This is a genomic window from uncultured Arthrobacter sp. (assembly GCF_964021775.1).
In the GTDB taxonomy this organism is placed as follows: Bacteria; Actinomycetota; Actinomycetes; order Actinomycetales; family Micrococcaceae; genus Arthrobacter.
In genome coordinates this window covers 56,593-102,490 of sequence record NZ_CAXHZI010000011.1, presented here as the reverse complement: position 1 = coordinate 102,490, position 45,898 = coordinate 56,593, and the positions used below count along the sequence as shown (strand labels likewise).

Annotated in this window: 46 protein-coding genes and 1 pseudogene; 37 read left to right on the top strand and 10 right to left on the bottom strand. The window is 68.7% G+C overall.

Annotated elements, in window-relative coordinates:
- Positions 1-155 precede the first annotated feature (155 nt).
- Positions 156-272, top strand: a pseudogene (locus ABIN76_RS11355) (SAM-dependent methyltransferase); the annotation flags it as partial.
- Positions 273-280: 8 nt separating this feature from the next.
- On the opposite strand, the gene ABIN76_RS11350 reads toward ABIN76_RS11355, so the two are convergent.
- Together ABIN76_RS11350 and ABIN76_RS11345 are read right to left on the bottom strand one after the other, a co-directional pair.
- The gene (locus ABIN76_RS11350) at positions 281-730 is read right to left on the bottom strand and encodes a hypothetical protein (protein ID WP_346959809.1); all 450 of its coding nucleotides are present in this window, start codon (positions 728-730) and stop codon (positions 281-283) included.
- Positions 731-794: 64 nt separating this feature from the next.
- Positions 795-1,220, bottom strand: coding sequence for a GNAT family N-acetyltransferase (locus ABIN76_RS11345; protein ID WP_346959808.1), 426 nt, complete (start codon positions 1,218-1,220; stop codon positions 795-797).
- 26 nt (positions 1,221-1,246) lie between these two features.
- On the opposite strand from ABIN76_RS11345, the gene ABIN76_RS11340 reads away from it, so the two are divergent.
- On the top strand, positions 1,247-1,816 hold the full coding sequence (locus ABIN76_RS11340) for an adenylate kinase (RefSeq protein ID WP_346959807.1): 570 nt from the start codon (positions 1,247-1,249) through the stop codon (positions 1,814-1,816).
- 153 nt (positions 1,817-1,969) lie between these two features.
- On the opposite strand, the gene ABIN76_RS11335 is transcribed toward ABIN76_RS11340, so the two are convergent.
- Positions 1,970-2,797 (bottom strand): DUF937 domain-containing protein, encoded by an 828-nt coding sequence (locus tag ABIN76_RS11335; RefSeq protein WP_346959806.1) that lies wholly within the window; start codon positions 2,795-2,797, stop codon positions 1,970-1,972.
- Between the two features lie 235 nt (positions 2,798-3,032).
- On the opposite strand from ABIN76_RS11335, the gene ABIN76_RS11330 reads away from it, so the two are divergent.
- From ABIN76_RS11330 to ABIN76_RS11305, 6 genes are all read left to right on the top strand, one after another.
- Positions 3,033-4,034, top strand: coding sequence for a bifunctional riboflavin kinase/FAD synthetase (locus ABIN76_RS11330; RefSeq protein WP_346959805.1), 1,002 nt, complete (start codon positions 3,033-3,035; stop codon positions 4,032-4,034).
- 29 nt (positions 4,035-4,063) lie between these two features.
- Complete coding sequence (kynA, locus tag ABIN76_RS11325; protein WP_346959804.1) at positions 4,064-4,918, top strand: tryptophan 2,3-dioxygenase; 855 nt, start codon at positions 4,064-4,066, stop codon at positions 4,916-4,918.
- Complete coding sequence (kynU, locus tag ABIN76_RS11320) at positions 4,915-6,168, top strand: kynureninase (protein ID WP_346959803.1); 1,254 nt, start codon at positions 4,915-4,917, stop codon at positions 6,166-6,168. Before kynA ends, kynU begins: the two co-directional genes overlap by 4 nt.
- Positions 6,169-6,373: 205 nt before the next feature.
- Positions 6,374-6,643 carry a 30S ribosomal protein S15 gene (gene rpsO, locus ABIN76_RS11315; RefSeq protein WP_138769772.1) on the top strand — a complete coding sequence of 90 codons (270 nt, stop codon included), beginning with the start codon at positions 6,374-6,376 and terminating at the stop codon, positions 6,641-6,643.
- A gap of 245 nt (positions 6,644-6,888) precedes the next feature.
- A complete protein-coding gene (locus ABIN76_RS11310) occupies positions 6,889-9,138 on the top strand; it encodes a polyribonucleotide nucleotidyltransferase (protein WP_346959819.1) in 2,250 nt (749 codons plus the stop codon).
- A gap of 122 nt (positions 9,139-9,260) precedes the next feature.
- Positions 9,261-10,604 (top strand): pitrilysin family protein, encoded by a 1,344-nt coding sequence (locus ABIN76_RS11305; RefSeq protein ID WP_346959802.1) that lies wholly within the window; start codon positions 9,261-9,263, stop codon positions 10,602-10,604.
- A 306-nt stretch (positions 10,605-10,910) separates the two neighbouring features.
- On the opposite strand, the gene ABIN76_RS11300 is transcribed toward ABIN76_RS11305, so the two are convergent.
- On the bottom strand, positions 10,911-11,396 hold the full coding sequence (locus ABIN76_RS11300) for a DUF1579 domain-containing protein (RefSeq protein ID WP_346959801.1): 486 nt from the start codon (positions 11,394-11,396) through the stop codon (positions 10,911-10,913).
- Positions 11,397-11,881: 485 nt separating this feature from the next.
- Here ABIN76_RS11300 and ABIN76_RS11295 point away from each other — a divergent pair, with 485 nt between their 5' ends.
- The 8 genes from ABIN76_RS11295 (at position 11,882) to ABIN76_RS11260 (ending at position 19,986) form a co-directional block, all read left to right on the top strand.
- Complete coding sequence (locus ABIN76_RS11295) at positions 11,882-13,084, top strand: substrate-binding domain-containing protein (RefSeq protein WP_346959800.1); 1,203 nt, start codon at positions 11,882-11,884, stop codon at positions 13,082-13,084.
- Between the two features lie 62 nt (positions 13,085-13,146).
- Positions 13,147-13,911, top strand: coding sequence for an ABC transporter ATP-binding protein (locus tag ABIN76_RS11290; protein WP_346959799.1), 765 nt, complete (start codon positions 13,147-13,149; stop codon positions 13,909-13,911).
- Positions 13,908-14,693, top strand: a complete 786-nt coding sequence (locus ABIN76_RS11285; protein WP_346959798.1) for an ABC transporter ATP-binding protein — start codon at positions 13,908-13,910, stop codon at positions 14,691-14,693. The genes ABIN76_RS11290 and ABIN76_RS11285 overlap by 4 nt, the downstream gene beginning before the upstream one ends.
- A complete protein-coding gene (locus ABIN76_RS11280; RefSeq protein WP_346959797.1) occupies positions 14,690-15,565 on the top strand; it encodes a branched-chain amino acid ABC transporter permease in 876 nt (291 codons plus the stop codon). The genes ABIN76_RS11285 and ABIN76_RS11280 overlap by 4 nt, the downstream gene beginning before the upstream one ends.
- Positions 15,562-16,806, top strand: a complete 1,245-nt coding sequence (locus tag ABIN76_RS11275) for a branched-chain amino acid ABC transporter permease (RefSeq protein ID WP_346959796.1) — start codon at positions 15,562-15,564, stop codon at positions 16,804-16,806. The genes ABIN76_RS11280 and ABIN76_RS11275 overlap by 4 nt, the downstream gene beginning before the upstream one ends.
- Positions 16,803-18,410, top strand: coding sequence for an AMP-binding protein (locus tag ABIN76_RS11270; protein WP_346959795.1), 1,608 nt, complete (start codon positions 16,803-16,805; stop codon positions 18,408-18,410). Before ABIN76_RS11275 ends, ABIN76_RS11270 begins: the two co-directional genes overlap by 4 nt.
- Entirely contained in the window at positions 18,407-19,084 is a 678-nt protein-coding gene (locus ABIN76_RS11265; protein ID WP_346959794.1) for a TetR/AcrR family transcriptional regulator, read from the top strand. Before ABIN76_RS11270 ends, ABIN76_RS11265 begins: the two co-directional genes overlap by 4 nt.
- Positions 19,081-19,986, top strand: a complete 906-nt coding sequence (locus ABIN76_RS11260; RefSeq protein ID WP_346959793.1) for an alpha/beta hydrolase — start codon at positions 19,081-19,083, stop codon at positions 19,984-19,986. The genes ABIN76_RS11265 and ABIN76_RS11260 overlap by 4 nt, the downstream gene beginning before the upstream one ends.
- 51 nt (positions 19,987-20,037) lie before the next feature.
- Here ABIN76_RS11260 and ABIN76_RS11255 read toward each other — a convergent pair whose 3' ends face one another.
- The gene (locus tag ABIN76_RS11255) at positions 20,038-20,319 is read right to left on the bottom strand and encodes a hypothetical protein (protein ID WP_346959818.1); all 282 of its coding nucleotides are present in this window, start codon (positions 20,317-20,319) and stop codon (positions 20,038-20,040) included.
- A 170-nt stretch (positions 20,320-20,489) separates the two neighbouring features.
- Here ABIN76_RS11255 and ABIN76_RS11250 point away from each other — a divergent pair, with 170 nt between their 5' ends.
- Positions 20,490-21,623, top strand: a complete 1,134-nt coding sequence (locus ABIN76_RS11250) for a LuxR family transcriptional regulator (protein WP_346959792.1) — start codon at positions 20,490-20,492, stop codon at positions 21,621-21,623.
- Between the two features lie 18 nt (positions 21,624-21,641).
- On the opposite strand, the gene ABIN76_RS11245 is transcribed toward ABIN76_RS11250, so the two are convergent.
- The gene (locus ABIN76_RS11245; protein ID WP_346959791.1) at positions 21,642-21,908 is read right to left on the bottom strand and encodes a MoaD/ThiS family protein; all 267 of its coding nucleotides are present in this window, start codon (positions 21,906-21,908) and stop codon (positions 21,642-21,644) included.
- Positions 21,909-21,915: 7 nt separating this feature from the next.
- Positions 21,916-23,052, bottom strand: coding sequence for a GTP 3',8-cyclase MoaA (gene moaA / locus ABIN76_RS11240; protein ID WP_346959790.1), 1,137 nt, complete (start codon positions 23,050-23,052; stop codon positions 21,916-21,918).
- Positions 23,053-23,201: 149 nt separating this feature from the next.
- Between moaA and ABIN76_RS11235 the strand changes: the two genes are divergently transcribed.
- The 7 genes from ABIN76_RS11235 to ABIN76_RS11205 all read left to right on the top strand — a co-directional run bounded on the left by ABIN76_RS11235 (position 23,202) and on the right by ABIN76_RS11205 (position 28,869).
- Complete coding sequence (locus tag ABIN76_RS11235) at positions 23,202-24,818, top strand: molybdopterin-dependent oxidoreductase (RefSeq protein WP_346959817.1); 1,617 nt, start codon at positions 23,202-23,204, stop codon at positions 24,816-24,818.
- A gap of 26 nt (positions 24,819-24,844) precedes the next feature.
- On the top strand, positions 24,845-26,062 hold the full coding sequence (gene glp, locus ABIN76_RS11230) for a gephyrin-like molybdotransferase Glp (protein ID WP_346959789.1): 1,218 nt from the start codon (positions 24,845-24,847) through the stop codon (positions 26,060-26,062).
- Entirely contained in the window at positions 26,050-26,565 is a 516-nt protein-coding gene (gene moaC / locus ABIN76_RS11225; protein ID WP_346959788.1) for a cyclic pyranopterin monophosphate synthase MoaC, read from the top strand. Before glp ends, moaC begins: the two co-directional genes overlap by 13 nt.
- Positions 26,562-27,074, top strand: a complete 513-nt coding sequence (locus ABIN76_RS11220) for a MogA/MoaB family molybdenum cofactor biosynthesis protein (RefSeq protein WP_346959787.1) — start codon at positions 26,562-26,564, stop codon at positions 27,072-27,074. Before moaC ends, ABIN76_RS11220 begins: the two co-directional genes overlap by 4 nt.
- Complete coding sequence (locus tag ABIN76_RS11215; RefSeq protein WP_346959786.1) at positions 27,064-27,540, top strand: molybdenum cofactor biosynthesis protein MoaE; 477 nt, start codon at positions 27,064-27,066, stop codon at positions 27,538-27,540. Before ABIN76_RS11220 ends, ABIN76_RS11215 begins: the two co-directional genes overlap by 11 nt.
- Before the next feature lie 88 nt (positions 27,541-27,628).
- Positions 27,629-28,387, top strand: coding sequence for a 4-hydroxy-tetrahydrodipicolinate reductase (gene dapB, locus ABIN76_RS11210; RefSeq protein WP_346959785.1), 759 nt, complete (start codon positions 27,629-27,631; stop codon positions 28,385-28,387).
- Positions 28,387-28,869, top strand: coding sequence for a hypothetical protein (locus ABIN76_RS11205; protein ID WP_346959784.1), 483 nt, complete (start codon positions 28,387-28,389; stop codon positions 28,867-28,869). Before dapB ends, ABIN76_RS11205 begins: the two co-directional genes overlap by 1 nt.
- A gap of 18 nt (positions 28,870-28,887) precedes the next feature.
- Here the strand turns inward: ABIN76_RS11205 and ABIN76_RS11200 are convergent, their stop codons facing one another.
- Positions 28,888-30,138, bottom strand: a complete 1,251-nt coding sequence (locus ABIN76_RS11200; protein WP_346959783.1) for a heparan-alpha-glucosaminide N-acetyltransferase domain-containing protein — start codon at positions 30,136-30,138, stop codon at positions 28,888-28,890.
- A gap of 120 nt (positions 30,139-30,258) precedes the next feature.
- Here ABIN76_RS11200 and ABIN76_RS11195 point away from each other — a divergent pair, with 120 nt between their 5' ends.
- The 7 genes from ABIN76_RS11195 to ABIN76_RS11165 all read left to right on the top strand — a co-directional run bounded on the left by ABIN76_RS11195 (position 30,259) and on the right by ABIN76_RS11165 (position 38,366).
- Complete coding sequence (locus ABIN76_RS11195; protein WP_346959782.1) at positions 30,259-30,672, top strand: hypothetical protein; 414 nt, start codon at positions 30,259-30,261, stop codon at positions 30,670-30,672.
- A 58-nt stretch (positions 30,673-30,730) separates the two neighbouring features.
- Positions 30,731-31,639, top strand: coding sequence for a 4-hydroxy-tetrahydrodipicolinate synthase (dapA, locus tag ABIN76_RS11190; protein WP_346959781.1), 909 nt, complete (start codon positions 30,731-30,733; stop codon positions 31,637-31,639).
- 59 nt (positions 31,640-31,698) lie between these two features.
- Complete coding sequence (locus ABIN76_RS11185; protein ID WP_175323229.1) at positions 31,699-33,387, top strand: ribonuclease J; 1,689 nt, start codon at positions 31,699-31,701, stop codon at positions 33,385-33,387.
- A 249-nt stretch (positions 33,388-33,636) separates the two neighbouring features.
- Positions 33,637-36,582, top strand: a complete 2,946-nt coding sequence (locus ABIN76_RS11180) for a DNA translocase FtsK (RefSeq protein WP_346959780.1) — start codon at positions 33,637-33,639, stop codon at positions 36,580-36,582.
- A gap of 27 nt (positions 36,583-36,609) precedes the next feature.
- The gene (pgsA, locus tag ABIN76_RS11175) at positions 36,610-37,248 is read left to right on the top strand and encodes a CDP-diacylglycerol--glycerol-3-phosphate 3-phosphatidyltransferase (protein ID WP_346959779.1); all 639 of its coding nucleotides are present in this window, start codon (positions 36,610-36,612) and stop codon (positions 37,246-37,248) included.
- The gene (locus ABIN76_RS11170) at positions 37,245-37,775 is read left to right on the top strand and encodes a CinA family protein (protein WP_346959778.1); all 531 of its coding nucleotides are present in this window, start codon (positions 37,245-37,247) and stop codon (positions 37,773-37,775) included. The genes pgsA and ABIN76_RS11170 overlap by 4 nt, the downstream gene beginning before the upstream one ends.
- 138 nt (positions 37,776-37,913) lie before the next feature.
- Positions 37,914-38,366: a helix-turn-helix domain-containing protein gene (locus ABIN76_RS11165; protein WP_138769747.1), complete on the top strand. Its 453-nt coding sequence runs from the start codon at positions 37,914-37,916 to the stop codon at positions 38,364-38,366.
- Between the two features lie 71 nt (positions 38,367-38,437).
- On the opposite strand, the gene ABIN76_RS11160 is transcribed toward ABIN76_RS11165, so the two are convergent.
- Positions 38,438-38,959 (bottom strand): MarR family transcriptional regulator, encoded by a 522-nt coding sequence (locus ABIN76_RS11160; protein ID WP_346959777.1) that lies wholly within the window; start codon positions 38,957-38,959, stop codon positions 38,438-38,440.
- A gap of 41 nt (positions 38,960-39,000) precedes the next feature.
- Here ABIN76_RS11160 and ABIN76_RS11155 point away from each other — a divergent pair, with 41 nt between their 5' ends.
- From ABIN76_RS11155 to dapF, 6 genes are all read left to right on the top strand, one after another.
- Positions 39,001-39,219 carry a DUF3046 domain-containing protein gene (locus tag ABIN76_RS11155; RefSeq protein WP_056740635.1) on the top strand — a complete coding sequence of 73 codons (219 nt, stop codon included), beginning with the start codon at positions 39,001-39,003 and terminating at the stop codon, positions 39,217-39,219.
- Between the two features lie 237 nt (positions 39,220-39,456).
- Positions 39,457-40,506 carry a recombinase RecA gene (gene recA, locus ABIN76_RS11150; protein ID WP_138769744.1) on the top strand — a complete coding sequence of 350 codons (1,050 nt, stop codon included), beginning with the start codon at positions 39,457-39,459 and terminating at the stop codon, positions 40,504-40,506.
- Positions 40,507-40,663: 157 nt separating this feature from the next.
- Positions 40,664-41,137, top strand: a complete 474-nt coding sequence (locus tag ABIN76_RS11145; protein ID WP_346959816.1) for a regulatory protein RecX — start codon at positions 40,664-40,666, stop codon at positions 41,135-41,137.
- 77 nt (positions 41,138-41,214) lie between these two features.
- Positions 41,215-42,750 (top strand): tRNA (N6-isopentenyl adenosine(37)-C2)-methylthiotransferase MiaB, encoded by a 1,536-nt coding sequence (miaB, locus tag ABIN76_RS11140; RefSeq protein ID WP_346959815.1) that lies wholly within the window; start codon positions 41,215-41,217, stop codon positions 42,748-42,750.
- Between the two features lie 105 nt (positions 42,751-42,855).
- Positions 42,856-43,734 (top strand): tRNA (adenosine(37)-N6)-dimethylallyltransferase MiaA, encoded by an 879-nt coding sequence (gene miaA, locus ABIN76_RS11135; RefSeq protein ID WP_346959814.1) that lies wholly within the window; start codon positions 42,856-42,858, stop codon positions 43,732-43,734.
- A gap of 118 nt (positions 43,735-43,852) precedes the next feature.
- A complete protein-coding gene (gene dapF, locus ABIN76_RS11130; protein ID WP_346959776.1) occupies positions 43,853-44,806 on the top strand; it encodes a diaminopimelate epimerase in 954 nt (317 codons plus the stop codon).
- On the opposite strand, the gene ABIN76_RS11125 is transcribed toward dapF, so the two are convergent.
- Complete coding sequence (locus ABIN76_RS11125; RefSeq protein WP_346959775.1) at positions 44,787-45,401, bottom strand: methyltransferase; 615 nt, start codon at positions 45,399-45,401, stop codon at positions 44,787-44,789. The two genes, dapF and ABIN76_RS11125, sit on opposite strands and share 20 nt — an antisense overlap.
- Positions 45,402-45,898 lie beyond the last annotated feature (497 nt).

Below are 45,898 nucleotides of genomic sequence, written 5' to 3'. Positions count from 1 at the left end.
ACCTCGACCCCCACCAAACACCCCGAAGAAACCACTACTTCAGATGCTGAACCACGCACCCTAACGACCGGAATCCGCACGGTCACGAGGGGGCGTCGTCCAGGAGCTCCGCGACCAGTCACGACCACGGCGCCGTCAGGATTGCTGGGTTCCATCTGATGGCGCGGCTGGCCGGACTTGAGCTGGAATCCAGGTGGTCGGACTGGGACGGCAGCGAATTCACCGGCGAATCGCGCAGCCACGTGTCGGTGTACCGGCTTACTGCACCCTGAAGCACCGATCACCCGGTCTTGAACGGAAGCGGTGTGCCCGCCGGGAACGGGACGGCGCCCTGCTCCGGGGTCATCGTGAACCACTGGCCGTTCTGTTCCGTCACGAAAAAAAGCAGCCTGTCCCCGGCGTCCAGGGGGTCGCCGTCGGGGTAAGTCTTTCCGCACGTAACGGGCATGGCCGCGATCCGGACGGTACCTTGGGCAACACTGCCCTTGAGCACCTTCTCTACTTCCACCACGTGGACGTTGGCCTGATAACCGTAGATTCGGACGTCGCCGTCCCGCTGCAGTGGCTTGCCGACCAGAACCGCGCCGGCGTGGTCGAAACGCTGCTGCATCGTCTCGAAGCGGACCCAGTCGACGCAGACGTCCGTGCGGGTGACCGGCACGAGCCAGCAACCGCAGAGCAGCACTCCCGAGAGGACGACGATGATCGCTGCCCCCGCCATTCTGCGCATGCTCAGACCATAACCGCCGTCGGGCAACAAGGTCTACGGGAAGCCGCCGCCGGGCCGGCGCACGTCAACGGAACAGCGCGAAAACCCGCAGGGGCCCGGAGCTGAAGTCCGCGCCCTCCGTGAAACCGAGGGCCTCGTAGAAGGCGCGCTGGCCCGGTTCGTCGTCGGTGAGCAGGACGGTCTGCCGGACGTGCCCGTAGCGGGCCTGCACGGCTGTCACCAGCTGCCGTCCCACCCCGTTTCCCTGGAACTCCGGAGCCACGAGGATGTCCTGCAGATAACAGATCGTCGCGTCGTCCGAGACGGCCCGGGCAAGGCCAACAAGTTCACCGCCGGCACCGCGTGCGGTGACCACGAACGACGAGTTATGGATGGCCCGCACCAGCAGTTCGGGGTCCCGGGTGTAGGCGGCCCACCCGACCGATTCGTATAGGGCCAGGACCTCGCTGTCGGACACCTCGGCATTGGCAGTGACAGGGATCTGGGGCATTGGACCAGTGTGGCATGCTGATGTTCGTGCATCCCCGAAACCCAATTGCCGCTCCGTCGCGGGTCCTCTTCTACGGTGTCACCGGAAGCGGCAAGTCCTCGGCGGCCCGCGCCTACGCGGACCGGGCCGGACTGCCCGAGTTCTCTGCCGACGACGACATCGGCTGGCTTCCGGGCTGGCGCCAGCCGGACACGGCCAAGCAGCGAGAGCTCGCAGCGCGCATCGCCGGCCAGGACCAGTGGGTCCTCGACAGTGCCTACGGAGTCTGGCGTGACCTGGTTGTCCCGCGCGCGGACCTGATCGTGGGCCTGGACTATCCGCGGTGGCTTTCACTGCTCCGGTTGGTCCGGCGCTCACTTCGCCGGATCATCGCGCGGGAAGAAGTCTGCAACGGAAACCGGGAAACTCTCGGCCGCCTCCTCGCGCCCGATTCAATCATCGGCTGGCACTTCCGCTCGTTCAGCCGCAAACGGCGGGTCATGCGGGAACTGGAGAGCTCCCCGGGCACCGCGGAGGTCATCATCTTCCAACACCCCCGCGAACTCGAGGCGTGGCTCCAGAGCCTCCCGGAAGGGGACCCGCAACCGGCCCGGTAGGGCCGCCGCGCACCTCCAGACGAGGCCGGCCCGCGTCAGCGGATTGGCGCACCCCGCCGGTCGACGGCGGACGGCCCGGCGTCGTCAAAGGCCCGACGCCGGGTCCGGCAAGGGCCCTGCCCGGTACGGGCCGCCCCCGCGGGTACGCGGACGCTATTTCTTCCCGAACAGTCCGCCCAGCAGGCCGCCGAGGCCGCCGTCGTTCTTCCGGGTGTCGCCCTGCGTGTCCTGCGGCGCGTCTTCCTGCTGTCCGGGGAGGTCGATGTCGATCAGCTCGCCCGGGCGGGGTTCGTTGCCGGACGGCTGGCCCTGCGGGACAGCCTGGGGCTGCAGTTCGGGCTCGGCGGCGTTGTTCGGGCCGCCGGCGTCGGGGGCTACTGCCTCATTGGCCGTGCGCTGCTGCCCGCCGCCCAGGATGCCGCCGAGGATGTCGCCCAGGCCGCCGCCGGCGCCGCCCGCACCGCCAAGAATTCCGCCCAGGATGCCGCCCAGGTCGATGCCCCCGGCACCGGCACCGGAGTCCTGGCCGCCGCCGGCGCCGCCCCCAAGGGCGCCGCCGCCCGCCTGGCCGCGTCCGCCCAGGACCTTGTTGGCGAGGTAGGACATAACGATCGGTGCGAGCAGGGGGAGGAGCTTGCGGACCAGGTCCCCGCCCACTCCGCCCAGCTGCGCGGTGCCCGCCAGCTGGTTCGCGACCTGGTCCTGCCGGCCGCCGAACACATGGTTCACGATCTTTTCGCCGTCGGCAGTATCTACCCGCGCGGCATCCACACCGCCGTCGACCAGCCCGTCGTGGTGCTGGCTCAGGGCGGATTCCAGCGAGGCCGCGCCCTCCGGAGCCTGTGCGTTGCTGTGCAGCCCGGCGAGGAGTGTGGGCACGGCGGCCTCCAGTGCTGTCTGGGCGGTCTGCCGGTCGGTCCCGAGCATGTCGGCGATCTGGTCTACCGGGATCTGCCCGAGGATGTCCTGAAGCTCAGTCATGGCGTTCTCCTTCAGCCGCGGGACGCGCCGCGTGCATTGATGGCGGCGGCGGCCGCTTGGCCGTCGCCGAACTGGTGCCCTTGCATCGTAGCCCGGGCCCGGGAGGGCGGAAAGGCGGCCGCCGACGCCGCGGGTGCCGTCCGGGAACCGGGGCGATTGCGGGTAATCTTAGAGAGTTCCGGAGCCGGCCCAACCCTCCGGAGAAGTTCATGGCAGGCAGCAAAAGGCGAGGTAGATGGTCCACATCTGGAACGATCCGTCCGAAGTCCCCGCGGACTTCGGCCCCTCCGTGGTGACGTTCGGCAACTTCGACGGCGTGCACCGCGGCCACCAGCAGGTGCTCTCGCAGCTCATCCGCACCGCCCGCCTGAACCACGCCCGCGCTGTCGCCATCACCTTTGACCCGCACCCGGCGCAGGTGCACCGCCCCGAATCCGCCCCCGAGCTCATCATGGGCTTGGAGGACAAGCTCGTTGCCCTCGGCGAGGTGGGCCTGGATGCCGTCCTGGTGATGAAGTATTCGCTGGAATTGGCCAGCCTCACGCCCGAGGAATTTGTTTCCTCCGTGCTCGTCGACGCGCTCAAGGCCAGCCATGTGGTCATCGGCCACGATGCCCGCTTCGGCCGCGGGAACTCCGGAGACCTGGACACCATGAAGGAGCTGGGGGAGAAGCTCGGCTTCGAGGTCCAGGTCATCAGCGAGTTTGGTTCCGAGGGCTATCCGGTGCACCGCAGCGATGACGCAGACGACGGCGGCGCCGGGGACCGGCGCTGCTCCTCGACCTGGGTTCGCGAAGCCCTGCGGGAGGGCGACGTCGCCACCGCCGCCGCCGTCCTGGGCCGGCCGCACCGGATGCGCGGAGAGGTGGTTCACGGGGCCGCCCGCGGCCGCGATCTCGGTTTCCCCACGGCCAATCTCTCCTCCGACGCCAGCGGCTACATTCCCGCGGACGGCATCTACGCCGGCTGGCTCGTAGACCAGGCCGGCACGCGCTGGCCGGCCGCCATCTCCGTCGGCTCCAACCCGACCTTCGACGGCGTCAGCCGGCAGGTCGAAGCGCACGTAATCGACCGCCCGGAGGAGGCGGTCGAAGACTTCGATCTGTACGGCCAGACAGTCGTGGTCGAATTCGTGGCCCGGTTGCGCGGTATGGTCGCGTACCGTGGCCCTGAAGCGCTGGTTGAGCAGATGCGACTGGACGTCGTCCAGGCGCATGACATCCTGTTCGCCGGTTAGCGCGCCCCGTTCGGCATGGAAGGCCAGTAGTGACGATTGAGAAGAACACGCGGGAGTTGGACAAGGATATTGTCCGCGACTTCAGCTCCCGGATGAGCTACGCCTCGTACCTGCAGTTGCCGACCCTGCTCAGCGCCCAGCAGCCGGTCAGCGAGCCGGAGCACCACGACGAGATGCTGTTCATCATCCAGCACCAGACCACGGAACTCTGGCTCAAGCTCGTGCTGCACGAACTCCGCAGCGCCGCGGCCTGGCTCCGTACCGACGACCTCGGATCCGCCCTTAAGGCCATCGCCCGGGTCAAGCACATCCAGAAGACCTTGACCGAGCAGTGGTCCGTACTGGCCACCCTGACGCCCACCGAGTACTCCCAGTTCCGCGGCTTCCTCGGCAACTCCTCAGGCTTCCAGTCCAGCCAATACCGCGCGGTGGAATTTCTGCTCGGCAACAAGAACCGCAAGATGCTCCCGGTGTTCGAGTCGGACCCCGAAGCCCACGGCATGCTGTTGGAACTGCTCGAATCCCCGAGCATCTACGACGACTTCCTCGCCTACCTCAAGCGCCAGGGTTTCGACGTGCCGGACTCGGTACTCAACCGGGATGTGAGCCGGGCCCACGAGTTCTGCCCGGAGCTGGTCCCGGTCTTCAAGCACATCTACGAAAACGCGGCCAGCAACTGGGGCGCCTACGAGGCCTGCGAGGAACTCGTGGACCTGGAGGATAACTTCCAGCTCTGGCGCTTCCGGCACCTGCGGACCGTGCAGCGCACCATCGGCATGAAGGCCGGCACCGGTGGCTCCAGCGGCGCCGCCTTCCTGCAAAAAGCGCTCGAACTGACCTTCTTCCCCGAACTGTTCGCCGTCCGCACGGAGATCGGGCAGTGAGCGTCGAACCGGCCGGCCAGGCCGCCGACGCCCTGTGGCAGCGGGCCCTCGACCTCGACGCCGCGGACCCCCTCGCCTCCTACCGCGGCCACTTCGTCGGCACCGACACGGACCTGTCCTACCTCGACGGCAATTCGCTGGGCCGGCCGCTGAAGCGCACCGTCACGGACATCAGCAGCTTCATCCAGGACAGCTGGGGCGGGCGCCTGATCCGCGGCTGGGACGAGGAATGGCTGGAACTCCCGCAGGCCATCGGGGAACAGTTGGGCCGCGCCGTGCTCGGCGCCGCCCCGGGCCAGACCATCATCGCGGACTCCACCACCGTGGTGCTCTACAAGTTGATCCGCGCCGCCCTGGCCGCCGTCACGGACCCGGAACGCACCGAGATCGTGCTGGATACCGACAACTTCCCGACCGACCGCTACCTCGTCGAGGGCATCGCCCGCGAAGAGGGCCTCACGCTGCGCTGGATCGAGGCCGACCCGGCCTCCGGCGTCACCGTGGAACAGGTGCGCGCCGCCACCGGCCCGGCCACCGCCGTCGTGGTCCTGAGCCAGATTGCCTACCGCTCCGGTTTCCTCGCGGACCTGCCCGCTATCACCGCCGCCGTGCACGACGCCGGCGCCCTGGTGGTGTGGGACCTGTGCCACTCTGCCGGTTCGGTGGAAATCGGCCTGGACGCTGCCGGCGTCGACTTCGCCGCCGGCTGCACCTACAAATACCTGAACGGGGGACCGGGCTCACCCGCGTTCGCCTACGTCAACACCCGGCACCTGCCCGGCCTGCAGCAGCCGATCTGGGGCTGGATGGGGCGCAAGGACGCCTTCGAAATGGGGCCAGGCTACGAGCCGGCGCCCGGCATCCGCGGGTTCCTCAGCGGCACCCCCGCCGTCTTCGGCATGCTCGCCATGCGCGGCACCCTGGACCTGCTGGAGGAAGTAGGGATGGCCGCCGTCCGGGAGAAGTCCCGCCTGCTGACCGCGTTCGCCGTCGAACTCCATGACGCCTGGCTGGAACCGGCCGGGGTGCTGCTGGCAACGCCGCGCGACCCGGAGCGGCGCGGCAGCCACATCACGGTGGACCACCCGGCGTTCCGCGAAATGACGGCGGCCCTGTGGGAGCAGGACGTGATCCCGGACTTCCGGGCGCCGCAGGGCATCCGGATCGGCCTGTCGCCGCTGAGCACCTCGTTCGCCGAGCTGCACCGGGGCGTCGCGGCGATCCGCGGGCTGCTGGCCGACGCCGGATAAGCGGGCGGCGCGCCAGCCACCGCTCCGGGCGGTTTAGACAACTTCGGCGGCGTGCCAGTAAACTAAACGTTGGATCCGGCTGCAGTCCGTGGCGGCTGGCTCTTGTTGTGTAGGAATCCCGTCCCGAGGGGATAAGGATTCCGGCGCGGCACCCCCGGCAGTGAATTACTGTTTCGGGCCTCACGGCACATCTCTAGGAGTTATCGTGGCACTTGAAGCCGCTGTAAAGCAGTCCATCATGAAGGATTTCGCAACGTCCGAGGGCGACACCGGTTCGCCGGAGGTCCAGGTTGCAGTCCTGACCCAGCGGATCAAGGATCTGACTGAGCACATGAAGGAACACAAGCACGATTACCACACCCAGCGCGGTCTGCTGGCCATGGTTGGTCGTCGCAAGCGTATGCTCACCTACCTCAAGAACACTGACATCAACCGCTACCGTGCGCTCATCGAGCGCCTCGGCCTGCGCCGCTAGTCAGCTCTAAGGGGCGGCCCCTTCCATCGGGAAGGGGCCGCCTTCTTCAAAAAAACTCAACAGGAGGATCAACCGCATCACGCATTCGCGGTCCTCGGTAGTGATCTCCGGGAACGGCCACAAGGAACTGTGGCTTTAGCCCGTGGATCTCGATCGATGACCGGGTGCAGTGCAGGCCAGTAGACAGATGCTGGACTGGGTTGATGCGGCTGGACTCCGTAAATCAAGAAACGGAGGTGACTCTCTTGGAGGGTCCCGAAATCCAGTTCTCAGAAGCCGTCATTGACAATGGCCGCTTCGGCAAGCGGGTTATCCGCTTTGAAACCGGCCGCCTTGCCAAGCAGGCAGCCGGCGCAGCCATGGTCTACATCGATGAAGAGACCGCGCTGCTGTCCGCAACCACCGCCGGCAAGCACCCGCGCGAAGGTTTTGATTTCTTCCCGCTGACCGTCGACGTCGAAGAGCGCATGTACGCCGCGGGCCGCATCCCGGGCTCATTCTTCCGCCGCGAAGGCCGCCCCTCGACGGAAGCCATCCTGGCCTGCCGCCTGATGGACCGCCCGCTGCGCCCCGCGTTCGTGAAGGGCCTCCGCAACGAGGTCCAGATCGTCGTCACCGTGCTGTCCATCAACCCGGACGAACTGTACGACGTCGTCGCGATCAACGCGTCCTCGATGTCCACCCAGCTCTCCGGCCTGCCCTTCTCCGGCCCGATCGGCGGCGTCCGCGTTGCCCTCGTCGCCGACGAGAACGGCTCGCAGTGGGTTGCATTCCCGAAGCACTCCCAGCTGGAGAACGCCGTCTTCAACATGGTTGTGGCCGGCCGTATCGCCGGTGACGACGTCGCCATCATGATGGTTGAAGCCGAAGCCACGGACAACTCCTGGAACCTGATCAAGGAACAGGGCGCCACCGCCCCGACCGAAGAGATCGTTTCCGAGGGGCTCGAGGCTGCCAAGCCGTTCATCAAGGCCCTTTGCGAAGCGCAGTCCGACCTGGCAGCCCGCGCCGCCAAGCCGACCGTCGAGTTCCCGGTCTTCCTGGATTACCAGGACGACGTCTACGCCGGTGTGGAGTCCGCTGCCGCCGAGAAGCTGGCCGCTGTCTTCCAGATCGCCGACAAGCAGGAGCGGGACACCGCCTCCGACGAGCTCAAGGACGAGGTCATCTCCTCCCTGGCCGGCCAGTTCGAAGGCCGCGAGAAGGAGCTGTCCGCAGCCTTCCGCTCCGTCACCAAGCAGGTCGTGCGCCAGCGCATCCTCAAGGACCAGATCCGCATCGACGGCCGTGGCCTGACGGACATCCGCCAGCTCACCGCCGAGGTTGAGGTTCTGCCCCGCGTCCACGGCTCGGCCATCTTCGAACGCGGCGAGACCCAGATCATGGGTGTCACCACGCTGAACATGCTCAAGATGGAACAGCAGATCGACTCGCTGTCTCCGGTGACGCGCAAGCGCTACATGCACAACTACAACTTCCCGCCGTACTCCACCGGCGAGACGGGCCGCGTCGGTTCCCCCAAGCGCCGCGAAATCGGCCACGGCGCCCTCGCAGAACGCGCCATCATGCCGGTGCTGCCGTCCCGCGAGGAATTCCCCTACGCCATCCGCCAGGTGTCTGAGGCACTCAGCTCCAACGGTTCGACGTCGATGGGTTCCGTCTGCGCCTCCACGCTGTCCCTGCTGAACGCAGGCGTGCCGCTGAAGGCCGCCGTCGCCGGTATCGCCATGGGCCTGGTCTCCGACCAGGTTGACGGCCAGACCCGCTACGCCGCGCTGACCGACATCCTCGGCGCCGAAGATGCCTTCGGCGACATGGACTTCAAGGTTGCCGGTACCTCCGAGTTCGTCACGGCCATCCAGCTGGACACGAAGCTCGACGGTATCCCGGCCTCGGTCCTGGCTGCCGCCCTGAAGCAGGCCCGCGAAGCCCGCCTGCACATCCTGGACGTGCTGAACTCCGCGATCGACACCCCGGACGAGCTCTCCGAGTTCGCGCCGCGCGTCATCGCGGTCAAGATCCCGGTAGACAAGATCGGCGAGGTCATCGGCCCGAAGGGCAAGATGATCAACCAGATCCAGGAAGACACCGGAGCCGACATCTCGATCGAGGACGACGGAACCGTCTACATCGGCGCCACGAACGGCCCGTCTGCCGACGCAGCACGGTCCGCGATCAACGCCATTGCCAACCCGCAGGTGCCGGAAATCGGCGAGCGCTACCTGGGCACGGTCGTCAAGACCACGACCTTCGGCGCCTTCGTTTCCCTGACCCCGGGCAAGGACGGTCTGCTGCACATCTCCGAGCTGCGCAAGATCGCCGGCGGCAAGCGCGTGGACAACGTCGAGGACGTCGTTGCCGTAGGCCAGAAGATCCAGGTGGAAATCACCAAGATCGACGACCGCGGCAAGCTCTCCCTCTCGCCCGTCGTGGCCGACGAGGAAGGGTCTGCGGACGCTGCCAACACTGAGGTCTCCGTGGAGTCCGCAGAGTAGTCTTTCCTGACTCGCGCAGCGGGGCCGGTGGATTCGTCCACCGGCCCCGCTGCCGTTAAAGGCAGGTAGGATTGCAGGCAGATTTGGCACGTTTCCCGTGACGGTTTTATTGAAAGGCCTTAATGACTGTCGTCCCCCTGCCGCTTGAGCAGAACCAGCACGCTGACACCCTCATCCACGGCGCCGACGGCGGCTCGCAGGTGCGGCGCTCGGTGCTGCCCGGCGGTGTCCGGGTGCTGACCGAGGCGATGCCGGGGCAGCGCTCCGCGACCATCGGCTTCTGGGTCGGCGTTGGCTCGCGTGACGAGGCCCCGGGGCAGCACGGCTCCACCCACTTCCTGGAGCACCTGCTGTTCAAGGGCACCAAGCGGCGCACCGCGCTGGAAATCGCGTCCGCCTTTGATGAGGTGGGCGGTGAGTCGAACGCCGCCACCGCCAAGGAGAGTACCTGCTACTTCGCCCGGGTGCTGGACACGGACCTGCCGATGGCGATCGACGTCATTGCGGACATGATCACCGGCGCCGTGCTGGACCCGCAGGAGATGGAGCAGGAGCGCGACGTCATCCTCGAGGAAATCGCCATGGACAGCGATGACCCCACCGATGTCGCCCACGAACACTTTGTTGCCGCCGTGCTGGGCACGCACCCGCTGGGCCGCCCGATCGGCGGCACGCCGGATGCCATCCGCGCCGTCGCCCGGGATTCGGTCTGGGACCATTACCGCCGCTACTACCGCCCGGACGAGCTCGTCATCACCGCCGCCGGGGGACTGGACCACGACGTCGTCTGCGAGCTTGTCGTGGGTGCCCTGCACTCCGCCGGCTGGGAGCTGGAGCACGACGCCGCCCCGGTGCAGCGCCGCTCCACCGAGCGGGCCGCCATCACTGGCACCGCCGGGCTGCACGTAGTCAAGCGTCCGGTGGAACAGGCCAACATCATCATGGGCTGCCCGTCCCTGGTGGCCACCGATGACCGCCGCTTCGTCATGAGTGTGCTGAACGCCGTCCTGGGCGGGGGCATGTCCTCCCGGCTGTTCCAGGAGGTCCGCGAGAAGCGCGGCCTGGTGTACTCGACCTACTCCTTCGCTTCCTCCTATGCCGATGCCGGCTACTTCGGCATGTACGCCGGCTGCACGCCGTCGAAGGTCCGGCAGGTCCTGGACCTCCTGGGCGCCGAACTGGACAAACTGGCCGAGGGCGGCATTTCCGAGGAGGAACTGCGCAAGGCCGTCGGCCAGCTCAGCGGCGGCATCGTCCTGGCGCTCGAGGACACCGGCTCGCGGATGTCCCGGCTGGGCCGCGCCGAGCTGGTGTCCGGCGAATACCAGGACATCGATGAGACGCTGCGGCAGATCAAAGCCGTCACCGCGGCCGAGGTCCAGGAGCTGGCGCGCGAACTTGCGGCCGCCCCGCGGACCGTCACCGTGGTAGGCCCGTTCGAGGAAACCGAGACGTTCGGCCTCTGATCCGGATCCTCCCTCAGATCCGGCGTGGAAACCGCCGACCCTCCCTCACATCCGGCGTGGAAACCGCCGACCCTCCCTCACATCCGGTGTGGAAACCGCCGGTCCTCCCTCAGATCCGGTGTGTAGACCGCCGACCCTCCTTCAGATCCGGTGTGTAGACCGCCGACCCTCCTTCAGATCCGGCGTGGAAACCGCCGGCCCTCCCTCAGATCTGGTGTGGAATCCGCCGGTCCTCCCTCAGATTCGGCGTGGAAACCGCCGACCCTCCCTCAGATCTGGTGTGTAAACCGCCGGTCCTCCCTCACATCAGGTGGGGACGGGCGCGGGCTCGGGGACACGGCGGCACACGGTGGTCATGAAAGGGCTGAACTCGCTCGCGCCCCCAAGCCGCAGCCCGGCGGCGTGGGTCAGTTGGCCGTCTTGAACCCGTAGGGTGTGCCGGGCGGTACCGCGGTCGCTGCGCCGTTCGATGGTCAGGGTGCCGTCGTGCCAGTTGGCCCGGGCGGGCGCCTCCGGGGGCAAGCCCATGCTGTTGACGTGGTACCAGAGAGTGTCGGGATGGTCCGGGTCCATGGTGAAGACGCCGACGCTCTCCGTCTTGGCACCGTCGGCGTCGGTGTGGCGGTAGCGCATGGTCACCGCCAAACCGGCTGCGGCGCGGGCGAAAGCGACCTCGGCCGCGGCGGAACGGGCCGGGCCCCACGCGGTGGCTTCCCATTGGGTGGTACCGCTCCATTGCCCCAGAAATGACTCAAGGGCCTCGTTTGCGCTGCCTGGCAGCGGTCGATCCATGCTTCCTCCGAGTGGGATTCCCTCCGTCTGGCCCCGCCACCATCATCACGCTGTGTCCCGCGGCTGTAAAGGATGGGTCCCGGGTGGATCTGAGGGAGGGTTGGATGTTTGCGCGCCGGTTCTGAGGGAGGGCTGGTTGGAGTCGCTCTGAATCTGAGGGAGGGTTGGATGTTTGCGCGCCGGTTCTGAGGGAGGGTTGGATGTTTGCGCGCCGGTTCTGAGGGAGGGTTGGATGTTTGCGCGCCGGTTCGGAGGGAGGGTTGGATGTTTGCGCGCCGCTTCGGAGGGAGGGTCGCAGACAAACGCAGCGCCGGAAAGTTGCCGTTTCGTTACCGTGCGGGCGCGGAATCCCGTTGACACCGTGTGAGCTGCACCATAGATTTGCCGTAATCTGAATCACCTTTCAGGTTCAGCTGCAATCCCTTGTCAGACCTCCTGCCGGATCTCCTGCCCGGATTCCGCGGATTCTCAACGAAAGGCATCCCGTGAAGGATACAAAGAAGTTCCTGATGGCCGCCGTGATGGCCACCGGGCTCGCCCTCAGCGCCTGCGCCCCCACCGCCGGGTCGGCCGCACCGGCGGGCTCCGGCGGTGCCGGCAAAGCCGCCGAGCCCGTCAACGTCGGCATCATCTATTCCAAGACCGGGCCCCTCGCGGCCTACGGCGCCACCTACTACGAGGGCCTCCAGGCCGGCATTGACTACGCCACCGGCGGCACCGGCGAAATCAACGGCGCCAAGATCAACCTGACCTACGCGGACGACGCCGGCGACCCGGACAAAGCCGTCACCGCCGCCAAGGACATGATCGGCAAGGGCTACAAGATTATTGGCGGCACGGCGTCGTCGGGTATCGCCGTGAAGCTTGCGGAGCAGGCGCAGCAGAACAAGGTGCTGTACATTTCCGGGGCAGCGGCCACCGACGCGATCCAGGGCGTTAACAAGTACACTTTCCGTTCCGGCCGGCAAAGCCTGCAGGACGTCGCCACCGCCGGCACCTTCATCGACACCAAGGGCAAGAAGGTCGTCGTCTTCGCACAGGACAACGCGTTCGGGCAAGGCAACGTCGCCGCCGTCAAGGCTGTCCTGGGAGCCAAGGGCGCCACCGTGGACTCCGTGCTGGTCCCGGAAAACCAGGAACTGACCCCGTTTGCGCGTCAGCTGCTCGACACCAAGCCGGATATGGTTTTCGTGGCCTGGGCCGGGGCAACCACGGGCAGCATGTGGCAGGCGCTCAGCCAGCAGGGAGTGTTTGACGCCGCCCCCGTCGTGACCGGGCTCGGTGACGCGTCCAGCTTCGGCGCCTACGGCCCGGCGAGCTCCAAGATGAGCTTCCTCAGCCACTACTTCCCGGGTGCCTCAGGCACCGAGGTGGAAAAGAAGATGATCTCCTCCGTCGAGAAGGCCGGCCACAAGGCCGATCTGTTCACCCCGGACGGCTTTGTCCTCGGCCAGCTGATCGCCCAGGCAATCAAGGAAGGCGGCGGGACGGACCCTGACGCGATGGTCAAGGCCCTTGAAGGCTTCAGCTTCGATGGCCCCAAGGGCAAGCAAACCGTCCGCGCTTCGGACCACGCCCTGATCCAGGACATGTACCAGGCCAAGCTGCTCCAGAAGGGTGATGCCTGGGCTCCCGAGCTCGTCAAGGTGATTCCCGGGGACACCGTCGCCCCGCCGGAAAAGAAGTAGCCGCCAGGCGCTTCGGCGCCCGGCACGCTACCCGGACCAGCGAGCTAGAACAAAGGAACCGTATGACAACCCCAGCTCTGCCCGCCCTCGCGGTGGATGGCCTTGGACTGCAGATTGGCGGTGCGCGCATCCTTCAGGATGTGAGCTTCGCCGTCGGCGCCGGCGAAATGATCGGCGTCATCGGCCCCAACGGGGCCGGCAAGACCACCTTGTTCAACCTGATCTCCGGCGTGATGCGGCCCACCGCGGGCAGCATCACCCTGAACGGCAGGGAGATCACGGCCGCGCCCATCCACCGGCGGGCGAAGGCAGGGCTGGGACGGACTTTCCAGACCTCCAACTTGTTTCCCCGGCTCAGCGTGCTGGAGAACGTCCGGCTCGCCGCCCAGGCGAAACTCGGAGGCAGCTTCAGCGTTCTGCGCTTTCCGTCTGCCTCGGACGAAGCCACCCAGACCGCACGGGGCACCATCGCGGAGGTCGGCCTCACCGGTAAACTCACGACGGCCGCGGGGGACCTCTCGCATGGCGAGAAGCGCAAGGTGGAGATCGCCGTGCTGCTGGCGACGGATCCCGCCGTCGTACTGCTCGACGAGCCGATGGCCGGGGTGGCGTCGGGGGACGTCCCGTCCCTCACTTCGATCATCCGCAGCATGCACCGGGACCGCGGCTGCACCGTCCTGATGGTGGAGCACCACATGGACGTCGTCCTGGGCTTGGTCGACCGGGTAGCCGTGATGCACCACGGCAGCCTGCTGGCCCTGGACAGCCCGGACGCCGTGATGGCCGATCCCACCGTGCAAAGCGCCTACCTCGGAGAACCTGTATGAGCACCGCAGCGGACAACCGCGCCACCGAAGCCCGTCCCATCCTGCGGGTCGAGGGCCTTAACGCCAGGATAGCCGGGCAGCAGGTGGTGGAGGATGTGTCCTTCACCGTCCCCGCAACCGGAATCACCGCACTGCTGGGCCGCAACGGCGTCGGGAAGACCAGCACCATCAAGGCCATCATCGGCCTGATCGACCGCGCGGGAATTGTCGAACTGGCCGGCGAACGGATCGAGAAGGAAGCCACCTTCAAGATCATCCAGCGCGGTGTTGGTTACGTCCCGGAGGACCGTGAGGTCTTTTCCGGGCTGACTGTCGCGGAGAACCTCAGGCTTGCCGAACGCGATGCCGCCCCGCGCAGGCAACTGGTGGACGAACTTTTCCCGGACCTGCTGGCGCGCTCGGGCCAGATGGCCGGAACGCTGTCCGGCGGCCAGCAGCAGATGGTCTCGCTGGCACGGGCCCTGTTGAACACCAACAAGATCCTCCTGGTCGACGAGCCGACCAAGGGCCTCGCGCCCAAGATCGTCGGTGAAGTGGCGGAAACCCTGGCCGAAGCGGCCAAGACTGTCCCCATTTTGCTGGTCGAGCAGAACCTGCACGTCGTCCGCCAGCTTGCAGAGGGCGCCGTCGTACTCTCCGGCGGGCGCGTGGTCCACACCGGCCGTGCCCTCGATTTCCTCGATGACGCCGGCCTGATCCAACGGCATCTGGGTGTCTCCAGCGACGCCGCTTCCCATGGAGAGCCCGCCGCGGAACCAGCCCAGAAAGGCGCTGCCCTGTGAGCACCCTCGTCCTGCTGCTGTTCACCGGCCTCGGCCTGGGCGCACTGTACTTCCTCGTGGCCGCCGGGCTATCCCTGATCTACGGGCTGATGGGGGTGCTGAACTTCGCGCACGGTGCCTTCCTGACCCTGGGTGCCTTCACCGGCTGGGAGATGGCCCGCCGCGCCGGCTCTGACAACTGGGGAGTCTTCCTGCTCTCACTCGTCATTGGGGCCGCTGCCGGCGCCGCCTTTGCCGCGTTCACCGAATTCGTCCTGATCCGCCGGCTCTACCAGCGCCACATCGAACAGGTGCTCGTCACGCTGGGCCTTTCCCTCGCCGCCGTCGCGCTGTTCGACGGGACGTGGGGAACCGACCCGGTGTACATCCAGGGCCCGGCGTGGTTCAAGGAGACTACCGACATCCTCGGTGCCCGGGTTCCGAACGACCGCTTCGTCTGCATCATCGCCGCCCTGTTGGTGCTGCTGGCGCTGGTGTTCTTCCTCAAGAAGACCCGCTACGGCATGATCATCCGCGCCGGCGTGGAAAACCGGTCCATGGTCACCGCCCTCGGCATCGACGTCCGCAAGGCCTTCACCCTCGTCTTCACCATCGGCGGGGCGGCGGCCGGCCTCGGCGGCGTTCTCGCCTCGCACTACTTCGGCTACGTCTCACCGATGCTCGGCGGCTCGCTGCTGATCTTCGCCTTCATCGTCACGGTAATCGGCGGGCTCGGCTCGCTGACCGGAGCGGCCATCGCCGCCGTCGCGGTCGCCGTCCTGCAGCAGTTCGCGAACTTCTACCTCGGCGGCACCGGCGATTTCGTCGTCGTGCTTGCACTGGCGCTCGTGCTGCTGTTTCGTCCCACCGGCCTGCTTGGGAGAACCGCATGAGCACCGAAACCGACACCTCCAACACCGACGGCACCAACGCCGACACCAACACAGCACAGCCGGCGGCCGACGGCGGCGCAGCCCGCCGGAGCAGGAAAGCTGGCGTCGGGGGAGGACCCGGCGCCGCTCCCGGCGGAGCGCGCCGCCGTCCGGCGCGCCGCACTCTCGCGGCGTGGGCCGCGGGCGCGGCAGGGGTCCTGCTCCTGGTCCTGCTTCCGCTGCTGAATATCTCGCTGCCGGGCGTGCTGCCTGGCCCCAGCTACACGCCCGGGTCCCTGCAGCTGCTGGCCATGTCTATGCTGATGGCGGCCGCGGCCCTGACCTACCACCTGCTCCTCGGTGTTGCCGGGCTGCTGTCCTTCGGGCATGCGCTCTACTTCGGTGCCGGCGTCTACGGGCTGGCGATCATTCTGCAGAACCTCGACATCCCGCTGCTGCCGGCGATGGGCCTGACCCTGCTGATCGTGATCGTGCTGGCCCACGTGGTGGGCAGCATCAGCCTGCGCGTCAGCGGCATCCCCTTCGCCATGGTCACGCTCGCGTTCGCCCAGGCCGGGTCCGTGATCGTGGGCCGTAACCCCGACGGCAGGACCGGCGGCGACGAGGGTATGACGCTGCGCACCGACAACCTGCCGGACTTCCTGGTCGGCGTGGTCAACACCCGCAACCTGTACTGGCTGGCACTGGCCGTGCTGGTAGCCGTATTCGTCATCGTCACCTGGGTGCAGTCCTCGCGGGCCGGGCACGCTGCGGCCGCCGTGCGCGAAAACGAACTGCGCGTCCGGGTCCTGGGCCTGCAGCCCTACCTCGTCAAGCTGCTGATCTTTGTTCTCTCCGCGATCCTGGTTTCCGTGATCGGGATGGTCTTCCTGCTGCTGCAGAGCGGAGCCGTGCCGCGGGCCATCTCCTCGGACCTCACTATCATGCTGCTGGTGATGGTGGTCCTGGGCGGGGTGGGCTCGCGCTGGGGCGCTGTGGTCGGCGGCGTGTTTTACACCATCCTCGACCAGCGGCTTACGACACTGGCCAACTCCGAGGCCGTGAAGTCCCTGCCGGACATCCTGCGGGTACCGTTGTCAGAACCGTTGTTCATCCTCGGCACGCTCTTCATCCTGGTGGTGCTCTTCCTGCCCGGCGGCCTCGCCGGGACCGCAGAGCGGCTGGCACACCGCCGCCGGGGCGCCCGTGCCGGCAGCGGCGGTAACGAGACGCCCCAAGACATCCTGGAGGACGCCGCATGAGCAACCCGACCGGCCCCAACCGGGCCGATGGCCTGCACACCCTGGGCCGCTGGACCACCGACCGCAGCCTGACCACCCCGCACCGGGTCGCCATCGACGACCGCGGCTGCACCCTGCTCTACAGCGAGCTGGAACGCCGCGCCTCCGCCCTGGCCGACGGGTTCCGTGCCGCGGGCTACGGGATCGGGGACCGGATCGCCAGCCTGACCGGCAACAGCTCGGACCACGTGGTGGCGTTCTTCGCCTGCGCCAAGGCCGGGCTGGTCCTGGTGCCGCTGTCCTGGCGGCTCTCGCCCAAGGAGCTCGCGGCCCAGCTGGAGCTCGCCGAGCCGCAGCTGCTGCTGGTGGAAGGCGACCTCGACGCCCTTGCGGCCGCGGCGTGCGCCCTGCTGCCGCACCGGCCGCGGACCGCCGCCCTCGGCCCCGGCGGCGTCGAAAAGTCGGTACCGCCGCCCACGCACGTGCGCCCGGCGGCGCCCACCGACGCCGGCACACCCCGCCGGGAAGTGCGCGACGACGATGCCCTGCTGATGATTTTCACCTCCGGCACCGAGGGCGCCAGCAAAGCCGCCGTCCTGACCCACGCCAACTGCTTCTGGAACAACCTCTCGCTCTCGCGCACCCTGGACATGGGCAGCAACGACGTGGTGCTGGCCGTGCTGCCGCAGTTCCACGTGGGCGGCTGGAACATCCAGCCGCTGCTGGCCTGGTGGGTGGGGGCCACCGTGGTCCTGGAGCGCGGTTTCGATCCGGGCCGCGTCCTGCAGCTCATCGCCGAGCGCGGCGTGACCATGCTGATGGGCGTCCCCACCCAGTACCTGATGCTGGCCGAACACCCCGATTTTGCCCACGCCGAACTCGGCAGCCTGCGCCACGCCGTCGTCGGCGGAGCGCCGATGCCGGCGCCCCTGCTGCGGATCTGGCACCGCCGGGGAGTCGCGCTGAGCCAGGGGTACGGCCTGACCGAGGCCTCACCGAACGTGCTGTGCCTGCCGAACGAGGACGCCGAACGGATGGTGGGCTATTCCGGCAAGCCCTACCCGCACGTCGCCGTCGCGGTGGCGGACCCCGTCACCGGTGAAATCCTCGACGGCGCCGCCAGCGGCGAACTGCTGGTCTGCGGCCCGGGCGTGTTTGCCGGCTACTTCCGCGACCCGGCCGCCACGGCGGCCGTCCTCGCCGGCGGCTGGCTGCGCACCGGCGACCTCGTGGAGCGCGACGCCGACGGGTACATCAAGGTGGTGGACCGGCTCAAGGACATTTACATCTCCGGCGGCGAAAACGTGGCACCGGCCGAGGTTGAGGCCGCGCTGCTGGCCCATCCCGCGGTGGCGCAGGCCGCCGTCGTCGGGGTGGAGGACGCTCGCTGGGGCGAAAGCGGACTGGCCTTCGTGGTGGTCCGTCCCGGCATGGCCACCGACGAACAGGAGCTGCTGGAGCACTGCGCCTCCCAGCTGGCCCGCTTCAAGGTCCCGGCCCGGGTCGAAATGGTCGCGGCGCTGCCCCGCACGGCACTGAACAAGGTGCTTCGCGCCAAGCTGCGCCAGGAACTGGCCGCGCGGCCAGCCCCGGCAGGTGCCCCCGCGGCAGGGGGCCGGGCATGAGCGCCGCACCGCGCACCGCCCGGGGAACACGCACCCGGGCCAAACTGCTCGAGGCCGCGGAGTCGGTCTTCGCCTCGGCGGGCTACCACGAGGCCTCGATCGTCAAAATCACCGAAGCGGCCGGTGTTGGCCTCGGCACCTTCTACCTGTACTTCGACGGCAAGCAGGCCATCTTCGACGAAGTGGTTGAGGACCTGAACCGGCGCGTCCGGCACGCCATGACCGACGCCGCCCGGAGCGCCGGCACCCGGCTCGAGGCGGAACGGGCCGGCTTCCGGGCCTTCTTCCGCTTCACCGCCGAGCACCCGGCCCTGTACCGGATTATCCGACAGGCCGAGTTCGTCTCGCCCGGCGCCCTGCGCCTGCACTACACCCGGGTCGTCAACGGCTACATCGAAGGCCTGAAGGCGGCCCAGCTCAGCGGCGAGGTCCGGGCAATGGACCCCACCGTGGCGGCCTGGGCCCTGATGGGCATCGGCGAGCTGATCGGCATGCGCTGGGTCCTCTGGGACGAGGAAGGCGCCGAACCCGCCGCCGGAGCCCGGCCCGACGTGCCCGAAGAAGTCTTTGAGGAAATGATGCAGTTCATCGAACGGGCGCTTGCGCCCGCCCCCGGATCCGCCCCGGCAACCACCGCGAACCCCACCCCGCCCCAGGAAGGGACAGCCCCATGACCCAGACAGCCAGCAAGGACACGTACCGCACCGCCGAAGTGGAGGTCCGTGGCGGCACGCTGCACACCGCGATCTGGGGCCCGGACGACCCCGGCGCCCCGACCATCCTGGCCGTCCACGGGGTCACCGCCTCGCACAAGGCCTGGCCGTACCTGGCCGAGGCGCTGCCGGATGTCCGGATCATCGCCCCGGACCTGCGCGGCCGAGGCCGCAGCAACAACCTGCCTGCCCCGTACGGGATGCCCTCGCATGCGGAGGATCTCGCGGCCGTACTGGCGGAGCTGGCCCCGGGGCCCGTCGTCGTGGTGGGACACTCGATGGGCGGCTTCGCTTCGGTCGTCCTGGCGAACCTGTTCCCGGAGCGCGTCCGCTCGCTGGTGCTGGTGGACGGCGGACTGCCGCTCCAGGTCCCGGAGGGAATCTCCGACGAGCAGCTCATCTCCTCGGTGCTCGGCCCGGCCGCCGAGCGGCTCAACGCCACGTTCCCCAGCCGTGAGGTGTACCGCTCCTTCTGGCGGCAGCACCCGGCGTTCAGCGGTGACTGGGGACCGCTCGTGGAGGCCTACGTGGACTATGACCTGACCGGCGAGGAGCCTGAATTGCGGCCCGCCACGCGGTACCAGGCCATGGCCGAGGACACCGCCGAGCTGCACCGCGGTGCTTCGCTGCTGAAAGCGCTGGACGAGCTCGCCGTGGACACCGTGGTCCTCCGGGCGCCGCGAGGGCTGCTTAACGAGCCGTCCGCCCTCTACGCGCCCGGCTACCTGGACGACTGGGCCGCGAAACTCCCGTCCCTGCGGGTCCGTGAGGTGCCGGACGTGAACCACTACACGATCGTGATGGGTGAGGCCGGTGCCGGCGCCGTGGCCGACAGTGTGCGGGAGGCCCTGGCAGGCAGTTGAGGGAGGGCCGCGCTCAGCCCGGACGTCACTGACGCCGGGCGGCACGGCGCCTCAGCCGGCGGACGCGAGGATCCGGGTTGTCGGAGCGCCCTGGAGTGCGGGGGCCGCAGCGGGCGAATTCCAAACGTTTGCCCGAAGCTTTGCCAGCAGGGCTTCCGCCTGGGCCTGCTGCTCGAAGTCGAGTTCCACCACTACGTAGTGCGGATCGTCCACCGGTCGGCTGATGCGGTGCGCGGTAACCCCCGACGCCGCACGGTTGACGGGGTCACGGTCGAACGCTGTCTTCCACAGGTCGAAATCCCTGATCTTGTGCTCAATCTGCAAGGTGTACATCACGAGCCCTCCTTACGTCTCTTATGTGGCTGCGCGATGTTCCACGGTAGGGCGGCGGGGCGGCCCGCGGTATCCCAGATATCTGGGAGGGCGGCCCGCCCCGGGACGGGTCCGGAGCGCCCGTGAGCCGGTCGATTCAGAAGGCCATGCCCAAGGTACATACTGATGTCATGACCACCAGCTGGGCGCTGAGCCGGAGTCTGGAACGCATCGGGAACCTCTGCCGCGACGTGCTGGATGACCATGAGCTGCGCCGGGGATTACTGGCTGAACTCGGAAGGATGGTGCCCTTCAGCGCTTATGCCTGGCCGTTGACAGACCCGGAATCGGCCACCGGTATCTCGCCGATGGCCAGGATTCCCTGTCCGGAGGAGCTGCCTGAACTGATCCGGCTTAAGTACCTGACGGCGGATGCCCGCTGGACCTCCCTGATGGGCCAGCGCCGGCCGGCGACGACCCTGCTGGTGGCCACCGGCGGGCAGCCGGCGCGGAGCCGGCTCTGGAACGGGCTGCTGAGCCGCTACGGGGTGACGGACGTGCTGTCCGTGGTCTTCGCCGATAAACACGGGTGCTGGGGCTGGCTCGACGTGTGGCGTGGCGGAGACGAAGGCACATTTTCCGAACCGGAGACCGATTTCCTGGCCACGGCGGCCCCGCTGGTGGCAGCCGGCCTGCGGCGGAGCCGGGCGGCACAATGGCGGCAGGGTGTCGACGTCGGTGCCGCGGTCCGGGCGGGCGGCGGCAAGTCCTTGCCGCCGCAGGCCGTGCTGGTCCTCGACGAGCGGCTCGCCGTGACGGGCCAGACCGCATCGGCCGCCGACTGGCTGGGGCTGCTGCAGCGCGGGCCCCGGCCCTACGAAGGGATCCCCGCTGAGGTCCTGAATGTCGCCGCCCAACTCCTCGCGGAGGAAGCCGGAGTGGACGCCCACCCGGCGATGTCCCGAGTGCCGGTGGGGCGCGGTGGCTGGGCTCTTTTGCGCTCCACCCGGATGGACCCCGGGACGGGGGCAACGCCTTCGCTCGCGGTGACCATCCAGGACTGCCCGGCGGCGGACCGGCTGGAAGCGTTCGCGCGCTGCTTTGCGCTGACGCCGCAGCAGCACCGGCTGCTGGGGCTCTCCGCCGGCGGCCTCAGCACCTCTGAGCTGGCAGCTGCCCTGCGGATCCGCCCCTACACCGTGCAGGACTTATTCAAGGCACTCTTCGTGGCCTGCGGTGTGCGGAGCCGGGCTGCGCTGCTGGGCCTGGCCCTTGGAGCCGCGGCCGTGTCGGCTCCGGCCGCCGCAGCATCTGACGGACAGTGAGGACCAGGTGAGGTGTGGCTAGCCGCCGGCAAACGGCGGCAGCACGTCGACGACGTCGTCCGGACCCAGCACCGGCGACGAGTTCCGCACCGCCACCTCGTTGAGCAGGAAGCTGGAGCGGGACAGGATGCGGGCCAGCGGCGGGGTGCCGGCCGGCGGCTCGGGGCGTTCGACGGCGAGAATCGCCTCCAGCAGCTCGGCGAGCCTGGCGCCGTCGGGCAGCTCGAACTTTTCCTCGTCCATACCGGCGGCAACGCGCGCGGCAGCGAAGTAACGTACGTTCACGGGTGGTTCAGCCTCCGATGGCGCTCATGCTGCGGTCCGGCTGGACGAAGTCCGGGGCGTCCAGTCCGACGTGGTCCATGCCGTGCGCCTTGGGCTTAAGCCACATGGCGTCCTGCCAGCGCTCGGCGAGTTGTTCGTCGGTGGCACCGCCGCGCAGCAGCCCCAGCAGGTCCGTCTCCTCGCGCGAGAAGAGGCAGCTCATGATCTTGCCTTCCGCGGTGATCCGGGTGCGGCGGCAGTCCGCGCAGAACGGTTCGGTGACCGAGGCGATGATTCCCACGGTGCCCAGCACGGGGCCGGTAGCCTGGTCCGTGCCCGGCGCCCGGGTGCGGACTTCGAATCGCTCGGCCGGCGCACCGTCGCGCTCCCGCGGATCGGCGCTGAGCACGTAGTCGACGGAGAGCAGGTCCCGGATTTCCGCGGCCGTAATCATGTTCCGGCGGGTCCAGCCGTGGTCGGCGTCGAGCGGCATCTGTTCGATGAAGCGCAATTCGTAGCCGCGGTCCAGGGCCCAGGCCAGCAGCGAGGGGGACTCGGCGTCGTTGATGCCGCGCATCAGCACCGCATTCAGCTTCACGGGCCCCAGTCCGGCGGCCCAGGCGGCGTCCACGCCGGCGAGGACGCGGTCCAGGAACGGGCGCCGGGTCAGCTTGGTGAAGGTTTCCTCGTGCAGCGAATCCAGCGAGACGTTGATCCGGGTGAGGCCGGCGGCCTTCAGGCCGGCCGCCTTTTTATCCAGGCCGACGGCGTTGGTCGTCATCGAGATCGGCAGGTCCGGGTGGGCCTGGCGGAGGGCGGAGATGATGTCCAGCAGGTCGGCCCGCACCAGCGGTTCGCCGCCGGTGAGCCGGAGTTCGCGGACACCCAGTTGTTCGACGCCGATCCGGACGATCCGTACGATTTCCTCCGCGGACATGACGGCCTGCTTGGCCAGCCACTCGAGGCCTTCGGCCGGCATGCAGTAGGTGCAGCGCAGGTTGCACTTGTCGGTCAGGGAGAGCCGCATGTCGGTGGCCCGGCGGCCGTAGCGGTCCACCAGCCCGGCAGGCATTCCGGCCGGGCGTCCGGCCGGCTGCGGCGCCGGGACGCCCGCGCCGGGGCCGCTTTCCGCGCGGGGCTGGGGCATGCCAAGCTGAACACTCATAATGTCAGGCTACGCCACTGCGGGCCGGGCATCACGCCCCGGCGAGAACGAACTGGCGCCAACGAACTTATGCTGGAGGCGTGAACACGTCTCCGGCCGCTCCGGCAGAGGCTACCGGCGGAGAACCGCAGCCCGTTCCGCGGCGCCCGGTGCGGTGGGCCGCCGCGGCCGGCGTGGTGGCGGTGGGTGCCGGCGTCGCCGTCGGCGAACTTGCTGCCGGGCTGCTGAGTCCCTCGGTTTCGCCGGTGACGGCCGTCGGCGGCGCGGTGATCGACGCCGTCCCGCCGGGGGTCAAAGACTGGGCGATTTCGCTTTTCGGCACGGCGGACAAACTGGCCCTGCTCGGCGGGATGGCGTTGGTGATCGCGGTGCTGGCCGCACTGGCCGGAGTGCTCGAATGGCGCCGCCGCTTCGCCGGGCTGGCCGTGATCGCCGTCTTCGGGCTGGTGGGTGTCGCGGCCGTGCTGACCCGGGCGGAGGCGGGTGCCACTGCCGTCCCGGGGCCGTTGCTGGCCGCCGCCCTGGGCGTGGTGCTGCTGCGCTGGCTGGTCCGCCGGCTCACCGAGTGGTCCGACGCCGATCGGGACCCCGCCGGCCAGGCACCCGCCGCACCCGCCGGCCAGCCGGCCGCCGCGCCGGCACCCGCCGGCCAGGCACCCGCAGACAGGGACCCCGAGGGCCAACCCGCGCCCCGCCCCGCCCGCCGCGGCTTCCTGCAGGCTCTGGCGGTGACCACGGTCATCGCCGCCGCCGGCGGGGTCCTTGCGTCCATCCTGCGCGGCGCCGCCGCGGCCGTCACCGGGCTGCGCAACAAGCTCGCGTTGCCCGTCCCGGCCTCGCGCGCCCCGGCGATACCCGCCGGGGCCGAGCTGTCCCTGGCGGGACTGGACCCCCTGGTCACCCCGAGCAAGGACTTCTACCGGATCGACACCGCCCTGCGTGTCCCGCTGGTGGATCCCCGCGAATGGCGGCTCAAGGTCACCGGCCTGGTGGACCGCGAGCTCGAACTCGACTTCGACGCCCTGCTGGCCAAGCCACTCACCGAGCGGTACATCACCATCGCCTGCGTCTCTAACGAGGTGGGCGGCGACCTGATCGGCAACGCCCGCTGGCTCGGCTGGCCGGTCCGCGAGCTGCTGGCACAGGCCGGCCCGCAACCGGGAGCGGACATGGTGCTCTCGCGCAGCGCCGACGGTTGGACCGCAGGGACACCGCTGGAGGTGCTCACGGACACCCGCGACGCCCTGCTGGCGGTGGGCATGAACGGGGAGCCGCTACCGCTCGAGCATGGTTTCCCCGTCCGGCTCGTCGTGCCGGGACTTTACGGCTACGTCTCGGCGACCAAATGGGTCACCGAACTGAAGGTCACCCGGTTCGCCGACGACGTCGCCTACTGGACTCCCCGGGGCTGGAGCGAGCGCGGACCCATCAAGACGTCGTCGCGGATCGACGTGCCGCGGGCCGGCCGGAGCGTGAATGCGGGGCAGGTGGACTTTGGCGGCGTGGCCTGGGCCCAGCACCGCGGCATCGGCACAGTGGAAGTGCGCGTCAACCGCGGCGACTGGAAACAGGCCGAGCTGGCACCGGCGATCTCCACGGACACCTGGCGCCAGTGGAAGCTCACCCTACCCCTGGACCCGGGACAGTACGAGGTCCAGGTCCGTGCCACCGACCTCGCCGGCGTCCCGCAAGTGGAGGACCGCGCCCCGGCGGCGCCCAGCGGGGCCACCGGCTACCACACAGTTACAGTGGACGTGAAGTCCTAGCCCGCCGAGCCGAAGGTCAACAACGTATGCACCGCACCGCGAACAGGCCCGTCACCGTGGAAGCGCACCGGGACAAAGTCCGGGCCCTGCTGGCACCGCTCGCCGCCCGCATCGACACGGTGCCGCTCGGGGACGCCCTCGGCCGCGGCCTGGCCTCCGACGTCCTGGCCCCGCTGGACCTCCCGCCCTTCGCCAACTCGCAAATGGACGGTTTCGCGATCCGCAGCGCCGAGGTGCCCGACGGCGGCGCCGAGCTCCGGGTCGCCGCGCCCGTTCCGGCCGGCGCCGAGCCCGCCGAACTTGCTCCCGGCACCGCCGCGCCCATCATGACCGGTGCCATGATCCCGGCCGGCGCCGACGCCGTCGTCCCCATTGAACTGGCCGTCCCCGATTCCTTCCCCGCCCCGGGAGCCCCGGCCACCGTCCGGCTGCCCGCCGCCCCGGTGGGGAACTACGTGCGGGTGGCCGGCAGCGACATTGCCGCCGGGGAAACCGCCCTCGCCGCCGGCACCTTCCTGGGACCCGGCCAGCTGGGGCTGCTGGCCGCGCTGGGCCTGAGCCAGGTGCCGGTGCACGCTGAGCCGAGGGTCCTGCTGGTCACCACCGGGGACGAAGTGGTGGAACCCGGCAGCCCGCTGCAGCCAGGCAAGATCTACGACGCGAACGGCACCCTGCTCGACTCCGCCCTGCGCCAGGCAGGCCTCCACGTCACCCGCACCGGCATCTCCGCCGACAACCCCGGGGAGCTGGAGGAGCTGCTGCGCCGCCACGCGCCCGGCGTGGACCTGATCGTCACCACCGGGGGAGTCAGCAAGGGCGCCTACGAGGTGGTCCGGCAGGCACTGGCGGACCACGACGTCGAGTTCGGCCCGGTGGCCATGCAGCCGGGCGGCCCGCAGGGCATCGGAACCTTCGACGGCGTCCCGGTCCTCGGCTTCCCCGGCAACCCGGTCAGCTGCCTCATCTCCTTCGAAATGTTCCTCCGGCCCGTCCTGGCGGACCTGTTCGGCTCGCCGGCGCCGCGCACCGTGATCCGCGCCCGGCTGGCCGAAGCCCTGGCCTCCCCGGAAGCCAAACACCAGGTCCGGCGCGGCACGCTCGGCCCGGACGGAACGGTCCGGCTGGAAGGCGGCGCGGGATCACACCTGATGCACGCCCTGGCGCACTCCAACGCCCTTGTGCACGTCCCGGCGGGAACAGCGGCGCTCGCCGGGGGCGACGAGGTGGAAGTATGGATCCTGTGAACGCAGCAGAGAACAACACACCAGAGCACCCGGACAAGCCCGCGCTGACCCATCTCCGGCAGGACGGCACCGCGCAGATGGTCGACGTGTCCAACAAAGCCGAGACCACGCGGGAAGCCACCGCCACCGCCACCGTGAACAGCACCGCTGAGGTCCTGGCCCTGCTCGGGTCCGGCGAACTGCCCAAGGGCGATGCGCTGGCCGTCGCACGGGTGGCCGGGATCCTGGCCGCCAAGAAAACACCCGACCTCATTCCGCTCTGCCACCCGTTGCCGATCACCAAGGTCACCGTCGACTTCGAGCTCGACGCCGAGTCCGTGACCGTCTTCGCCACGGTCAAAACCCGCGGCGTGACCGGGGTGGAGATGGAGGCGCTCACCGCGGCGTCCGTTGCTGCCCTGAGTGTGTACGACATGATCAAGGCCGTGGACAAGCACGCGGTGTTGACGGACATCAAGGTGCTCGCCAAAAGCGGCGGCAAGAGCGGGGACTGGACACTGTGAGCAGCATCGAACCGCACCGCCACGGCGACGCCACCGGCCGGAAGGCCGGCATCGTGATCGCCTCCACCCGCGCCGCGGCCGGGGTCTATGAAGACCTCACCGGTCCCGTCATCGCCGACTGGCTGACCGAGCACGGTTTCGAGCCGTTCCCCGCCCTGGTGGTTCCCGACGGCGAGCCCGTCGGCGCCGCCCTACGCGCGCTGCTGACCCAGCACCCCGCCGTGATCATCACCAGCGGCGGCACCGGCCTCAGCCCCACCGACGCCACCCCCGAACAGACGCTGCCGCTGCTGGACCGCGAAATCCCCGGCATCATGGAAGGCCTGCGCAGCGCGGGCACGGCCAAGACCCCGACGGCGATGCTGAGCCGCGGCCACGCCGGCGCCGCCGGCAGCACCTTCATCGTCAACCTCCCCGGCTCCCCGAAGGGCGTCATGGACGGCCTGGGCGTGCTGGACCCGATCATCGGACACCTCTGCGACCAGCTGGAAGGCAGCCATGGACACTGAATCAGCCTTCGAAGTCGTGCACGCCGTCCTCAGCGCCGAGCCCATCTCGGTGGAGCAGGCCATCGCCGCGGTCGAATCGGATACCGCCGGCGCCGTGGTGAGCTTCAGCGGCGTCGTCCGCAACCACGACGGCGGCAAACCGGTGCAGCGGCTCAGCTACAGCGCACACCCCACGGCGCACCAGGTGCTGGCCGACGTCGTCGCGCAACTCGTCGCCGAGCAGTCGGCGGCCGGGGCAGCCGGAGCGGGCCGGCCGGGCCAGTCGGTGCGGATCTGGGCCGCGCACCGGACCGGGCCGCTGGAGATCGGCGATCCCGCTCTGGTCTGTGCGGTGTCGGCGGCGCACCGCGGGCAGGCCTTCGCGGTGTGCTCCGAGCTGGTGGACCGGATCAAGGAGCAGGTTCCGATCTGGAAGGAACAGTTCTTCACCGACGGTACCGTCGAGTGGGTCGGCGCGGGGGAGTAGCCACTGCTCCGGCGGATGCGCCCGGCGGCAGGGTAACGCAAGGGACCCGGTTCCAGCCGGGCCGCGCCCCGGCGGTAGGGTTGATGCCATGACCGAACAACTCGCCGTCGCCGTTCTGGGCGCCAACGGGCGCATGGGCGCCGAGGCCGTCAAAGCCGTGGAAGACGCCAAAGACCTGAAGCTCGTCGCGGCCCTGGGCCGGGGCGATTCCCTCGATACCCTGGTGGATTCCGGCGCCCGCATCGTCGTGGACCTGACGGTGCCCGACAGCACCGAAGCGAACGTCCGCTTCGCCGTTGAGCACGGCATGCACGCCGTCGTCGGCACCACCGGCTGGGACGCTGAACGGCTGGAACGGCTCGAGGCGCAGCTCGCCGGCCAGCCCGGCGTCGGCGTCCTCATCGCCCCCAACTTCGCCCTCGGCTCGGTCCTGGCATCGGCCTTTGCCGCGAAGGCGTCCCGCTACTTCGAATCGGTCGAAATCATCGAGCTGCACCACCCGGAAAAAGTGGACGCTCCCTCCGGAACCGCGGTGCGCACCGCCCAGCTGATCGCTGCGGAGCGCGCCGGCGCCGGCGTCGCGGCCAGCCCGGATGCGACCAGCAGCGAACGCCCCGGAGCGCGCGGCTGCGAGGTCGACGGCGTCCGTGTCCACAGCGTCCGGCTCCGCGGCCTTGTGGCGCACCAGGAGGTCCTGCTGGGCGGGCCGGGGGAGCAGCTGACCTTCCGCCACGATTCCTTCGACCGCGCTTCCTTTATGCCCGGCGTGCTGTTGGGCGTGCGCAACGTCGCCGCGCATCCCGGACTCACTGTGGGCCTGGACGGCTACCTGGACCTGGGCCTCTGATGGCCAACGTCCTGGCCTCCTTCAAGGCCAACCGCACCAAGATCTGGGTGGGGGCCGTGACGCTGCTGCTGGTGTTCTACCTGGTGGTGTCCCTGCAGCGTTCGGTGCTGCTGCTCTCCGATCCCAACCCAGTGGCCAAGGCCCTTGGCCTGGCCTACCTGGTGCTGCCGGTGGTGGGGGCCTGGGCGCTGGTGCGGGAGCTCTTGTTCGGCGCCCGGACCGAAAGGCTGGCGAAGATCCTGGAAGCCGAAGGCGGCCTGCCGGAGGATACCCTGCCGCGCACCCCCGCCGGCCGGATCATCCGCGACGCCGCGGATCTGGAGTTTGAGAAATACCGGGCCGAAGCCGAGGCCGCCCCCGGGGACTGGCGGTCCTGGTTCCGGCTCAGCTGCGCCTACGACGCCGCCGGGGACCGCAAGCGGGCCCGCGCCTCGATGCGCGACGCCGTCCGGCTGTTCCGCGCCGGGTCGCCCGGCGCCTAGCGCCCGGCGGTTCGTTGTTTAGCGGTTCCTCGTTTGGCGGTTTCCGGACCGCAGGCCGCGGCCCAGCTGGTTAGCGCCGTGGCCCACCCACTCCAGGGGCCCGCGCCAGGACAGTGCCGCGAAGACACCGCCGATGACCAGCGCGGCGATGGCCTGCGCCCAGTACAGGCCCTCCACGCTCCAGCCGGCGGGGAGCGGCCGGCCGTACAGGGACGCCATCAACCACACGTGCGCCGTATACAAGCTCAGGGTCAGCGCCCCGGCGCCGCGCAACGGGAGCAACAGGTCCAGCTGCACCCAGTCGGCGAGCCGTCCCAGCAGCAGGCAGAGACCCACCACCGCGGCAGCGACCCCCGAGGTGTGCAGCAGGTCCAGCGTGGTGCCAGAATGCGGGGCGCTTGACGCCAGCCACCACGCGGAACCGGACTGGTCGATGCCCGCGAGGTTTACCTGCAGCAGGCTCGCCAGGGGGTACGCCGGGTCGCCCAGTTGCTGCTGCAGCGCTGCGCGGCCGCCCCAGTCCTCCATCAGCACCAGGCTCAGCCACTTGGCGAGCACCGCGGCGATGCTTCCGGCCGCCAGCAACAGCAACGGAACAGCCGCCGTGGACAGCGCCAGCCGGCCGATCGCCAGGCCGATGAGCAGGTAGGCGAGCCATTGCAGCACTGGGTAATAACCCGTCAGGAACACATCGCCGAGCAGCCGGGCCGGCGTGGTCAGGTCCTCCCAGCCGGGGTTGTGGCCGAGCCGGAGCGGCGGATCCGCCGCCAGCAGCCACGGCCGCAGGAGATAGGCCAGGACCGGGGTGGCCAGCAGCCACGCCGCCGCCAGTCCCCAGAGGCGTTTCGAGGGCAGGCCCAGGAACGGCAGTACACAAAGGAACAACAAGGCGTAGTGGACCAGAATGACCGCGATGTTGACTTCCAGGCCGCCGAGGCTGAGGCCCACCGCGGCCACCGCCAGTGCCCGGAGGGCGATGCCCCGGCGGGCCGCCCACAATGCCGGACCCTCCAGCGGCCGCTCCTTTCCGGTCGACAGCGCCAATCCGATCCCCGCAAGCACAGCAAAGAGTGCGGCCGCGCGGCCGGAGAAGGCCAGACCGACCCAGGTGGGGGTGAGCTGCGCGTCCGATCCAAAGGTCGGGAGCACATGGGTTGCCATCATGCCCAGCAGCGCCAGCCCGCGGGCCGCGTCGACGCCGGTCAGCCGGGGCGCCGCCGCCTTGGCCCTGGCGGTTTTTGAAGTCGTTGCCATACCGCGCGAGGTCATTCTCCGATCGTCTCACGTCCGGCCGGCCCCGGACCGCCCCAGGGCTGGTGCCGACCGGCGTGTCCACGGGTCCGGCCCAAGGCCTTGTATTCGAATATATGTTCGAATATCATGAACGGCATGAACAACGCATCAGACCCGGCCCGGGCCGCTTCTTCCCTTCCTGCCGGTACGGCCGGCGGCCGGTCGGCCGCTGCGCTCACCCCGGCCGGTGTCCTGAAGGCCATGAGCCCGGGTGTGGTGGACTTCCTCTTCCGGCGGCTGGTCGCCGGAGAGTCGGCGGAGGACGTCCAATGGCACCAGGAGGGCACCTCATTGTCCGCCCAGGCGCCCGGCGCCGAGCTGGCCCGCCGGCTCGCGGAGACCGACCTCGAGGCGCTCACCCCCACCGAGCTGTTCCACTACGTGCGTGCGGCGCAGCGGTTGTCCGCGTGGGCGGAGGGGCTGCGGGAGGACGCCCTGGGCCGTTACTGTGCCGGGCCGCCGGCACGCCCCGGAGCGCCGGCCGACACCACGCAGGAGGGCCGAATTTGACGCGCATCACTGCCTCGCCATTGTCCTAACAAGCCGGGGACAGGGTAACGTTTTTCCTATGGCTGACTCTGACATTCGCTCTTACACGTTTGGAACCCTTGTGACCGCCATGGTCACTCCGTTCACCAACGACGGTGAGGTCGACTATCAGCAGTCCGCAGAGCTGGCCAACAAGCTCGTCGACGACGGCAACGACGCCCTCGTTATCTCCGGCACCACCGGTGAAACGTCCACGCTGGAAGACGACGAAAAGGAGAAGCTTTTCCGTGTGATCGTCGAGGCCGTGGGGGACCGGGCCAAGGTCATCGCGGGGACCGGCACCAACCACACCTCGCACTCGATCGAGATGGCGAAGCGCGCCGCCAAGGCAGGCGCCCACGGCCAGCTGATCGTCACCCCCTACTACAACAAGCCGAGCCAGGCCGGAATCCAGGCCCACATAGAGGCCGTTGCCGACGCCGCGGACCTGCCCGTCATGGTCTACGACATCCCCGGCCGCGCGGGTGTTCCGATCCTGCCCGAAACCATGATCCGGCTCGCGGACCACCCCCGCGTGATCGCCCTCAAGGACGCCAAGGCAGACTTCGCCGCCGTCACCCGCGTCATGGCGAACACGGACCTGGATGTCTACTCCGGGGACGACGGACTGACTCTGCCGTGGATGGCGGCCGGCGCCGTCGGGCTGGTCAGCGTCTCGGCACACGTGGCCAGCAAGCAGTACCGTGCGATGATCGATGCCGCACTTGCAGGCGATTTTGCCACCGCCCGCACCATACATTTCGAACTGGACCCGGTGGTCCGTGCAGTGATGACCCACATCCAGGGTGCTGTTGCTGCGAAGCAAGTTCTTAAGTGGCAGGGAGTCCTGCCCAACTCGGTTGTCCGTTTGCCCCTCGTGGAGCCGGGCGAAGCCGAGATCGAAACGATCCGCGAGGACTTGGCGGAAGCAGGAATCGTCTTCTCCTGATCCGGCCCTGCCTGATCGAAGAGAACACCCCTCCTGCTCCGCCTGGAAAGTAGTGCACTATGACCCAAACCGCCCTTCCCGGCCTTGTCACGCCGCCGAAACTGCCCAAGAACACGCTGCGGATCGTTCCGCTCGGCGGCCTCGGGGAGATCGGCCGCAACATGACGGTCTTCGAAATCGACGGCAAGCTGCTTATCGTTGACTGCGGCGTCCTCTTCCCGGAAGAGACCCAGCCCGGCGTCGACCTGATCCTGCCCGATTTCTCCTACATCGAGAACCGCATGGATGACATCGTCGCCGTCATCCTCACGCACGGCCACGAGGATCACATCGGTGCCGTCCCGTACCTGCTGCGCTTGCGCAACGACATCCCCATCGTCGGCTCCCAGCTGACGCTGGCCCTGATCGAAGCGAAGCTCCAGGAACACCGGATCAAGCCGAACACCCAGATCGTCAGCGAGGGCCAGGTCCAGAAGCTCGGCCCCTTCGAATGCGAATTCGTGGCCGTCAACCACTCGATCCCCGATGCCCTGGCCGTCTTCCTGCGCACCTCCGGCGGCACCGTGCTGCACACCGGCGACTTCAAGATGGACCAGCTTCCCCTCGACGGCCGGATCACCGACCTGCGCCACTTCGCCAAGCTCGGCGAAGAAGGCGTGGATCTGTTCATGTCCGACTCCACGAACGCCGACGTCCCCGGGTTCACCACCGCGGAAAAGGAAATCGGCCCCACCCTGGACCGGCTCTTCGGCCAGGCGTCCAAGCGCATCATCGTGGCTTCGTTCTCCTCGCACGTGCACCGCGTCCAGCAGGTCCTCGACGCCGCCGCGAACCACAACCGCAAGGTAGCCTTCGTCGGCCGCTCGATGGTCCGCAATATGGCCATCGCCGCGAAGCTCGGCTACCTCGAAGTGCCGGCGGGCATCCTCGTCGACATCAAGAACATCGACAACCTGCCGGACAACCGCGTGGTCCTGATGTCCACCGGCTCCCAGGGCGAGCCCATGGCGGCACTGTCCCGCATGGCCAACGGCGACCACCGCGTCGTCGTCGGTCAGGGGGACACCGTGATCCTCGCCTCAAGCCTGATCCCGGGCAACGAGAATGCCGTCTTCCGGATCATCAACGGCCTGCTCAAGCTCGGCGCCGACGTCATCCACAAGGGCAACGCCAAGGTCCACGTCTCCGGCCACGCGGCCGCCGGCGAGCTCCTCTACTGCTACAACATCCTCGAGCCGCTCAATGCCATGCCGGTGCACGGCGAGACGCGCCACCTCATTGCCAACGGCAAGATCGCCCTCGAATCGGGCGTTCCCGAGGAGAGCATCCTGCTGGCGGACAACGGAACCGTCATCGACCTCCGCGACCATCAGGCGGACGTTGTGGGCCAGGTCGAGGTCGGGTTTGTCTATGTGGACGGCTCCAGCGTCGGCGAAGTCACCGAAGCCGACCTCAAGGACCGCCAGACCCTTGGCGACGAGGGTTTCATCTCGATCATCACGGTCATCCACCGCGCCACCGGCAAGGTGGTTTCCGGGCCGGAAATCCACGCCCGCGGCGTGGCCGAAGACGATTCGGTCTTCGACGAGATCATCCCCAAGATCAACGCCGCGCTCGAGGAAGCCGTGCAGAACCGGGACCACACCTCGCAGCAGCTCCAGCAGGTTGTCCGCCGCGTCGTCGGTACCTGGGTCAACCGCAAGCTGCGCCGCAAGCCCATGATCATCCCGGTGGTCCTGGAAGCCTAGGCCCCGCAACCGGGCAGCACGCCCGGTCACGGGCCAGCGCAACAGCTGCACTGAAACGGCCTTCCGCGCCGGCACCGCCTCCAGGCGGCGGCCGGCGGGGGAGGCCGTTTCCGTTCCCTCAAAGACCCCGCCGGGCAGCCCGAATCCGGCCGCCCACGCCGTACGCGGGCGGCCGCCGCCGCCCAACATGATCCCCGCCCGGCCCGGAAATCCGCGGTTTTCGGCCCGGCGTCGGGTACCGTTGCGGGTATGGCGACACGCACCTCCTCCGCGCCTAGAGGCAACTCAAGCGGCAGCTCAAAGGGCAACACCGGCAGCTCTTCAGGCAGGGGCTCCGGCGCAGCTGCGTCCAAGACCGGCCGCTCCCAGGGAACGGCGCGCACCCGCCAGCTGCCCGCCGTCGAACCCCGCCAGCCCTGGCTGGTGCGGGTGGTGGCCGGCGCGTGGCTGGGCATCGGCCATGTGGTGGGCGCCGGCGTCCGCCGGATCGGCCATGACGTCAGCGACCTCGACCCGGCAGACCGCCGCGACGGAGCCGCCCTGTTCAACCTCGCGCTCGGCGTCTTCATCGCCACGTTCGCCTGGTGGGGCTTCCAGGGCTGGTTCCCGGACATGGTCTTCGCAATCGTCAACGGCACCTTCGGCTGGATGTCCCTGCTGCTGCCGCTCATTCTGTTCGTCTGCGCCTTCCGGCTGTTCCGCCAGCCGGTGGACGGCCGCGGCAACAACCGCATCGGCATCGGCTTCCTGATCATGACCTTTGCCGGCTGCGGCCTTGCCCACATCATCGGCGGCCAGCCCACCGTCGCCGACGGCTTCGACGGGCTCCGCCACGCCGGCGGAATGCTCGGCTACCTCGCCGCCGCGCCGCTGGCAACCATCCACGCCGCCGTTCCGATCGCCCTCTACAGCCTGCTGGCCTTCACCTCGCTGCTCATTGTCACGGCCACCCCCTTCGGCGCGATCCCGTCCCGGCTGCGCGGCGCCTACGAGCACCTGATGGGCATCGACCTGCAGGACCACGACAGCGGGGCCGGCCAGGACTCCCACGACCGCAGCTACCTGTACGAGAACGACGGCCCCGCCCCGAAGAAGAAGCGCAAGCGCCTCTTCGGCAAGGACGACGACGCCGACGCCCGGCTGGAAGGCTACGTCGGCGACGAGGCCTTCGAGCACGCCGTCGTCGACGACGATGACGAAACAGCCGCCGGCGCTGCGGGCGCACGGGGAGCCGGCAAGGGTTCCAAAGCCGTGGCGCCCGGCGTGCGGCGGCCCACCCAGGCCGAAATCGCCGTCGAGAAGATCAAAGCCGCCCAGGGACTGGGCAGCAGCACGGCCGGGGCCGCGGCGGAGAACGCCACCGAGGCGATCCCGCTCGTCACCCCGGGCATGGTCGCCGCCGGGTCGCTGAACCCGTCCCCAGGTGCCGGCAGCGGTGCGGCCGCCCCCAAGGTCCCCGCGAACCCGGTCGCCCCGGCGCCGCTGCCCACGCCGATCCCGCAGCGCACCGAACAGCTGTCCCTCGCCGGCGATGTCACCTACACGCTGCCGTCCTCGGACATGCTCACCCCCGGTTCCATCCCCAAGGAACGCACCGAGGCCAATGACGCGATCGTCGCCTCGCTGACCGAGACGCTGACCCAGTTCAACGTGGACGCGCAGGTCACCGGGTTCAGCCGCGGACCCACCGTGACCCGCTACGAGATCGAGCTGTCCCCGGGCACCAAGGTGGAGCGCGTCACCGCCCTGTCCAAGAACATCTCCTACGCCGTCGCGAGCTCCGATGTGCGCATCCTGAGCCCCATCCCGGGCAAGTCGGCCATCGGCATCGAAATCCCCAACACGGACCGTGAAACCGTCTCGCTCGGCGACGTGCTGCGCAGCCAGAACGCCCGCCGCACTGACCACCCCATGGTCATGGGCGTGGGCAAGGACGTCGAAGGCGGCTACGTCGTGGCCAACCTCGCCAAGATGCCGCACCTGCTCGTTGCCGGCGCCACCGGCGCCGGCAAGTCCTCCTTCGTGAACTCGATGATCACCTCGATCCTGATGCGCGCCACCCCGGACGAGGTCCGGATGGTCATGGTGGACCCCAAGCGGGTGGAACTCACCGCCTACGAAGGTGTCCCGCACCTGATCACCCCGATCATCACCAACCCCAAAAAGGCCGCCGAGGCCCTGCAATGGGTGGTCCGCGAGATGGACGCCCGCTACGACGACCTCGCGAACTACGGCTTCAAGCACATCGACGACTTCAACAAAGCCGTCCGGGCCGGCAAGGTCCACCCGCCCGTCGATTCCAAGCGCGTCATCCGCCCGTACCCGTACCTGCTGGTGATCGTGGACGAACTCGCCGACCTCATGATGGTGGCGCCGCGCGACGTCGAAGACTCGATCGTCCGCATCACCCAGCTGGCCCGCGCGGCCGGCATCCACCTGGTGCTCGCCACGCAGCGGCCCTCCGTCGACGTCGTCACCGGCCTGATCAAGGCCAACGTTCCCTCCCGGATGGCGTTCGCGACGTCCTCGGTGACCGACTCCCGTGTGGTCCTCGACCAGCCGGGCGCCGAGAAGCTGATCGGCCAGGGCGACGCGCTGTTCCTGCCAATGGGCGCCTCCAAGGCGATGCGCGTCCAGGGCGCCTGGGTCACCGAGTCCGAGATCCACAAGGTCGTAGAACACGTCAAGGGCCAGCTCAAGGCCGTCTACCGGGACGACGTCGCCCCCGAGACGCAGAAGAAGCAGATCGACGACGACATCGGAGACGACCTTGAGGTCCTGCTGCAGGCCACCGAACTGGTGGTCACCACGCAGTTCGGCTCCACCTCGATGCTGCAGCGCAAACTGCGGGTCGGCTTCGCCAAGGCCGGCCGGCTGATGGACCTGCTCGAGTCCAGGGGAGTGGTGGGCCCGTCCGAGGGCTCCAAGGCCCGAGACGTGCTGGTCAAGCCGGACGACCTGGCCGCGGTGCTGGCCGCCATGAAGGGCCAGGACGGGCCGGTCGCCGCGGATTCGCAGACGGCCGCGCTCAGCGACAATGCCAACGCCAACATCGCCCAGGGCGGCTACGCCGAGGACCTGGTGGCAGCCGACCTCGACAACCGCACCCAGGCCATCGAGTACCACGACGGCGCCGACGGCGGGTCGGACGACGAGGACGGCTCCGAGGACGCCTGGTCGCTGACCGGACGGTAGCCGGCGGCGAGACGGTAGCCTAGGAAGGTGACTAGCGCCGAAACCAACGCCGGGTCCGCCCCGCGGATCTGGAACCTGCCCAACATCCTCACGATGCTGCGGATCGCGCTGGTGCCCTTTTTCGTTTGGTGCCTCGTCGCCGACGCCCCGGGCCTTGACGCGCAGAACGGCCCCTGGCGCTGGGCCGCCGTCGTTGTCTTCGCGGTGGCGATCTACACGGACAAGCTCGACGGCGACATCGCCCGCAGCCGCGGGCTTATCACCGACTTCGGCAAGATCGCGGACCCGATCGCGGACAAGCTGCTGATCGGCTCCGCCCTGGTCATGCTCTCGCTGCTCGGCGAACTGCCGTGGTGGGTCACCGTCCTGATCCTGGTCCGCGAGTGGGGCGTCACGGCGCTCCGCTTCTTCGTGATCCGCTACGGCGTGATCCCCGCGTCACGCGGCGGCAAGCTCAAGACCGTAGTGCAGACCGCGGCGATCTTCCTCTACGTGATGCCGCTCGCCTCGATCGCCCCGTGGCTCGGGTTCCTGGCCTTTGTTGTCATGATGGCCGCCCTGGCGATCACGGTCTGGACCGGCGTCGAATATGTCGTTGAGGCCCTCAAGCTGCGCGCCAGCGGCATCCGGGCCAGGAAACAGCAGGTCCAGGAGGGAACGCCATGAGCAATTTCCACCCCACCACCCACCCGGGGCTGCACCCGAATCTGCACCGCCTCGCCGAGCAGGCCGTGGGCCGCGCCATTGAGCGCGGACTGACCGTGGCCACCGCGGAGTCCCTCACCGCCGGGATGGTGGCGGCCGTGCTGGCCGACACCCCCGGCGCGTCCGCCATGCTGCAGGGCGGCGTGGTCGCCTACTCGAACACGGTCAAGGCCGACATCCTGGGGGTGTCCCGGGACGTCCTCGACGCCGTGGGTTCGGTGGACGGACAGGTCGCCGCGGCCATGGCCTCCGGGGCGCGCGCAGCGTGCGGTGCCGCCGTCGGCGTCGCCACCACCGGGGTGGCGGGCCCGGAGCCGCATGACGGCAAGGCGGTGGGCACGGTCTACATCGGCCTCGCCACGGCGGAAGGCGCGACATCGTTCGCGTACCACTTCGACGGCAGCCGCCAGGAGATCCGGGCGCTGGCCTGCGGCGCGGCCCTGGAACGGCTGCTCGAAGCCCTGTCCGCGACAAGCTACCGCGGGTAAAGTTGCCGGGAACAAAAGTTGATTCCGAATAGTTGTTACATTGTGTCGCCCCGGAATAAGGGTGGCGCCTAGGATGAAATCATCACAACGTTCGCAGTCCACCGCGAACTAGACATACGAGGGAGCAAGGCGATACAGATGGTAAAGCAGCCCGTATCCGTAAACGGCGTTGTCCGCTGGAAGGATGTGGGCCTCGCCGATCAGGCAAAGAGCGAACAGAAGGAGCGCAAGATGGTTGTACTTCGTCACGAAATCGGTGATGTCCTGCGCGATGTCCGCCAACGCCAAGGCCGTACCCTCCGCGAAGTCTCGCACAGTGCCCGTGTATCCCTGGGCTACCTGAGTGAAGTGGAACGCGGCCAGAAGGAAGCCTCCTCGGAGCTGCTCTCCTCGATCTGCTCGGCCCTTGACGTCCCGTTGTCCAGCATGCTCCGCGAAGTCAGCGACCGCGTCGCCGTGGCCGAGGGCGTTGCGGTACCGGACACCGTCCCCCAGGAATTCGCCCAGCGCTACGGTCGTGACCTTGACCGTGAGCTCAACACCGAGCTGAACGATGAGCTGGCCACCGGCCTGCTCTCCGGGGCGCGCTAGGCCCAAATCTCTTCAGATTAACGAATTGGTCCCCGGCAGTGCCGGGGACCTTTTCCGTGCCCGGGATGGGCCTAGAGGCCTTCGTCCCGGGGAAAACCGTCGCGTTCGTAGGTGGCGTTGAGCTTCGCCATGTAGCCGGCGAAGGCTTCCAGCTCCGCGGCCGGCCACTCCGCCAGCCGTTCGCGGAAGACCTCGCGCCGCGCATCCTGGACCAGGTGCATCTTCTCCTCGCCCTTGGCCGTCAGGCTGATGGCCTGCGCCCGGCCGTCCAGCGGGTCGGCCTCCTTCGCCACCAGCCCCAGGCCTTCAAGGAACGCGATCTGGCGGCTCACCGAGGGCTTGCCGACGCCGATGCAGGAGGCCAGTTCGGTCAGCCGGATGGGCCCCTTGGCCCGGACCACGGACAGCAGCCCGTAGGCGGCAGGCTCCATCTCGGGATGGACCTGGCGGGATAACTGCTGCGACATGGAGCGGGCCCGCCGCCAGAGCAGGCTCAGCTGGCGCTCGACGGCGGCCAGCGCCTCCTCCGCGGACGGGTCGCCGGTCCCGGAAACTGGCGCCGGATCCGGGGCGGCGTCGCGTGGGTTGCTCATAGCAACCATTCTAGGGGCCGTGCCCGTGAGAGACTTTATCGGTGAGAATCAGCGACTTTTGGCGGCTTATGGACGACGAGTTCGGCGCGGGATACTCCCGGGTGCTCAGCAGTTCCCTGGTGCTGGCGGGCGTGGGCGGCCGCACCGCGGACCAGGCCCTCTCCGCGGGAGTGCCACCGAAACAGGTCTGGCTGGCCCTCTGCGATGTCCAGGATGTCCCTGCCGAACGGCGGCTCGGCCGCGACGTCAAACCCCGCTGACGGTACGGCCGTTGACGGTACGGCCGCTGCCCGGGACCGGTCCGCAGGCATCGGGGGACTGACACGCCGTCCAATTGTTCGAATATCTGTTCGGGTCCGGCTATGCTTTTTTCAGAGCGTTTTCCACATACGCGACGGCGGCGGCAACTTTGTCAGTGGCTGCCACTAGCGTCAGTGATGACATAACAACGGCCGTGACGGCCACTCTCCAGCGAGAAAGTATTAGAGGTGTGAATCATGGCCGCAGCCCCGGATCGCCAGAAGGCGCTCGACGCAGCGCTTGCCCAGATTGACAAGCAGTTCGGCAAAGGCTCCGTCATGCGTCTGGGCGACGAAGTCCGCGCGCCCATCGAGGTCATCCCGACCGGCTCCATCGCGCTGGACGTGGCTCTCGGCATTGGCGGCCTGCCCCGCGGCCGCGTGGTTGAGATCTACGGCCCTGAATCCTCCGGTAAGACCACGGTCGCGCTCCACGCTGTCGCCAACGCCCAGCGCCAGGGCGGCATCGCCGCCTTCATCGACGCCGAGCACGCCCTCGACCCCGAGTACGCTGCCAAGCTTGGCGTTGACACCGACGCGCTCCTGGTCTCCCAGCCGGACACCGGCGAGCAGGCGCTCGAAATCATGGACATGCTGATCGGCTCCGGTTCGCTGGACGTCATCGTCATCGACTCCGTTGCCGCCCTCGTGCCCCGCGCCGAAATCGAAGGCGACATGGGCGACAGCCACGTCGGCCTGCAGGCCCGGCTGATGAGCCAGGCGCTGCGTAAGATCACCGGCCGGCTGAGCCAGACCAAGACCACCGCCATCTTCATCAACCAGCTGCGCGAAAAGATCGGTGTGTTCTTCGGCTCCCCGGAAACCACCACCGGTGGTAAGGCGCTGAAGTTCTACGCCTCGATCCGCATCGACGTCCGCCGTATCCAGACCCTCAAGGAGGGTGCAGACTCCGTCGGCAACCGGACCAAGGCGAAGATCGTCAAGAACAAGATGGCCCCGCCGTTCAAGATCGCCGAATTCGACATCATCTACGGCCAGGGCATCTCCCGCGAAGGCGGCATCATCGACATGGGTGTCGAGCACGGCCTGATCAAGAAGTCCGGCTCGTGGTTCACCTACGACGGCGATCAGCTGGGCCAGGGCATGGAGAATTCCCGTCGCTTCCTGCGCGACAACCCCGAACTCGCCGCCGAACTCGAGCGCCTGATCAAGGAAAAGCTCGGCGTCGGCGTCAAGGCAGCGGACCCGGAGGAATCACCGAAGCTGAAGGCCGTTGACGGTTTCTAACAGCCGGGCCTCCGCCGCGCGGGGCCGCAAGGGGTCAGGATTCCCGTCCCGGAATCCTGGCTCCGGCGTCGTTGGCGACCCCGGAGGTCCCGGCCGGTCCGCGCCGCCGGCACCGGAGCAGGACCCCGAGGCTGATCCCGCCGCCGTCGCAAGGGCCGTGGTGCTGCGGCAACTAACCAACTCACCCAAGAGCCGGCTGCAGCTGTCCCGCAAACTGGCCGAGCGCAACATTCCGGACGACGTTGCCGAGGCCGTCCTCGACCGCTTCGAAGAGGTCCGCCTCATCGACGACGCCGAGTTCGCCGAGCTGTGGGTTCGGAGCCGGTCCCAGACCCGGAAACTGGCGAAGGGCGCCCTCCGCCGGGAACTCGCGGAGAAGGGCATCGACCAGGAGACCGCAGCCGTTGCCCTCGACCAGCTCAGCGACGAGGATGAGGAATCGGCCGCCCGGGAACTCGTGGAACGCAAGCTGCGGAACGCGCGGGGGCTCGAGGACCGCGCCGAGCGGGACAAAATGGTCCGCCGGCTCGCGTCCATGCTAGCCCGCAAGGGCTACCAGCCCTCGCAGGCCTTCCGCATTGTCGGCGAGGTCTTGGACGCTGCCCTCGAAGAGCAGGACAGCGACGCCTGACCCGGGGCTCCCGCGGTTGCGGAAAAGCTGCCTCCGCGAACGCGGCCGCGCCGAACCGGTACCCTTAACAGGTGAGTTTGACCATTCCTTCCCCCGCCGCCGGCGGAGCCCCTTTGCCGGATGAGACTGCCCCGGTCCGTACCTACCAGGTACGGACCTTCGGCTGCCAGATGAACGTGCACGACTCCGAGCGGATGTCCGGCATGCTTGAAGCCGCCGGTTACGTCCGCTCCGAAGGTGAACTGGCCGACGTCGTCGTCTTCAACACCTGCGCCGTCCGGGAAAATGCAGACAACAAGCTCTACGGCAACCTCGGCATCCTCCGTCCGGTGAAGGAAGCCAATCCGGGCATGCAGATCGCCGTCGGCGGCTGCCTGGCGCAGAAGGACCGCGAGACCATCCTCAAGAAGGCACCCTGGGTTGATGCCGTGTTTGGCACCCACAACGTCGGCGCCCTGCCCGCCCTGCTGGACCGCGCACGCCACAACGACGAGGCGCAACTGGAAATCCTCGAATCGCTTGACGTGTTCCCCTCGACGCTGCCCACCAAACGGGACTCCGTCTACTCCGGCTGGGTCTCCATCTCGGTCGGCTGCAACAACACCTGCACGTTCTGCATCGTTCCCGCGCTGCGCGGCAAGGAAAAGGACCGCCGGCCCGGCGACATCCTGGCCGAAATCCAGGCCCTCGTCGACGACGGCGCCATCGAGGTCACCCTGCTGGGCCAGAACGTGAACTCCTACGGCGTTGAGTTCGGCGACCGGCAGGCCTTCTCCAAACTGCTGCGCGCCTGCGGCGACATCCCCGGCCTGGAGCGCGTCCGGTTCACCAGCCCGCACCCGGCCGCCTTCACCGACGACGTTATCGATGCCATGGCCGAGACCCCCAACGTGATGCCGCAGCTGCACATGCCGCTGCAGTCCGGCTCGGACAAGGTCCTCCGGGAGATGAAACGGTCCTACCGTTCCACCAAGTTCCTCGGGATCCTGGACAAGGTCCGGGAGAAGATCCCGCACGCCGCTATCTCCACCGACATCATTGTCGGCTTCCCCGGCGAGACCGAGGAAGACTTCCAGGCCACGCTCGACGTCGTGGAAAAGTCCCGCTTCGCGACCGCCTTCACCTTCCAGTACTCGAAGCGGCCCGGCACCCCGGCCGCGGAGCTTGAGGACCAGCTGCCCAAAGCAGTGGTCCAGGAACGCTTCGAACGGCTCACCGCCCTGCAGGACCGGATCGCTGCCGAGGAGAACGCCCGCCAGCTCGGCCGCCGCGTCGAGGTCATGGTGACCGCTCAGCCGGGCAGGAAAGCCGGGGAAACACACCGCCTCTCCGGCCGCGCCCAGGACCAGCGACTGGTGCACTTCTCCGTGCCCGACGGCGCCGAAACGCCCCGCCCCGGAGACCTCGTCACCGTGACCATCACGGAAGCCGCAGCGTTCCACCTCGTCGCGGACCCGGCGACTGCGGACGATTACAGCCTGCGCCGCTCCCGCGCCGGCGATGCCTGGGACCGTTCCCAAGCCGATTCCTGCGGCGCCCCCGCCCCGGCCGGGAACGGCGGCTCGTCCGGTGTCTCGCTCGGCATGCCGACCCTTCCAGTCCGCGCCCGCTAGCCCGTGGCCGACTCCGCTCCACACGACAGCTCCGACACCGCCGGCGTACCCGACGGTTCCGCCGCGCCGGTTCATCCCAACGCATCCGGATCCGCCCCGGAGGTCATTGCCGTCGTCGGGCCCACGGGATCCGGAAAGTCCGATCTGGCCGTCTCGCTCGCATTGACCCTCGACGGTGAGGTCGTCAACGCCGACGCCATGCAGTTCTACCGCGGCATGGACATCGGCACGGCCAAGATCACTGAGGCCGAGCGCAGGGGAGTGCCCCACCACCTCCTGGACATCCTCGACGTGACCGAGGAAGCCAGCGTCTCGGACTTCCAGCAGCAGGCGCGTGCCGTGATCGCGGACATCCATGCCCGGGGCAAGCGGGCCATCCTCGCCGGCGGTTCAGGCCTGTACGTGCGGGCCGCCCTGGACGTGCTCGAATTCCCCGGCACCGACCCCGCCATCCGGCGCCGTCTCGAAGCCGAGGAGGAAGCGGCCGGCCTCGCGCCCCTGCGGGCACGGCTGGAACTCGTGGACCCGGTCTCCGCGGGGCGCCTGGGCGACGCCCGCCGCGTCATCCGCGCCCTGGAAGTCTTCGAGCTGACGGGACGTCCCTTCAGCTCCTTTATGCCCACCCGCGAGTACTTCCAGCCGGCCGTGCAGATTGGCCTCGACGTGGACCGCGACCAGTTGCGCGAGCGGCTCGCCGCCCGTGTCCACACGATGGTGGACCAGGGACTGCTGGCGGAGGTGCGGCGCCTCGACGCCCTGGGGCTTCGCCGCGGCAGGACCGCCTCCCGGGCCCTGGGCTACGCGCAGTTCCTCAGGGTCGTCGACGGGGAGTCGGACCTGGCGCAGGCCGCCGAAGAGACCATTGTCGCGACCCGGCAGTTCGCCCGCCGCCAGCTCACCTGGTTCCGCGCCGACCCCCGGATCAACTGGCTCGACTGGCAGGACCCCGGGCTGGCGGCCAAGGCCACGGCTCTCTGCGGCTGAGATCCGCCGCTAAGCTCCGCCGCTGACAGCCGCCGCTCACGGCCTCCCGCCGTTGAACCCCCGCTACCTCCGGGCAGCGGGTTCCGTCCCGGCCCGGCCGGAACGGTAACCTTGGAGCATGGACGAAACCCTTGCCGCAGCCGTTGACCACCCCGCGTCAGACACCGGCGCCCTCGCCGGCCTGAAGTTCTCGAAGGGCCACGGAACCGGCAACGACTTTGTCCTGATCGCAGACCCCCACGGCGCGCTCTCCGTCACCCCGGAACAGGTCGCGGCCCTCTGCGACCGGCACCGCGGCATCGGCGGCGACGGACTCATCCGCGCCGTACCCTCGCGGCTGCTCCCGGAAGGCCGGGAGCAGCTCGCCGAGCACCCCGCGGCCGAGTGGTTTATGGATTACCACAACGCTGACGGCTCGCTGTCGGAGATGTGCGGCAACGGCGTCCGCGTCTTTGTCCACTTCCTCATCAATGAGGGACTCGTCGACCTGCCGGCCGGCGAGTCGCTAAGCATCGGAACCCGCGGCGGCATGAAGACCGTCGTCCGCACCGCGGGCGGCTACGCCGTGGACATGGGGCCGTGGGAGTTCATCTTCCCGGGCGAGGCCACCGCGCGTGCCATGGATTCACTGGTCAGCGCCGAAGGGCTGGAGGTGGCCAGGCCGGCGCTGTCCGTCAGCATGGGCAACCCGCACACTGTCGTCGCTTTGGCCGAACTCGCGGAACTTGACGCCACGCAGCTGTTCAAGGCGCCCCGGGTCGACCCGACACCGCCGCACGGTACCAACGTCGAGTTCGTCGTGCCGTCCGAGCCGCTCGTTCACGACGGCGTCGGCACCATCACCATGCGCGTGCACGAGAGGGGAGTGGGGGAGACGCTGTCCTGCGGGACCGGCGCCTGTGCCGCCGCCGTCGCGATCCGGCACTGGGCCGGCCAGGGCGCGCCGGACGCCTGGAACGTCACGGTACCGGGCGGCGTCGTCAGCGTGAAGTTCTTCCTGTCACCGGACGGCCACGAGCACGTGGAGCTCAGCGGACCCGCGGTGATCGTCGCTAGCGGGACGCTTTCCTGACCTTCAGGATCCGGAACGACTTCGAGGTGCTCTCGCGTGTGACGGTAAAGCTGCCGTCCAGCTCCGCCGCGAGCCAGCGCTGAAGCGAATCCGAACCAAGGTTCTTCTGCACCACCAGCCAGGCCGATCCGCCCGGGGCAAGCCGGGGCAGCCAGAGCAGCAGCAGGGCGTGGAGTTCGTCCTTGCCGATCCGGATGGGCGGATTGGACCAGATCGTGTCGAAGCGCAGCTCCGGATCGACCTCGCCAGGGGTGCTGGCGGTGACATTCTCCAGCCCCAGCAGGGCGGCATTCTCGTTCGTCAGCGCCACGCAGCGCTCATTGACATCCACGGCGAAGACCCGGGCGTGCGGGGCCCGCAGGGCCATGGTCAGCGCGATCGGCCCCCAGCCGCACCCGATGTCCAGCAGGTTCCCCTGCGGCGCCGGGGCAGGGACGTCGGCCAGCAGCACCGCGGTTCCCTTGTCGATCCCGTCCGGGCTGAAAATTCCGGAGGACGTCTGCAGCTGCCGGCGTTCGCCGGCAAGCTCCACGGTCAGCGGCTTGCGGGTGAACGGCCCGGCGGGCTGGGCGCTGAAATAGTGTGCAGACTCCATAACTGGCCAGATTAGTTGGCGCCCCGGCGCTATGGGAAACCGGCCGGGAAACCGGTCCCCGCCGCGCCCGCAACCGGCGCCGCCGGGCAGCGCCGGAGCGCAGGGACGGTCTGCTAGTCTTAAAGACATGATCTTGAACTTCAAGTAGCCGGCACGGGCCTTCGCTTCCTTACCGCAGGCCCGTCCCCGCAGCGACGCAGGTTGTTACCTTCCGCTCAGTGCGCCCCTCGATGATGCTGTGCATCAGCTATCGGCGCCAGATCCACTTGAAGTCAGGCCTTGAAGCCGCAGGGCTTAGGACCAGGCAGTGCCCGGCAGCAGTCGACCCGGGAGCGCCGAACGGAAAGTACCTCCCCGCCACTCGGCGTTATCACGCCGGATCCCTTCCTCATTTACCGCTCCGGCACGGAGCCCGTCCTGCCCGCGGCGACGCAGCCGCCAGGCATCCCAGGAGGCACGGATGACCACCAGTCGTCAGCCCAGCGCGAATACCGCGC

What these genes read in the sequence shown, in the direction of transcription:
- dapA (WP_346959781.1), top strand. Translation starts at nt 30,731, where the DNA reads ATGGCTGACTCTGACATTCGCTCTTACACGTTTGGAACCCTTGTGACC.
- ABIN76_RS11345 (WP_346959808.1), bottom strand. Translation starts at nt 1,220, where the DNA reads ATGCCCCAGATCCCTGTCACTGCCAATGCCGAGGTGTCCGACAGCGAG.
- moaC (WP_346959788.1), top strand. Translation starts at nt 26,050, where the DNA reads ATGGATCCTGTGAACGCAGCAGAGAACAACACACCAGAGCACCCGGAC.
- ABIN76_RS11335 (WP_346959806.1), bottom strand. Translation starts at nt 2,797, where the DNA reads ATGACTGAGCTTCAGGACATCCTCGGGCAGATCCCGGTAGACCAGATC.
- ABIN76_RS11125 (WP_346959775.1), bottom strand. Translation starts at nt 45,401, where the DNA reads ATGGAGTCTGCACACTATTTCAGCGCCCAGCCCGCCGGGCCGTTCACC.
- dapB (WP_346959785.1), top strand. Translation starts at nt 27,629, where the DNA reads ATGACCGAACAACTCGCCGTCGCCGTTCTGGGCGCCAACGGGCGCATG.
- ABIN76_RS11180 (WP_346959780.1), top strand. Translation starts at nt 33,637, where the DNA reads ATGGCGACACGCACCTCCTCCGCGCCTAGAGGCAACTCAAGCGGCAGC.
- ABIN76_RS11200 (WP_346959783.1), bottom strand. Translation starts at nt 30,138, where the DNA reads ATGACCTCGCGCGGTATGGCAACGACTTCAAAAACCGCCAGGGCCAAG.
- ABIN76_RS11330 (WP_346959805.1), top strand. Translation starts at nt 3,033, where the DNA reads ATGGTCCACATCTGGAACGATCCGTCCGAAGTCCCCGCGGACTTCGGC.
- ABIN76_RS11250 (WP_346959792.1), top strand. Translation starts at nt 20,490, where the DNA reads ATGACCACCAGCTGGGCGCTGAGCCGGAGTCTGGAACGCATCGGGAAC.
- ABIN76_RS11195 (WP_346959782.1), top strand. Translation starts at nt 30,259, where the DNA reads ATGAACAACGCATCAGACCCGGCCCGGGCCGCTTCTTCCCTTCCTGCC.
- moaA (WP_346959790.1), bottom strand. Translation starts at nt 23,052, where the DNA reads ATGAGTGTTCAGCTTGGCATGCCCCAGCCCCGCGCGGAAAGCGGCCCC.
- ABIN76_RS11260 (WP_346959793.1), top strand. Translation starts at nt 19,081, where the DNA reads ATGACCCAGACAGCCAGCAAGGACACGTACCGCACCGCCGAAGTGGAG.
- ABIN76_RS11290 (WP_346959799.1), top strand. Translation starts at nt 13,147, where the DNA reads ATGACAACCCCAGCTCTGCCCGCCCTCGCGGTGGATGGCCTTGGACTG.
- dapF (WP_346959776.1), top strand. Translation starts at nt 43,853, where the DNA reads ATGGACGAAACCCTTGCCGCAGCCGTTGACCACCCCGCGTCAGACACC.
- ABIN76_RS11165 (WP_138769747.1), top strand. Translation starts at nt 37,914, where the DNA reads ATGGTAAAGCAGCCCGTATCCGTAAACGGCGTTGTCCGCTGGAAGGAT.
- ABIN76_RS11285 (WP_346959798.1), top strand. Translation starts at nt 13,908, where the DNA reads ATGAGCACCGCAGCGGACAACCGCGCCACCGAAGCCCGTCCCATCCTG.
- ABIN76_RS11350 (WP_346959809.1), bottom strand. Translation starts at nt 730, where the DNA reads ATGCGCAGAATGGCGGGGGCAGCGATCATCGTCGTCCTCTCGGGAGTG.
- ABIN76_RS11255 (WP_346959818.1), bottom strand. Translation starts at nt 20,319, where the DNA reads ATGTACACCTTGCAGATTGAGCACAAGATCAGGGATTTCGACCTGTGG.
- ABIN76_RS11300 (WP_346959801.1), bottom strand. Translation starts at nt 11,396, where the DNA reads ATGGATCGACCGCTGCCAGGCAGCGCAAACGAGGCCCTTGAGTCATTT.
- ABIN76_RS11265 (WP_346959794.1), top strand. Translation starts at nt 18,407, where the DNA reads ATGAGCGCCGCACCGCGCACCGCCCGGGGAACACGCACCCGGGCCAAA.
- glp (WP_346959789.1), top strand. Translation starts at nt 24,845, where the DNA reads ATGCACCGCACCGCGAACAGGCCCGTCACCGTGGAAGCGCACCGGGAC.
- ABIN76_RS11270 (WP_346959795.1), top strand. Translation starts at nt 16,803, where the DNA reads ATGAGCAACCCGACCGGCCCCAACCGGGCCGATGGCCTGCACACCCTG.
- ABIN76_RS11205 (WP_346959784.1), top strand. Translation starts at nt 28,387, where the DNA reads ATGGCCAACGTCCTGGCCTCCTTCAAGGCCAACCGCACCAAGATCTGG.
- ABIN76_RS11275 (WP_346959796.1), top strand. Translation starts at nt 15,562, where the DNA reads ATGAGCACCGAAACCGACACCTCCAACACCGACGGCACCAACGCCGAC.
- ABIN76_RS11185 (WP_175323229.1), top strand. Translation starts at nt 31,699, where the DNA reads ATGACCCAAACCGCCCTTCCCGGCCTTGTCACGCCGCCGAAACTGCCC.
- recA (WP_138769744.1), top strand. Translation starts at nt 39,457, where the DNA reads ATGGCCGCAGCCCCGGATCGCCAGAAGGCGCTCGACGCAGCGCTTGCC.
- ABIN76_RS11305 (WP_346959802.1), top strand. Translation starts at nt 9,261, where the DNA reads ATGACTGTCGTCCCCCTGCCGCTTGAGCAGAACCAGCACGCTGACACC.
- ABIN76_RS11170 (WP_346959778.1), top strand. Translation starts at nt 37,245, where the DNA reads ATGAGCAATTTCCACCCCACCACCCACCCGGGGCTGCACCCGAATCTG.
- ABIN76_RS11215 (WP_346959786.1), top strand. Translation starts at nt 27,064, where the DNA reads ATGGACACTGAATCAGCCTTCGAAGTCGTGCACGCCGTCCTCAGCGCC.
- ABIN76_RS11160 (WP_346959777.1), bottom strand. Translation starts at nt 38,959, where the DNA reads ATGAGCAACCCACGCGACGCCGCCCCGGATCCGGCGCCAGTTTCCGGG.